The 57,069-nt window shown below is 54.1% G+C and carries 55 protein-coding genes, 2 pseudogenes and 1 other annotated feature (1 of these 58 only partly in view); of the genes and pseudogenes, 18 read left to right on the top strand and 39 right to left on the bottom strand.

Going from position 1 to position 57,069, the window contains the following annotated elements:
• A protein-coding gene (locus AX755_RS01145; RefSeq protein ID WP_058661640.1) for a putative transporter crosses the window boundary here: on the bottom strand, window positions 1-177 show its 5' portion. It extends 1,485 nt beyond the left edge of the window; only the first 177 of its 1,662 coding nucleotides appear in the window; the start codon lies at window positions 175-177; its stop codon lies beyond the left edge, outside the window.
• A 633-nt stretch (window positions 178-810) separates the two neighbouring features.
• Between AX755_RS01145 and AX755_RS01140 the strand changes: the two genes are divergently transcribed.
• The 5 genes and pseudogenes from AX755_RS01140 (at window position 811) to AX755_RS01125 (ending at window position 4,315) form a co-directional block, all read left to right on the top strand.
• On the top strand, window positions 811-1,551 hold the full coding sequence (locus AX755_RS01140) for a DUF4145 domain-containing protein (RefSeq protein WP_029883584.1): 741 nt from the start codon (window positions 811-813) through the stop codon (window positions 1,549-1,551).
• A gap of 1,105 nt (window positions 1,552-2,656) precedes the next feature.
• Window positions 2,657-3,013: a hypothetical protein gene (locus AX755_RS01135; RefSeq protein ID WP_029883585.1), complete on the top strand. Its 357-nt coding sequence runs from the start codon at window positions 2,657-2,659 to the stop codon at window positions 3,011-3,013.
• Window positions 3,014-3,283: 270 nt separating this feature from the next.
• Window positions 3,284-3,352 (top strand): annotated as a pseudogene (locus tag AX755_RS25955) (hypothetical protein); the annotation flags it as partial.
• Between the two features lie 190 nt (window positions 3,353-3,542).
• A complete protein-coding gene (locus tag AX755_RS01130; protein ID WP_257286778.1) occupies window positions 3,543-3,977 on the top strand; it encodes a TraX family protein in 435 nt (144 codons plus the stop codon).
• Between the two features lie 14 nt (window positions 3,978-3,991).
• Window positions 3,992-4,315, top strand: a complete 324-nt coding sequence (locus AX755_RS01125; protein ID WP_029883586.1) for a hypothetical protein — start codon at window positions 3,992-3,994, stop codon at window positions 4,313-4,315.
• Here the strand turns inward: AX755_RS01125 and AX755_RS01120 are convergent.
• From AX755_RS01120 to ibpA, 3 genes are all read right to left on the bottom strand, one after another.
• The gene (locus tag AX755_RS01120) at window positions 4,293-5,096 is read right to left on the bottom strand and encodes a DUF4225 domain-containing protein (protein ID WP_029883587.1); all 804 of its coding nucleotides are present in this window, start codon (window positions 5,094-5,096) and stop codon (window positions 4,293-4,295) included. The genes AX755_RS01125 and AX755_RS01120 overlap by 23 nt on opposite strands.
• A 143-nt stretch (window positions 5,097-5,239) precedes the next feature.
• Window positions 5,240-5,668 carry a small heat shock chaperone IbpB gene (ibpB, locus tag AX755_RS01115; RefSeq protein ID WP_013094790.1) on the bottom strand — a complete coding sequence of 143 codons (429 nt, stop codon included), beginning with the start codon at window positions 5,666-5,668 and terminating at the stop codon, window positions 5,240-5,242.
• A gap of 136 nt (window positions 5,669-5,804) precedes the next feature.
• Complete coding sequence (gene ibpA / locus AX755_RS01110; RefSeq protein ID WP_006177605.1) at window positions 5,805-6,215, bottom strand: small heat shock chaperone IbpA; 411 nt, start codon at window positions 6,213-6,215, stop codon at window positions 5,805-5,807.
• Window positions 6,209-6,281, bottom strand: a sequence feature (ROSE (Repression Of Heat Shock gene Expression) occurs in the 5'-region of heat shock genes and acts as an RNA thermometer to modulate expression.). Its footprint overlaps the gene before it by 7 nt.
• 248 nt (window positions 6,282-6,529) lie before the next feature.
• Here ibpA and AX755_RS01105 point away from each other — a divergent pair.
• Entirely contained in the window at window positions 6,530-6,862 is a 333-nt protein-coding gene (locus AX755_RS01105) for a YceK/YidQ family lipoprotein (RefSeq protein WP_029883588.1), read from the top strand.
• Here the strand turns inward: AX755_RS01105 and AX755_RS01100 are convergent.
• The 8 genes from AX755_RS01100 to AX755_RS01065 form a co-directional block, all read right to left on the bottom strand.
• Window positions 6,859-8,088, bottom strand: a complete 1,230-nt coding sequence (locus tag AX755_RS01100; protein WP_062856152.1) for a DUF3748 domain-containing protein — start codon at window positions 8,086-8,088, stop codon at window positions 6,859-6,861. The two genes, AX755_RS01105 and AX755_RS01100, sit on opposite strands and share 4 nt — an antisense overlap.
• Window positions 8,089-8,138: 50 nt before the next feature.
• The gene (locus AX755_RS01095) at window positions 8,139-9,476 is read right to left on the bottom strand and encodes an MFS transporter (protein WP_181033766.1); all 1,338 of its coding nucleotides are present in this window, start codon (window positions 9,474-9,476) and stop codon (window positions 8,139-8,141) included.
• Between the two features lie 116 nt (window positions 9,477-9,592).
• Window positions 9,593-10,741 carry a galactonate dehydratase gene (dgoD, locus tag AX755_RS01090; protein ID WP_013094786.1) on the bottom strand — a complete coding sequence of 383 codons (1,149 nt, stop codon included), beginning with the start codon at window positions 10,739-10,741 and terminating at the stop codon, window positions 9,593-9,595.
• Window positions 10,738-11,355, bottom strand: coding sequence for a 2-dehydro-3-deoxy-6-phosphogalactonate aldolase (locus AX755_RS01085; RefSeq protein WP_062856150.1), 618 nt, complete (start codon window positions 11,353-11,355; stop codon window positions 10,738-10,740). Before AX755_RS01085 ends, dgoD begins: the two co-directional genes overlap by 4 nt.
• Entirely contained in the window at window positions 11,339-12,217 is an 879-nt protein-coding gene (locus AX755_RS01080) for a 2-dehydro-3-deoxygalactonokinase (RefSeq protein ID WP_062856149.1), read from the bottom strand. Before AX755_RS01080 ends, AX755_RS01085 begins: the two co-directional genes overlap by 17 nt.
• The gene (gene dgoR / locus AX755_RS01075; protein WP_062856148.1) at window positions 12,214-12,903 is read right to left on the bottom strand and encodes a D-galactonate utilization transcriptional regulator DgoR; all 690 of its coding nucleotides are present in this window, start codon (window positions 12,901-12,903) and stop codon (window positions 12,214-12,216) included. The genes AX755_RS01080 and dgoR overlap by 4 nt, the downstream gene beginning before the upstream one ends.
• Window positions 12,904-13,129: 226 nt before the next feature.
• Window positions 13,130-13,942 carry a sugar-phosphatase gene (gene yidA / locus AX755_RS01070; protein ID WP_020685441.1) on the bottom strand — a complete coding sequence of 271 codons (813 nt, stop codon included), beginning with the start codon at window positions 13,940-13,942 and terminating at the stop codon, window positions 13,130-13,132.
• Window positions 13,943-14,056: 114 nt separating this feature from the next.
• Window positions 14,057-15,070 carry a zinc-dependent alcohol dehydrogenase family protein gene (locus AX755_RS01065; RefSeq protein ID WP_062856147.1) on the bottom strand — a complete coding sequence of 338 codons (1,014 nt, stop codon included), beginning with the start codon at window positions 15,068-15,070 and terminating at the stop codon, window positions 14,057-14,059.
• A gap of 121 nt (window positions 15,071-15,191) precedes the next feature.
• Between AX755_RS01065 and AX755_RS01060 the strand changes: the two genes are divergently transcribed.
• Window positions 15,192-16,127 carry a LysR family transcriptional regulator gene (locus AX755_RS01060; RefSeq protein ID WP_062856146.1) on the top strand — a complete coding sequence of 312 codons (936 nt, stop codon included), beginning with the start codon at window positions 15,192-15,194 and terminating at the stop codon, window positions 16,125-16,127.
• A 33-nt stretch (window positions 16,128-16,160) separates the two neighbouring features.
• Here AX755_RS01060 and gyrB read toward each other — a convergent pair whose 3' ends face one another.
• The 4 genes from gyrB to dnaA are packed head-to-tail and all read right to left on the bottom strand — an operon-like array spanning window position 16,161 to window position 22,176.
• Window positions 16,161-18,572 carry a DNA topoisomerase (ATP-hydrolyzing) subunit B gene (gyrB, locus tag AX755_RS01055; RefSeq protein WP_013094780.1) on the bottom strand — a complete coding sequence of 804 codons (2,412 nt, stop codon included), beginning with the start codon at window positions 18,570-18,572 and terminating at the stop codon, window positions 16,161-16,163.
• 28 nt (window positions 18,573-18,600) lie between these two features.
• Window positions 18,601-19,674, bottom strand: a complete 1,074-nt coding sequence (recF, locus tag AX755_RS01050; RefSeq protein ID WP_062856145.1) for a DNA replication/repair protein RecF — start codon at window positions 19,672-19,674, stop codon at window positions 18,601-18,603.
• The gene (dnaN, locus tag AX755_RS01045) at window positions 19,674-20,774 is read right to left on the bottom strand and encodes a DNA polymerase III subunit beta (RefSeq protein WP_008500170.1); all 1,101 of its coding nucleotides are present in this window, start codon (window positions 20,772-20,774) and stop codon (window positions 19,674-19,676) included. The genes recF and dnaN overlap by 1 nt, the downstream gene beginning before the upstream one ends.
• 4 nt (window positions 20,775-20,778) lie before the next feature.
• Window positions 20,779-22,176 (bottom strand): chromosomal replication initiator protein DnaA, encoded by a 1,398-nt coding sequence (dnaA, locus tag AX755_RS01040; RefSeq protein ID WP_014830027.1) that lies wholly within the window; start codon window positions 22,174-22,176, stop codon window positions 20,779-20,781.
• A gap of 637 nt (window positions 22,177-22,813) precedes the next feature.
• Here dnaA and rpmH point away from each other — a divergent pair.
• The 8 genes and pseudogenes from rpmH (at window position 22,814) to AX755_RS01005 (ending at window position 28,536) form a co-directional block, all read left to right on the top strand.
• Window positions 22,814-22,954, top strand: coding sequence for a 50S ribosomal protein L34 (rpmH, locus tag AX755_RS01035; RefSeq protein WP_000831330.1), 141 nt, complete (start codon window positions 22,814-22,816; stop codon window positions 22,952-22,954).
• A 16-nt stretch (window positions 22,955-22,970) separates the two neighbouring features.
• Window positions 22,971-23,330, top strand: a complete 360-nt coding sequence (gene rnpA / locus AX755_RS01030) for a ribonuclease P protein component (protein ID WP_028028049.1) — start codon at window positions 22,971-22,973, stop codon at window positions 23,328-23,330.
• Entirely contained in the window at window positions 23,294-23,551 is a 258-nt protein-coding gene (yidD, locus tag AX755_RS24165) for a membrane protein insertion efficiency factor YidD (RefSeq protein ID WP_001307474.1), read from the top strand. Before rnpA ends, yidD begins: the two co-directional genes overlap by 37 nt.
• A 2-nt stretch (window positions 23,552-23,553) precedes the next feature.
• Window positions 23,554-25,194: a membrane protein insertase YidC gene (gene yidC / locus AX755_RS01025; RefSeq protein WP_062856144.1), complete on the top strand. Its 1,641-nt coding sequence runs from the start codon at window positions 23,554-23,556 to the stop codon at window positions 25,192-25,194.
• 72 nt (window positions 25,195-25,266) lie between these two features.
• Window positions 25,267-26,631, top strand: coding sequence for a tRNA uridine-5-carboxymethylaminomethyl(34) synthesis GTPase MnmE (gene mnmE / locus AX755_RS01020; RefSeq protein WP_020685446.1), 1,365 nt, complete (start codon window positions 25,267-25,269; stop codon window positions 26,629-26,631).
• Window positions 26,632-26,728: 97 nt separating this feature from the next.
• Window positions 26,729-27,037, top strand: a pseudogene (locus AX755_RS01015) (hypothetical protein); the annotation flags it as partial.
• A gap of 149 nt (window positions 27,038-27,186) precedes the next feature.
• Window positions 27,187-27,933, top strand: coding sequence for a 4'-phosphopantetheinyl transferase family protein (locus AX755_RS01010; protein WP_013099416.1), 747 nt, complete (start codon window positions 27,187-27,189; stop codon window positions 27,931-27,933).
• A gap of 36 nt (window positions 27,934-27,969) precedes the next feature.
• Complete coding sequence (locus AX755_RS01005) at window positions 27,970-28,536, top strand: NADPH-dependent FMN reductase (RefSeq protein ID WP_013099415.1); 567 nt, start codon at window positions 27,970-27,972, stop codon at window positions 28,534-28,536.
• A gap of 61 nt (window positions 28,537-28,597) precedes the next feature.
• Here the strand turns inward: AX755_RS01005 and adeP are convergent, their stop codons facing one another.
• Complete coding sequence (adeP, locus tag AX755_RS01000) at window positions 28,598-29,935, bottom strand: adenine permease AdeP (protein ID WP_146095404.1); 1,338 nt, start codon at window positions 29,933-29,935, stop codon at window positions 28,598-28,600.
• A gap of 165 nt (window positions 29,936-30,100) precedes the next feature.
• Between adeP and yieH the strand changes: the two genes are divergently transcribed.
• Window positions 30,101-30,766 carry a 6-phosphogluconate phosphatase gene (yieH, locus tag AX755_RS00995; RefSeq protein ID WP_045901847.1) on the top strand — a complete coding sequence of 222 codons (666 nt, stop codon included), beginning with the start codon at window positions 30,101-30,103 and terminating at the stop codon, window positions 30,764-30,766.
• Between the two features lie 50 nt (window positions 30,767-30,816).
• Here yieH and phoU read toward each other — a convergent pair whose 3' ends face one another.
• From phoU to asnC, 20 genes are all read right to left on the bottom strand, one after another.
• Window positions 30,817-31,542: a phosphate signaling complex protein PhoU gene (gene phoU / locus AX755_RS00990; RefSeq protein ID WP_008500182.1), complete on the bottom strand. Its 726-nt coding sequence runs from the start codon at window positions 31,540-31,542 to the stop codon at window positions 30,817-30,819.
• Window positions 31,543-31,556: 14 nt separating this feature from the next.
• Window positions 31,557-32,330 (bottom strand): phosphate ABC transporter ATP-binding protein PstB, encoded by a 774-nt coding sequence (gene pstB / locus AX755_RS00985; RefSeq protein WP_008500183.1) that lies wholly within the window; start codon window positions 32,328-32,330, stop codon window positions 31,557-31,559.
• A 47-nt stretch (window positions 32,331-32,377) separates the two neighbouring features.
• Entirely contained in the window at window positions 32,378-33,268 is an 891-nt protein-coding gene (pstA, locus tag AX755_RS00980) for a phosphate ABC transporter permease PstA (RefSeq protein WP_020690249.1), read from the bottom strand.
• Window positions 33,268-34,227, bottom strand: coding sequence for a phosphate ABC transporter permease PstC (pstC, locus tag AX755_RS00975; protein WP_013099411.1), 960 nt, complete (start codon window positions 34,225-34,227; stop codon window positions 33,268-33,270). Before pstC ends, pstA begins: the two co-directional genes overlap by 1 nt.
• 127 nt (window positions 34,228-34,354) lie before the next feature.
• Complete coding sequence (gene pstS / locus AX755_RS00970) at window positions 34,355-35,395, bottom strand: phosphate ABC transporter substrate-binding protein PstS (protein WP_013099410.1); 1,041 nt, start codon at window positions 35,393-35,395, stop codon at window positions 34,355-34,357.
• Between the two features lie 322 nt (window positions 35,396-35,717).
• Complete coding sequence (gene glmS / locus AX755_RS00965) at window positions 35,718-37,547, bottom strand: glutamine--fructose-6-phosphate transaminase (isomerizing) (RefSeq protein WP_020690250.1); 1,830 nt, start codon at window positions 37,545-37,547, stop codon at window positions 35,718-35,720.
• 236 nt (window positions 37,548-37,783) lie between these two features.
• Window positions 37,784-39,154: a bifunctional UDP-N-acetylglucosamine diphosphorylase/glucosamine-1-phosphate N-acetyltransferase GlmU gene (glmU, locus tag AX755_RS00960; RefSeq protein ID WP_062856141.1), complete on the bottom strand. Its 1,371-nt coding sequence runs from the start codon at window positions 39,152-39,154 to the stop codon at window positions 37,784-37,786.
• A gap of 137 nt (window positions 39,155-39,291) precedes the next feature.
• Window positions 39,292-39,711 carry a F0F1 ATP synthase subunit epsilon gene (locus AX755_RS00955; RefSeq protein ID WP_006177560.1) on the bottom strand — a complete coding sequence of 140 codons (420 nt, stop codon included), beginning with the start codon at window positions 39,709-39,711 and terminating at the stop codon, window positions 39,292-39,294.
• Window positions 39,712-39,731: 20 nt separating this feature from the next.
• Window positions 39,732-41,114: a F0F1 ATP synthase subunit beta gene (gene atpD / locus AX755_RS00950; protein ID WP_003862362.1), complete on the bottom strand. Its 1,383-nt coding sequence runs from the start codon at window positions 41,112-41,114 to the stop codon at window positions 39,732-39,734.
• A gap of 31 nt (window positions 41,115-41,145) precedes the next feature.
• The gene (gene atpG / locus AX755_RS00945) at window positions 41,146-42,009 is read right to left on the bottom strand and encodes a F0F1 ATP synthase subunit gamma (protein WP_003862364.1); all 864 of its coding nucleotides are present in this window, start codon (window positions 42,007-42,009) and stop codon (window positions 41,146-41,148) included.
• A 51-nt stretch (window positions 42,010-42,060) separates the two neighbouring features.
• A complete protein-coding gene (gene atpA, locus AX755_RS00940) occupies window positions 42,061-43,602 on the bottom strand; it encodes a F0F1 ATP synthase subunit alpha (protein ID WP_003862367.1) in 1,542 nt (513 codons plus the stop codon).
• Between the two features lie 12 nt (window positions 43,603-43,614).
• Window positions 43,615-44,148 carry a F0F1 ATP synthase subunit delta gene (atpH, locus tag AX755_RS00935; protein ID WP_013099407.1) on the bottom strand — a complete coding sequence of 178 codons (534 nt, stop codon included), beginning with the start codon at window positions 44,146-44,148 and terminating at the stop codon, window positions 43,615-43,617.
• Between the two features lie 14 nt (window positions 44,149-44,162).
• The gene (atpF, locus tag AX755_RS00930) at window positions 44,163-44,633 is read right to left on the bottom strand and encodes a F0F1 ATP synthase subunit B (RefSeq protein WP_013099406.1); all 471 of its coding nucleotides are present in this window, start codon (window positions 44,631-44,633) and stop codon (window positions 44,163-44,165) included.
• Between the two features lie 48 nt (window positions 44,634-44,681).
• Window positions 44,682-44,921 carry a F0F1 ATP synthase subunit C gene (gene atpE / locus AX755_RS00925; RefSeq protein ID WP_000429386.1) on the bottom strand — a complete coding sequence of 80 codons (240 nt, stop codon included), beginning with the start codon at window positions 44,919-44,921 and terminating at the stop codon, window positions 44,682-44,684.
• Window positions 44,922-44,970: 49 nt separating this feature from the next.
• Window positions 44,971-45,786: a F0F1 ATP synthase subunit A gene (atpB, locus tag AX755_RS00920; protein WP_013099405.1), complete on the bottom strand. Its 816-nt coding sequence runs from the start codon at window positions 45,784-45,786 to the stop codon at window positions 44,971-44,973.
• 8 nt (window positions 45,787-45,794) lie between these two features.
• Window positions 45,795-46,175, bottom strand: coding sequence for a F0F1 ATP synthase subunit I (atpI, locus tag AX755_RS00915; RefSeq protein WP_008500194.1), 381 nt, complete (start codon window positions 46,173-46,175; stop codon window positions 45,795-45,797).
• A 616-nt stretch (window positions 46,176-46,791) separates the two neighbouring features.
• Window positions 46,792-47,415: a 16S rRNA (guanine(527)-N(7))-methyltransferase RsmG gene (gene rsmG / locus AX755_RS00910; protein ID WP_013099403.1), complete on the bottom strand. Its 624-nt coding sequence runs from the start codon at window positions 47,413-47,415 to the stop codon at window positions 46,792-46,794.
• Between the two features lie 107 nt (window positions 47,416-47,522).
• A complete protein-coding gene (gene mnmG / locus AX755_RS00905; RefSeq protein ID WP_008500196.1) occupies window positions 47,523-49,412 on the bottom strand; it encodes a tRNA uridine-5-carboxymethylaminomethyl(34) synthesis enzyme MnmG in 1,890 nt (629 codons plus the stop codon).
• Window positions 49,413-49,786: 374 nt separating this feature from the next.
• Window positions 49,787-50,236: an FMN-binding protein MioC gene (mioC, locus tag AX755_RS00900; RefSeq protein WP_013099402.1), complete on the bottom strand. Its 450-nt coding sequence runs from the start codon at window positions 50,234-50,236 to the stop codon at window positions 49,787-49,789.
• A 90-nt stretch (window positions 50,237-50,326) separates the two neighbouring features.
• Window positions 50,327-50,785, bottom strand: coding sequence for a transcriptional regulator AsnC (gene asnC / locus AX755_RS00895; protein ID WP_014881879.1), 459 nt, complete (start codon window positions 50,783-50,785; stop codon window positions 50,327-50,329).
• Between the two features lie 151 nt (window positions 50,786-50,936).
• Here asnC and asnA point away from each other — a divergent pair, with 151 nt between their 5' ends.
• On the top strand, window positions 50,937-51,929 hold the full coding sequence (asnA, locus tag AX755_RS00890) for an aspartate--ammonia ligase (RefSeq protein WP_013099401.1): 993 nt from the start codon (window positions 50,937-50,939) through the stop codon (window positions 51,927-51,929).
• Here the strand turns inward: asnA and viaA are convergent, their stop codons facing one another.
• Both viaA and ravA read right to left on the bottom strand, forming a co-directional pair.
• Window positions 51,930-53,381 carry an ATPase RavA stimulator ViaA gene (gene viaA / locus AX755_RS00885; protein ID WP_013099400.1) on the bottom strand — a complete coding sequence of 484 codons (1,452 nt, stop codon included), beginning with the start codon at window positions 53,379-53,381 and terminating at the stop codon, window positions 51,930-51,932.
• Window positions 53,375-54,871 (bottom strand): ATPase RavA, encoded by a 1,497-nt coding sequence (gene ravA, locus AX755_RS00880; protein WP_062856140.1) that lies wholly within the window; start codon window positions 54,869-54,871, stop codon window positions 53,375-53,377. The genes viaA and ravA overlap by 7 nt, the downstream gene beginning before the upstream one ends.
• 223 nt (window positions 54,872-55,094) lie before the next feature.
• Between ravA and kup the strand changes: the two genes are divergently transcribed.
• Window positions 55,095-56,963: a low affinity potassium transporter Kup gene (gene kup / locus AX755_RS00875; protein ID WP_013099398.1), complete on the top strand. Its 1,869-nt coding sequence runs from the start codon at window positions 55,095-55,097 to the stop codon at window positions 56,961-56,963.
• The last annotated feature ends 106 nt before the right edge of the window (window positions 56,964-57,069 follow it).

Here is a 57,069-nt window from a genome sequence, read left to right as displayed (position 1 = left end):
GAGCATATCGGCGCTGAGAACCAGCCCGAGTTTATCAGCAAAGTGTCCGACAAAAATGCCGCCAAACAGCACCCCACCGATCCCAAACCCGACGCCACGGATTTTGATGTTGCCAATCCATAATCCAACAACAGCGACCAGGGCCAACACGCTGACGGTTAACGCGATATCACTCATGATCCACTTCCTTGCATAACCTTAGTTATGTTAAGGATTCTCTCAGAGGTGAAGGGCGTTGTATGGGTGATGGCGCACAAAAAAGCCCTGCCGGGGCAGGGCTTTAACTTTTCACCCTCTCCCTGTGGGAGAGGGCCGGGGTGAGGGCATCAGCCCGCACAGATTTTTAAGCAGGGTAGGCATAGCCGCCACTCGGTTCGCGCTTTTCCCTTATGCAGGCAACCACCGCCGATTACCACGGAAAAAACCCGCAGAGCGGTGCGCGCTGAATTTCCGGTTTCTGGAAATATGCCATAAAAAGGAAATAATTAATCGGAGGTGGTTGGCAGAAAGGGATCGGGAAAGAATCGAAAAAGGATCGTTTTTGCCTGGATGATGGGGTCAGCAGGGGAGGGCTGTATGTTGTGTTCTGTGACAAACTGCCCTCAGCCTGTCTCAGGATTCCTGAAATAGCGGAAAACGGAAAGGGCAGGAAATGGAGAACAGTCGAAAACCCGTTTATCCGACATGTCGATAATCGAGGGGCGTGACTCTTTTTCAAAAACGGCTAATGGCTTATCTTGAAACCCTGCTTTTTATAAGTTGAAGATGCTGATTCAGATCCCACCACCATTACACACGGAGTCCAGATAAATGCCTGTTCATAAAATTTCGGCTGCTTTTGGTCAGGATTTGGAAGTTGAGTGGCCATGCCCGGCATGTGGTCAGAAAACTCTGCAGATTGATCAAGAAAGTTTCAAAAAAAATGATTCGCTTGAGAGCCGAAGACTGGAAGAGGAAGAATGGTTTGAACCTGAGCTAGTATCAAGGGTTTTCAGTTGTATGGCGCGGTGTACTCGGGTGAGCTGTGGTGAAGTTGTCGCATGTGTAGGAAAGGGAGGTTTGGATCAGGACTGGAATGACAGGACTCATCAACTCGAGTGTTATCCCTGGTATAAACCTCGGAGCTTTATACCCTCACTACACCCTTTTATTATTCCTGAAAAATGTCCAGGTGTGATTACGGACCCTCTTATGGCCTCATTTTCTGTCTATCTCAGTCAGCCTGGTTCTGCGGCCAACTTAATCAGGATCTCGGTTGAGAGAATGCTGACGGCAATTGATATTCCAGAACATAATAATAAACAAAAACGGATTAATCTTCATCAACGCATTGAGCTTCTCGACGGGCAATATGCCCCTTATATGGACACGCTGATGGCCATTAAATTCCTGGGCAATGCCGGCAGCCATACCTATGATGAAGTGACCACAGACGATATCGAAGCGGCCTTTGAGATCATGGAGTATGTCGTGAATGACCTCTTTTCCGGTCGTAAGGAGTCAATAGACGTCCTCACCAGACGTTTGCACCGCAAGTTTGGAAATCAGTGAAGTACCCGGCCGTATATGCTTCACGGCTGCAGTAGTCGTAGATCATAAAGAGGGATAGTTCAGAGGTTGAAGAACTATCCCGACTAAAGGAATCTGAAGGAATGTTGTTCAAATGGACAACGTACTTACCCGCAAGATAGTCCTAAGGACGATATTAGTTCGACGTATTTATGCACATGTATGTTATGCACTGAGTACAACAAATAAACTAAACGTAACGAATGACTAAGTATCAGGTATAACTTAAATAAGAGATACTTTTTTAGATACTATTTTAATACACACGTCAACTCTGCAATGAAATATATTTTGACATTCATCAGGCACTCTGGCATTATAATCAAAAAAGATGACCACCCAACTCGACGCTGATTTTGTTGCAGTCTTATTTCGCCAGACGGTGAATGTCAGACCGCAGCTGGCTTCATTACGTGCTGGTTCCGGCATATTGCGATATCTGCACTTAAGTTAAATATTATCTGCACCGCTGACTGGCTTACTTCATTATTCCGGTTTTCGCAGGAAATGGTAACAGAAGCACAGACCTGACCCATTGTGCCAGGCAACGCAGCTGCGAGGGGGGATTCTCTTCGTGAGGGGTTAGCGGAAAGTTGTGCTTAGCACGTGGTAATCGTTGACGCAATAGCGAAATCGGCGAAATAGAAAGAAAATAACTAAAAATACATGTTGACTATTGACAAACATGCTTATTTCAGGGTAAGATGACCTTATTCTGAACATGACAGAGAATACTGTCATGTGGCCGACAGAGGCCAGGGCAACCCAGATTCGAATAATACTATCCGGTTCCCTGTTCTGTTGGCTCAGCCAAGACAGCAGGCACCGGTGCGCCCGGGCCTGCTTTTTTTGTGCCCGAAGAAAGAGCCACGAATCTTTCCCCTCGTTATCTGAGGCCGGATTAGTTCACCCTGAAAACAACTTTCGCGCTTCGCGAATAAGGAAATGAAATGAGCTGACAACTATTGAAGAAGTATCACGTGGCTATTATTGCCAACCACTTTTAAACAATCTGAAGGTTTCTAAATGAAAACTTTAAATGCTGTAAATCGGAGTAGTAAATCAATCACTAATAAAGGAGACTATTATGTCTACAAACAACTTGAAAGAAGCAGTAAATCACAATACCTACAACGCGCCAGTCACCATCAACAACTACTACGGCTGTCCCGTCCCCCCCCCTGAAGAACCACCGGTTGTTCCTGCGAAAAAGAAACGCGGCTGGGTTTTTGAAACCACCAGTATTTTACTTGGAACAGGTATTACCTTATGGCAGTCAATGTACAACGGGGTAATGATGTCAGGCTTGACGGCTATCCTAATCTGGTTGGGGGTGTCTTCAGGGGTAGCGCCAGTATTGGCTACTGGTATCATTGCTTTTGGCGTCTGCGCCGCCCCTACATTGTTGTTAGGTTTGGTTCGTTGGGTCGTAAACCAGAAGTAGTCGGTAGCAAGTTGTATGAGCTAAGGGTAGTAGGGCTACCCTTAGCTCAATATTAATGGTTGTCAGTGCAAAGATCAACCATTGTGATTACATTTCGAATACTGGTGTATTTCTTTTGTAATACATATGGTGATATTTTTTTCTGGCGTTATTTTCAGGGCTGGCTGTTAACCGCGTGTCGCCAGGGGAATATACAGCATAAATCATTCAGTACCCGATATTCTTCACAACATCCGGAACGCCAGCCAGCTCAGTCCGGCTGCTCTTGATATGGTCAAGCTTCTCACACTTCTGGCCATGATTATAGACCACACCAATGCGGTGTCTCTGTCGCCAGCCTGGCTGGCGATGTATGCAATTGGCCGGATGGCCTTCCCCCTGTTCACGCTTAATATGGGCGATGAACGTACAGCTCACCCCGGAACGACTGCAGAAAAGAGCCAATCGGTTGTGGATCTGGGCACTCAACACGCAGCAGGTGTTCAGCCAAGCCTACTGGCATCACCAGCCTTAGTGGAACATTCTTTTCGTGTTCGCAGGCGTCACACAGCTTATTGCCCTGCAATACCGGTACGGCCGGAAAAGAATGCTTACCGGAGATCTGCTCTTGGCCCTCATGATTTGGCCACTGCAGCCGGCAAGCTACGGGCTGGCAGGAATTACGCTGGCCATCAGTATGATAACCTTATCAGACAGCGGTATAACCGAAGTGAAGCGACTGGCAGTCGCTAGCGTCGTGTTATCACTGATTTGTTTAAACGGGTTATCGCATCTCCTGGATCTGCCCGCAGAAACATTATTACTGGCCACGCTGCCTACTCTGGCATTCCCCCTGGCAGTGGTTCCCTTCTGCAGGAAAATCTGTCCTGAGGGCCGCAAGCGTTTCATGCCGCGTAATTTCTTTTATTATGCTTCCGCCGGTCACCTGGGGATAATTGGTCTGATACAGTATACTTTCGCCTAATTAGGGAGGGCGTGATGGCTATCAGTGAGAAAGAGTTGCTTGAGGCAGGTTTCAGTAAGAGCGAAGTGGAGAATTTACAGGGCCGGCTTGCAGCAGGCGGAGGCACCATGCCGCATCTCATCGATGCGCTCTCACGGCGCTTCCGGGTGTCGGTATGGATCACTGTCGCGCTGGTTCTGGTTATGCTGGTCACCCTCATTGCCGGCAGCCGGACACACATTCTTTCCGGGGGCATGAGTTCCCTTGTAGTCCTGATCATTGCCTGGGTGACCTTTCCACCTGCGCTTGGCTGGAAAGCATCCCGCCTGCAGAAGACTATTTCCCGGAAGGCTCGATAGTCAGTAAATCAAGCGCCACCTTGGCTTTAACACCCCATCCCGCTATTTTAAGCGCCATCGCGGGACGTGGTGTGCCGGATACTTTCCTGAAGAAATCAGGCCTGGTCCAGTACCACAGCCGTTGTGCTTCTGGTTTCAGCCTCAGACCATACGCGCCGTAGACTTCACTGAAGAGTGTGATCGCCTTATAGGTCCCCAGACCCTGCTGCCGACTGAAGCCCAGAAATTCAGCGATCTCCATCGAGCCGTCAGCGAAAACTCCCTCCGTCTGCTTATCACCGAGGAGGTTGTGCGCGGCTTCCCGTGAAATCGTGTTGAATCCATTTACGACAATCACCGCGCCGGCCACCACGCCCACCGGCGTCATCGAAGACATCATGACGATCCCACCAAAAATGGCCGCACCGGCCACCACGACGTCGACCGCTGAAATGATGTAGCCCACAATTTTGTTCTCGTCCCGGACAACCTTCACCTCGGCATAGAGTTTTGCATAACCGGTTTTGAGCGAACGGGACTGTTCAAGCAGACTGGTGTTCTCTGCGCGCAATGCCTGCAGGCAGGCCATACAGTCATCATCAGTTTTTGCCCGGCGTGCGGCCTCAAACTGGGCCATGATAAATGCCCTGATCTCATCCACAAACTGAATCCGGATAAAACCATCCTGGAGATGCATAGCCGCCACCGAGTTGGCCGTGTTAACCAGTTTCCTGGCCTCCAGGTTAATCATGGTTTCCGCCCAGGCACGGGAGTTCTGGCCGGGTAAAAGCAACGTGTCCATTTTATCGCCTCGCTGATCAGTTTCAGAAAGCATATTCCCGAAACGATTTTTGACAACAAAAAATGGATATTACCTCGGCAATATTGCAGAACTAACCGATGCCGCATCGCGGCATAGAGTCGCCACCAGGCCAAAAAAATGTATTAGCTATTCAACGCAGGACGCTCGCTAATGGCGATACGCTGTGGCGCGATGGCTTCCGGCACGTTACGGACCAGGTCAATATGCAGCAACCCGTTGGTAAAGGTCGCGCCGGAGACTTCCATATGATCTGCCAGGGTAAAGCTCAGGCTAAACGGCTGAGTCACCAACCCCTGATGCAGCCATTTGGTCTCGGTTTCTTGTTTTTCCGGCGACCCTTTCACGGTCAGACGCGTGCCTTCGAGCTGGATATCCAGATCGTCCTGGCGGAACCCGGCCAGCGCCAGCGTGATGCGATAGTGGTTATCGTCGCTTTTTTCGATGTTGTACGGCGGAAACGTCTGGTGCTCAGTGGTGCTTTGCAGGGCGTTAGCCAGTTTGTCAAAACCAATCCACTGACGCAGCAGGGGGGATAAATCGTAGTTACGCATACTAAATCTCCTTCTGAGAAGCGAGTTCGGCACAGTTTATTTTTGTGCACAGTTGTTCCTGCAAATCCTTGTGGATTCGCATATGCTCCCGGTTCGGCAAGCAATTCTGAGTGGGCCGCTGACGCGACCCGCGGCATTAATTAATTTCGATACGGCGCGGTTTTTTCTCTTCCGGAATCACACGTTCCAGCTCGATAAACAGCAGACCGTTGACCAGGTTCGCGCCTTTAACGTGAATGTTCTCCGCTAACTGGAACTTGCGTTCAAAGTTGCGCTCGGCGATGCCCTGATAAAGGTAGGTACGTTCTTTCTGCTCAGCCGTATGTGAACCTTTCACCACCAGCAGGTTGTCCTGCGCGGTGATCTCCAGTTCGCTCTCTGCAAAACCGGCGACAGCAATCGCAATGCGGTAGTGGTTTTCATCAACCAGCTCAACATTGTATGGAGGGTAGCCGTTGCTCTGGCTTTGGTTATTTTCTAAATGATTAAACAGGCGGTCAAAACCAATTGCAGAACGGTATAGCGGGGAAAGATCGAAGTTACGCATAAATAAAAGCTCCTGAAATCAGCGAGAAATTTTAGCCTTCCACCATGGACAGGCCATTGCGCCCCCGAACACCCATCAGGCGTGCTCGTTATCGGGTTACATTCTTAAAATGGGTCTGGAAACGGTGTTTTCAACCGCGACGTTCGCACTTTTTTTTGCACTTTTGAGCTTCTCGCTTAGACTGGGACAACAGCACAAAGGGTTAAATTGCGATGGCTGCCACAGTGCGGGGTTATTGGGCTATTCATTTTCAACAAGGCTCGCTATAACCCAGAGTTGCAGGTCTATGCAGTGCCATTAACGATGACTGAGTGATGATGAAAAATGTTCTGATTAAGCTGACGACGTTCAGCGGGGTGGTTTTACTTTGCGGGTGTTCGAGCGTGATGTCTCACACCGGCGGTAAAGAAGGAACATATCCGGGGACGCGCGCCAGCGCGGCGATGATCTCCGATGATGACACGAACTGGGGCACCAAATCCCTGGTGATCCTCGATATGCCGTTCACGGCAGTGGCCGATACGCTTTTGCTGCCCTGGGATATGTTCCGCACGGACAGTTCCGTACGCTCGCGCGTTGAGAAAAGCGAGCAGCAAAATCTGGCAACCAACGCCGTTATCCCGCCCGCCGAGATGCCGCGACGCTAATCCTGTGCGGTTTCCGTTAGCCACAGCTGGCGGAAACCCTCTTTCTCCTCCATCCATGCAATAGCGCGCCCGTTCGGGGAAAAGACGACCGCATCGGCAGACGGCGGATTGCCGTGATCGGACGTCAAAAACGTGACCTCTCCGGTCTGCGCGTCGCAGCAGGCGATACGATTTCCCAGCACAAATCCCAGACTGTCGCCCGAAGGATGCCAGTTGAATGCCGACTGGATACCGCTTTCGGTATGCGTTAACTGACGCGGCTCGCCCCCCTCCGGTGAGACCAGCCACAGCTGGACAATGCCGTTATCATCACGCATCAGAAAAGCAATCTGCGTACCCTGCGGGTTGCTGCGCACCCAGTGGCGCGGCACGTTCACCAGCCCCGGATACGCCTTTTGATGGGTGAAAGTCAGACGGCGCTGCAGCACGCCAGCAGGCGGTGCTGGCATCGTCTCTGGCGTGCCCTGTAATGGCGCATCGCCTGCCTGTTTCCAGCCCTGCTCGTCTTTGGGCAGATCGACAATAAACAGTTCAGGCACTTTTTCGCCTTTCACAGACAGGGTATCGCCAATAAACGCCAGCCTGCCGTTGCCCACCCAGCCCTCTTCATAGGCGCGGTTGATCTCATCGCTGCCCGGCTGTGGGTTCGGCGTCGTGCGGCTTACCAGCACGCTCCAGAAGGTGCCCGGATATTCATGAGGATGGTTGCCCTGCGGGGTGACCGGGCCAAAGGGTGCGGCGACGCCAACGTTACGTAAATCGAGCTTTGGATCGCGCTCATGCAACACATGGTCGTTATAGGTGAAGCTGACGAACTGCCCGTTCGGGCTAAAGACGTGTACATGGCTGCCGCCACGGAGTGCGCCTGCGGTATAGGGCGCGGTGATATCCATGGCATCGAGGTTGCTCGCCTGGCCGTTATGGACAATCACGCCCTGGCGATGGTGAAAATCGTATTGCCAGTCTGCATCCGGGTTTTTCGGGCCGTGGATAAAGACGTATTTGTCTTGTGCAGGATGAATGGTCACCACCCCGACATGCGCGCCGTGCGTGGCACGATAAATCACCTCAACCTCGCCCGTACTGACGTTTACCCGCTCTATGGTTTCGCCGGTGAACGATGCCCCGGACGGGCGCACATCGTAGACCAGCCACTGGCTGTCCGGTGTCCAGGTATTGGTATTGGTGAGCTGGTGGTTGCGGGAAGCAAAGGTGATTTGTTTCATGGGATACCCTGATGCGCAGTTATCGCATCAGGGTAAAACATCCGAAGGGATTAGCCTACTCGTTTCACGTCGCCGACCAGCAGGATGTAGGAGAGCGCGCCAATCAACGCCACGGCGGAGATGTAGACCAGGGCCGGGCCAAAGCCGTAGTCCTGCGCCAGGTAGCCGATGACCAGCGGCACAGTGATCCCGCCGAGTCCACCGACGAAGTTGAACACACCACCGGTCAGGCCAATCAGACGCATCGGCGCCAGAGACGACACCAGCGACCAGGTGATAGAGGCAAAACCGTTGCCGAAGAACGCAAGCGCCATCAGGGTCATAATCCACACCGGATCGTTGGTGTAGTTGGCGCCCATGATGCAGGTTGAGATCAACAGCCCGCAGATAATCGGCGTTTTACGCGCAACACCTAATGAGACGCCTTTTTTGACCAGCTTATCCGCCAGCCAGCCCGAGAGCAGCACGCCAAAGAATGCGGCAAGGAACGGCACGGTGGTCATAAAGCCCGCTTTCAGCGCGGTAATCCCCTTTTCCTGGGTGAGGTAATTCGGGAACCAGGTCAGGAAGAACCACAGCGTCGACGTAACCGCAAACTGACCGAGATAAACCCCCACCAGCTTACGATGGAAGACCAGCTTCCAGTCCGCGCGGGTCAGCGGCTGACGCGCCTCTTTTTTCACTGGCGCATCGCCGTCTACCAGGCCGCCACCGTCGCGGATGTAGTCCAGTTCCGCTTTGGTGATATTTTTTGTCAGACGCGGCGGTTGATAGACCTTGAACCAGATCAGGGACCAGATAATGCCGATCCCACCGGTGACGATAAACACCCAGTGCCAGCTTAGCAGCTCCTGGATCCAGATTAACAGCGGGGTCAGGAATGCCAGGCCGACAAACTGCCCGGAGGTGTAAAAGCCCACCGCAGAGGCACGCTCATGCTCCGGGAACCAGCTGGTGACCATACGGTTGTTGGTGGGGAACGCGGGTGCCTCGAAAACGCCGGTGATAGCACGCAGGCCAATCAGCGACATCAGCCCGGTCGCGAAGCCCTGGAACAGGGTCGCCACGGACCAGCCTAAAATGGCGATGAAGTAGGTCAGACGCGACCCCACGCGGTCGAGGAACCAGCCGCCCGGGATCTGGCAGAGCGTATAGAGCCAGGCAAACGCCGAGAAGACGTAGCCCATTTCCGCCTTGGTGATCCCAAACTCTTCCTGAATATGGGCCGATGCCACGGCATGGTTGGCGCGGTCAACATAGCAAATGACCACGGTAATAAAGATCATGATTAGCGTCAGGTAGCGGCGACGCCCGGTCTTTGTAGCAGTAACTGGAATATCCATCGCAATCTGTCTCCAGATTTTGGGCATAGCGAAGCCGCTCACCATGCCCTGTAATTTACAGAGGGTTATATTTTTGTATGTACGTTTTTATTGCCCGGTGGCGCTTCGCTTACCGGGCCTACGGGAGAGTAGGCCGGATAAGCGTAGCGCCATCCGGCGATTTACCACTCGGCTACGGAGCCGTCCTCATGACGCCACAGCGGGTTACGCCAGTCCGGCGCATTTTTACTGAGCTCAATGACTTTGGCTTCGTCAATGTCTACGCCAAGGCCCGGCTTCATTAATGGTTTGAAGAAACCGCCTTCCATGCTGAAGTCTTCTTTGTTTTTCACAAAGTCGAGCAATTCCGCGCCCTTGTTATAGTGAATACCCATGCTCTGTTCCTGGAACACGGCATTGCGGGAGACAAAATCCACGTGCAGGCAGGCCGCCAGCGCGACGGGCCCCAGCGGACAGTGCGGTGCCAGCGCCACATCGTAGGCTTCTGCCATCCCGGCAATTTTGTAGCATTCGGTGATACCGCCCGCATGGGAGAGATCCGGTTGCAGGATCGCAATACCGCCCGCCTCCAGCACACGTTTGAACTCGAAGCGCGAGAACATACGCTCACCCGCGGCGATAGGAATATGGGTCTGTTCAGCCAGTTTTGGATAGTATTCCGCCTGCTCGGCCAGGACGGGCTCTTCAATAAACAGCGGACGATAGGGCTCCAGCTCTTTAATCAGCACTTTGGCCATTGGCGCACTGACGCGTCCGTGGAAGTCCAGACCAAACTCAATCTCGTTACCGAAAGCTTCACGGATTTGCGCCACGGTATTCACCGCCCGGTCCACCGCGCGCGAGTTGTCAATCACGCCCATCTCTTCACAGCCGTTAAGCTTAAAAGTATCGAAGCCGATATTGCGCAGCTGCGTAATGCCGTCGATCACTTCCGCAGGACGGTCGCCACCCACCCAGCTGTAGGCTTTGATTTTGTCGCGTACCAGGCCGCCCATCAGCTGCCAGACCGGGGCATTCAGCACTTTGCCTTTGATATCCCACAGCGCCTGGTCAATACCGGCGATGGCGCTCATCAGGATTGGACCGCCGCGATAAAAGCCCGCCCGGTACATCACCTGCCACAGGTCGTTAATGCGTGCCGGATCCTGTCCAATCAGGTATTCCCCCAGCTCATGCACCGCGGCCTCCACGGTGCGTGCGCGCCCTTCTATCACCGGTTCACCCCAGCCAACCACGCCTTCATCGGTTTCGATTTTCAGGAACATCCAGCGCGGGGGTAAACGGTACGTGGTGAGTTTGGTTATTTTCATTGCACTGCCTCTCGATACGCTTTCACAAATGCTGCCGCCTGCTGCGCGGTACGCTCAACGGACTGTCCGGCGCGATAGAGATCGCTGCCCAGCCCCGCGCCCACACAACCGGCGTTAATCCACTGCGCCAGGTTTTCTGGCGTCACGCCGCCCACGGCAAAGACCGGCACGCTGGCGGGCAAGACCGCTTTCAGTGCTTTGATATAGTCAGGACCAAAGGCCGAAGAGGGGAAAATTTTGAGCGACTGCGCACCCGCCTCGAGGGCGGTAAAGGCTTCTGTGGCGGTGGCGCACCCCGGGCAAACGGTCATGCCGTAATCCACCGCCCGGCGGATCACCTCGGGGTTGATGTTGGGGGTGACGATGAGCTTGCAGCCCATCTTTGCCAGCCTCTCCACCTGCTCCGGCTGCAAGACGGTTCCTGCGCCAATCAGCGCTTTATCACCAAAGGCCTCCACCACTGTCGGAATACTTTTTTCCCATTCGGGGGAGTTGAGCGGGATTTCCACCGCGTCGAATCCGGCGTCGATCACGGCACCGACGTGCGCCAGCGCCTCGTCGGGGGTAATGCCGCGCAAGATTGCGATAAGGGGAAGACTAGTTTGCCACTGCATGAGCGATGCTCCTTATTCCTGCCTGAAATGCCGTGTCACCGGATACCGTTGATACTTCACGGCCAATCGCGCGAAACGCCTGCTCGTAGCGCGACGTCAGCGCTGCACCAGCGACAATCGTGACAGCCTGCTCGCGCCCGACGAACTCACGCATGCTGGCGACTTCTGCGCCAATCAGCAGGCCAGAAAGAAACTCGCTGACCTGCTCGCGCGGGAGATTTCCCAGCACGTGCGAGGCGCGAACCTCAAAAAGTTGCGGCAAAACATCAGGAGAAGCGATCCCACGATCAAGGCCAGCAGCAAACGCCTCCGGCGACGGAACCTGCTCCGGTAAACCGGCCCCCAACAGCGAATGATTAAGCAGCAAATGGTGCAATTCGCCGGTCATTACGGTGCGAAAATCGTGGATATGCTCTGCATCTGCCTGGACCCACTTGCAGTGCGTGCCGGGCATGACGTAGACAGAAGAAGGAGAAAGCGTGCGCGCACCGAGCAGCTGTGTCTCTTCACCGCGCATCACGTTATGGTTATCGTCGCGCGAGACGCACAAACCGGGAACAATCCAGATATTGTCGCCAACGGACGTTAACTGCTCGCCAATAGCGGAGAAAGGGGCAGGAACAGGCAGATAAGGCGCGATTTTCCAGCCCACGTTGCTGCCCACCATCCCCGCCATCACCACGGGCGTGGCGCTGTCGCGCCAGTTTTGTGTCACCTCTGCTAACACCGCCTCGGGGGATTTTCCGTTCAGACGCGTCACGCCTGCTTCTGATTGCCTGCTCTCCAGGCACTGCTCGCCCTGGTACAGCCAGGCGCGCAGATTGGTCGATCCCCAGTCAATTGCGATGTAGCGTGATGTCATGTGATTTCCTTCAGCCTTCGTGTTGAGCTGGCAATCATGGTGAGCGCCGCCTGCTCTGCCGCATCGCCGTCCTGATGCCGTATCGCATCGAACAGCGCTTTATGTTCCTGGAGCGTTTTTGGCATATTGGCCGCATCACCCATCCAGGTACGTTCAAATACTGCTCGCTGTAGCGAGCTGATCGCCACGCTAAGCTGCTGTAACACCGGGTTATGCACCGACTGCAGTACCGCCTCGTGGTAGCGAATATCCGCCTCGTTAAATGCCTCACGATTCTGGTTATTGGCGATCATGTCGTTCAGCGCCGACTCAATCTGCGCCAGGTCACCTGAGGTGGCACGCTCTGCCGCCCAGCGGGCGATAGCCGGTTCTACCAGGTTTCGTACCTCGCTCATGGCGCCAATTAGCCGCGGGTCGTAATCGTTTTCCAGTACCCACTGCAGAACATCGGTATCGAGGTAGTTCCACTGGTTACGCGGGGCAACAAACGCGCCGCGATAGCGTTTCATTTCAATCAGCCGCTTCGCCATCAGCGAGCGGAACACTTCCCGGATGATGTTGCGGGAGGTTTCAAACTCCTCACACAGTTCTGCCTCTGCCGGCAGCGGCGAGCCGGGAACATATTTGCCACCCACAATCTGTGTACCCAGCGTGATGACAATGCGATCGGTTTTATTGAGAGTCATGGAGAGTCCTTGTGCTCTGTAAGTCCATCACTACTTTACCGCGACCGCTGAATTTCGCCTCACTTTTGCAGTACAAACGTGAGGCCTTTCGCCTTTGCTGTGATGACAATGTAGTACAATCAGCCAATGTTGTACTACAATCCAGATCACAAAAAGAACAATTCAATAAATTCAGGGCCAAAAAAAGCCCCGGTTGATAACCGAGGCTGATGATTAAGGGCGACTGCTAAGACAGGACAAATTTCTCAATCGCGTAAGCCACGCCGTCTTCCAGGTTAGATTTGGTGACGAAGTTCGCCACTTCTTTCACTGACGGGATGGCGTTTTCCATCGCCACGCCCATACCCGCGTATTCAATCATTGCGATGTCGTTTTCCTGATCGCCCAGGGCCATGATCTCCTCAGGCTTAATGCCCAGTGCGTCGGCAAGCGACTTCACGCCAGTGCCCTTATTGACGCGTTTATCGAGGATTTCGAGGAAGTACGGTGCGCTTTTCAGCACAGTGTATTTCTCTTTGACCTCCGCCGGGATGCGCGCAATGGCTTTATCGAGGATCTCTGGCTCATCGATCATCATCACTTTCAGGAACTGAGTGTTCGGATCCATTTTTTCTGCTTCACAGAACACCAGCGGAATGGTAGCGACATACGATTCGTGCACGGTGTAATAGCTGATGTCGCGGTTAGCGGTGTAGAGCGTTGTACGATCGAGCGCGTGGAAGTGAGACCCGACTTCACGGGACAGTTTTTCCAGGAACAGATAGTCATCATAATTCAGCGCGGTTTGCGCAACCGTGCTGCCGTCCGCCGCTTTCTGCACCAGCGCGCCGTTATAGGTGATGCAGTAATCACCCGGCTGATTCATGTGTAGCTCTTTGAGGTAGCTGTGCACGCCCGCATACGGACGCCCGGTGGTCAGTACCACATTAACGCCCTTTGCGCGCGCCGCGGCGATTGCGTTTTTAACGGCTGGAGAGATAGTGTGGTCTGGCAGCAGCAGCGTGCCGTCCATATCGATTGCAATGAGTTTGATAGCCATGAGGTCCCCGGGATAAATGAGTGCTACCTCATGCTAACGCGATTAAGCACACAAAAATAGAGCTACATTGCGCAACAGAAAACCCCTTTTTCCGCAATCCCGGGGAACGTTGACTCACTCGCGGGTGAGGACGATTTTACCAAACGCGCCGCGATCGAGGTGTTCCAGCGCCTGCTCCAGCTGGTCAAAACGGTAGCGCTGCTCAATGACCGGTTTCAGCCCTGTCACCTCCACGGCGCGGACAAACTCTTCCAGCGCACGGCGATGCCCGACACCAATCCCCTGAATAACCGGGGATTTCAGCAACAACTCACCCGCTGATAGCGTAATCTCGCTCCCGGCCAGCACGCCAATCACCGAGATGCGTCCATGAACGGCAACGGCACGCAGGGAGTGCTGCAGGTTTTCTCCCCCCACGGTTTCAATAATGTGGTCAATGCCGCGATCCTGAGTCAGCGTTAAAAGCGCTTCAGCCCAGTCGCCTTTCAGCCGGTTGATACCCCGATCGGCTCCCAGTTTTTTGGCCCGCGCCAGCTTTTCATCACTCCCCGAGGTCACGTAAACCTCTGCACCGAGTGCTTTTGCAATTTGCAGTGCGAAAATCGCCACCCCGCCGGTGCCTTGTACCAGCACCGATTGTCCGGCTCGCAAGTTCCCGCGCTCCACCAGCGCAAACCAGGCGGTTAGCCCTGCACAAGGTAATGTGCTGGCCTCAACGTCATCCAGGGTTTCCGGAGCGGCCACCAGCCCGTTTTCATTCACGATCACGTACTCAGCCAGCATCCCCGGGAAGTACCCTCCGCTCGTTTTATAGGGCAAATGACGGGCATCCGCCTGCGGCCTGCCGTCGATCCACTCCGGGAAGAACGTCGAGATGACGCGAGCGCCGGGTTGAAAACGCGTCACGCCTTCACCAATGCTGTCCACCACGCCGGCCATGTCAGACGCCGGTGTGAACGGGAAGGAAAGCGGGATCGGCATCATGCCTTCAATAACCATTTTATCGCGATAGTTGAGCGCAACGGCATTCACCCGCACGCGCACTTCGCCTGGACCTGGCTTCGGAACAGGTTCCTGGGTGAGTTTAAGATTCTCCCGTCCGAAAGCGTTCATTGACCAGCGTTGCATTGTCTCGCCATCGTTTTTCTCCTGCCGTTAAATAAGCTTCAGTATCGACAGTCTACCGTTGACTCCTTGTTGCCAGTGGCGATAACTTTTCCCACTATTGACGCCATAATGGAAACAATCCATGACCAGTACGCTGAAGGATATTCCCGTTTTCGTGGCCGCCGTGGAGGCGGGCAGTTTTGCGCAGGCCGCGATCCGCCTGCATTTGTCGCGCTCCGCGGTGGGAAAAAGCATCGCTCGCCTGGAAGAGCGGCTGGGAGTCCGTCTGTTTCACCGCACCACCCGCAGCCAAAGCCTGACCGATAACGGGGCGCTTTTTTACGAGCGCTGCCTGCGCGCGCTGGAGGAGATTAGGGGCGCGGAATCGCTGCTGGAAACGGGGAAGCAGCAGATCAGCGGCCGCCTGCGTGTGGCCATGCCGGTGCTGTTTGGTCGCCAGTGTGTCGCGCCACTGCTGATAGAACTGGCGCAGGAACATCCCGGTCTTGAACTGGAAATGTCATTCAGCGACCGCGTGGTGGGTCTCGTAGAGGAAGGGTTTGATATGGCGGTGCGCAACGGCACGCTGCAGGACAGTAGCGTTCTGGTCGCCAGAAGGCTGGGAGAACACCGCATGGTGCTCTGTGCTGCGCCAGAATATCTGCAAAAAAGCGGTCAGCCAGACACCGTTGCTGATTTACCCCACCATACTGCCATTAACTATCTGCGGGCAGGCAAAGTGTTACCCTGGCAGCTGATGGATAACGAAGGGAGATCGCACACCTTTACTCCCCGCTCATCCCTCAATATGGATGATTTGCAGGCGATTTGCGACGCAGCGCTGGCAGGATACGGCATTGCATGGTTGCCCTGCTGGATGGCCCGCAGAGAAATACAGCAGGGGAAACTCATCCCGCTTTTAAAGCAGGCGCCGGACGTACGCTTCGACGTTCATGCAGTCTGGCAACAGACGCCGCATCTGCCACTCAGAGTCAGAATTGCCATCGATACGCTTGCCAGCCGTTTACCGTCAGTGCTGTCGCTGGATATGCCTGAGCCAAAAAAAAAGCCGCGCTAAATGCGCGGCCTGAGTCGTGCTGTATAACAACGATTAAATATCGATATTCGCCGCTTTCAGCGCATTCTCTTCGATGAAGGCACGACGAGGTTCAACCGCATCGCCCATCAGGGTCGTGAACAGCTGGTCGGCAGCAATCGCGTCTTTAACGGTAACGCGCAGCATGCGACGGCTTTCCGGATCCATGGTGGTTTCCCACAGCTGATCCGGGTTCATTTCGCCCAGACCTTTGTAACGCTGGATAGAGAGGCCGCGACGGGACTCTTTCACCAGCCATTCCAGCGCCTGTTCGAAGCTGGCCACCGGCTGACGACGTTCGCCACGTTCGATGAACGCATCGTCTTCAATCAGACCACGCAGCTTCTCGCCAAGAGTGCAGATACGACGGTATTCCGGGCCGGTCACAAACTCGTGCTCCAGCGGGTAATCGGTATCGACGCCGTGGGTACGCACGCGAATAATCGGCTCAAACTGCTGCGCCGCGTTCTGCTGAACGTCGAACTTCCACTGGCTACCGTGCTGCTCTTTCTCGTTCAGCTCGCTCACCAGCGCGTTCACCCAGCGGGTCACCGCCTGCTCGTTGCTCAGATCGGCTTCAGTCAGGGTTGGCTGATAGATCAGCTCCTTCAGCAGCGCTTTTGGATAGCGACGCTCCATACGACCAATCATTTTCTGCGTGGCGTTGAACTCAGATACCAGACGCTCCAGCGGCTCACCTGCCAGTGCCGGAGCGCTGGAGTTCGCATGCAGGGTCGCACCATCAAGTGCGATCGCGATTTGGTACTGATCCATCGCGTCGTCATCTTTGATGTACTGTTCCTGTTTGCCTTTCTTCACTTTGTACAGCGGCGGCTGTGCAATGTAGACGTGGCCGCGTTCAACGATTTCCGGCATCTGACGGTAGAAGAAGGTCAACAGCAGCGTACGGATGTGCGAGCCGTCGACGTCCGCATCGGTCATGATGATGATGCTGTGATAGCGCAGCTTGTCCGGGTTGTATTCGTCACGACCAATGCCGCAGCCCAGCGCGGTGATCAGCGTCGCCACTTCCTGAGAAGAGAGCATTTTGTCGAAACGCGCTTTCTCAACGTTGAGGATTTTACCTTTCAACGGCAGGATGGCCTGGTTCTTACGGTTACGGCCCTGCTTCGCAGAACCGCCCGCGGAGTCCCCTTCCACAAGGTACAGTTCGGACAGCGCCGGGTCGCGTTCCTGGCAGTCAGCCAGTTTGCCCGGCAGACCCGCTAAGTCCAGCGCGCCTTTACGGCGGGTCATTTCACGGGCTTTACGCGCCGCTTCACGGGCACGCGCCGCATCGATAATTTTACCGACAACAATTTTCGCGTCGTTCGGGTTTTCCTGCAGGTAGTCGCTCAGCAGTTCGTTCATCTGCTGTTCAACCGCCGATTTCACCTCAGAGGAGACCAGCTTGTCTTTGGTCTGCGAGGAGAACTTCGGATCCGGCACTTTCACGGAGACAACAGCAATCAGGCCTTCACGGGCGTCATCACCGGTGGCGCTGACTTTCGCTTTTTTGCTGTAGCCTTCTTTGTCCATGTAGGCGTTCAGGGTACGGGTCATCGCCGCACGGAAGCCCGCAAGGTGCGTACCACCGTCACGCTGTGGAATGTTGTTGGTGAAGCAGTAGATGTTTTCCTGGAAACCGTCGTTCCACTGCAGAGCCACTTCCACGCCGATACCGTCTTTTTCCGTAGAGAAATAGAAGATATTTGGGTGAATTGGCGTTTTGTTCTTGTTCAGGTATTCAACGAACGCTTTGATACCACCTTCATAGTGGAAGTGGTCTTCTTTGTTGTCGCGTTTGTCACGCAGACGAATTGAGACGCCGGAGTTCAGGAACGACAGTTCACGCAGGCGTTTTGCCAGGATGTCGTACTCGAACTCGGTGACGTTGGTGAAGGTTTCGAGGCTCGGCCAGAAACGCACCATGGTACCGGTTTTTTCGGTATCGCCGGTCACAGCCAGCGGCGCTTCAGGCACGCCGTGCTGATAGATCTGGCGGTGAATTTTGCCTTCGCGCTGGATAACCAGTTCCAGTTTCTGCGACAGGGCGTTTACCACGGAAACACCTACGCCGTGCAGGCCGCCGGAGACTTTATAGGAGTTATCGTCAAATTTACCGCCTGCGTGCAGAACGGTCATGATCACTTCTGCAGCAGACACGCCCTCTTCCGGATGGATACCGGTCGGGATACCACGGCCGTCATCCTGTACGGAAACGGAGTTATCGGCGTGGATGGTGACGATAATGTCTTTACAGTGACCCGCGAGCGCTTCGTCGATAGCGTTATCTACCACCTCGAATACCATGTGGTGCAGACCGGTGCCGTCATCCGTATCGCCGATATACATACCCGGGCGCTTACGCACCGCATCCAGCCCTTTCAGGACTTTGATACTGGAGGAGTCATAAGAATTCGACATCAACGTTTCTCGCTCATTTCAACTTGGGTTAATCCGTTATTTTACCCTTTTCCACGGTAAACATCTTCGAATTTTCGTCCGACATGTCCATAACGTGTTCAGCGCTAATGGCGCTGACGAAAACCTGCGACTGCGTGGCTTTCAGGCGGCTGGCAAGCAGCCCGCGCCGCGCGTCGTCAAGTTCCGAGGCAAAATCATCTATCAGGTACAGGCAGCGTCGCCCGCTTTCGCGGGTGAGGAACTCCCCCTGCGCCAGGCGCAGCGCGCACATCAGGAGCTTGAGCTGCCCGCGCGACAGGGTGTCTTCTACCGGCGCACCGTCAGCACGAATGCGGAAATCCGCCTTGTGCGGGCCGTGCGCGGTGTAGGTCAACATACGGTCGCGCTCGAAGTTTCTCTCCAGCACCTCGGCATAATCCGTCTCTTTTTCCCAGCCGCGCTGGAAGGAGAAGGTGAGAGAAAATTCAGGTAAAAACTGTTTGCAGGTGTCGGCCATATCTTTGGCGATGCCTGCGCTGTATTCGGCACGCCAGCGGCTGATTTGTTCCGCAAGAGGAATTAATTCCATGTCCCACGGGCGCAGCTGGGCGTAGCGCGTGACCTGGCGCAATGCGGCGTTACGCTGCTTAAGCAGACGCTTCAGGTTGCTCCAGGCGTTAAAGAAACCGGCTTCGTTGTGAAAGCATCCCCAGTCGAGGAACGCTCTTCTGTATTTGGGGCCGCCGTTGAGTAAAGTAAACCCCTCCGGCGTGATCAGCTGCATCGGCATCAGCAGCGCCAGCTCCGCCACTTTGTGGCCGTCGGTACCGTCGATGCGCACCTTGCTGTCGCCCTGCTTGTCTTTGGTCAGGCCAATGGCGGTTTCCCGCTCCTCACCCTGCAAACGCCCGTGCAGGACAAAGGATTCCTGTTCGTGGCGAATCACGCGACCAATCTGCAAACTGCGAAACGCCCGGCCATGGCCGAGCGTATAGATGGCTTCAAGCACGCTGGTTTTGCCGCTGCCGTTTGCGCCAACCAGGAAGTTAAAGCCAGGGGATAAAGCGAGATCCGCGCTTTCGATATTGCGAAAGTCGCGGATCAACAGACGGGTGAGCGACATTACAGTCTCATTGGCATAACAACATACGCAGCCGACTGTGATGCGGCATCTTCAATCTGTACGCTCGAAACGGAGTCAGTCAGCAGAATGCGAACGTTCTCGCATTTCAGTGCATTCAGCACGTCCAGCACGTAGCTGACATTAAACCCGATTTCCATCTCAGCCCCGGCGTAGGTGACGTCCAGAATCTCTTCTGCCTCTTCCTGCTCCGGGTTGTTGGCGGTGATTTTGATCTGGTTTTCACTTACGTACAGGCGCACACCGCGGAATTTCTCGTTCGAGAGAATGGCCGCACGGGCAAACGCCTGCTTGAGGCTATCGCAACCCGCTTCCAGCGTTTTGTCCGGGTTCTTCGGCAATACGCGGCGATAATCCGGGAAACGACCGTCAACCAGCTTGGATGTGAAGACGAAATCGCCCACGTGAGCGCGGATGTTGTTGCTGCCGATCTGCACGCGCAGCGGCGTGTCGCCACCGTCGAGCATACGCATCAGCTCAATTACGCCTTTACGCGGCACGATCACCGAATGGTTTGGTAGTGAGTCGCCAATTGGCATGGAACAGACCGCCAGACGGTGGCCGTCGGTGGCCACGGTACGCAGCTCTTCCCCTTCGGTTTCGAACAGCATGCCGTTTAAATAGTAACGAACGTCCTGGTGCGCCATAGAGAACTGCGTGGCTTCAATCAGACGCTTCATCGTCGCCTGCGGCAGGGTGAATTCGACTTCACTTTGCCAGTCGTCCAGGTTCGGGAAGTCCGCAGCAGGCAGCGTGGAGAGGGAAAAACGGCTGCGGCCAGAACGCACCAGCATGCGGTCGCCTTCCAGCTGCACCGCGATCTCTGCGCCTTCCGGCAGCCCGCGGCAGATATCAAAGAATTTACGTGCCGGAACCGTGGTCGCGCCTGCGTCATGCGGCTGAGTCAGCGTAACGCGCGCGATCATTTCCATTTCCAGGTCTGTGCCGGTCAGCGACAGCGTACCGTCCGCGACCTGAAGCAGCAGGTTTCCGAGAATAGGCAGCGTTGGGCGGCCACCTAATGGGCCACTCACCTGTTGCAGCGGTTTTAATAAATGTTCACGTTCAACGGTAAATTTCATAGCGTCACGATGATAATGTTCTGATTAAATTGGAAAAATCTTCTTTTATGTCGTGGCTTTCTTCGCGTAACTGCTCAATCTTGCGACAAGCGTGCAGCACGGTCGTATGGTCACGGCCACCAAACGCATCGCCGATCTCCGGCAGACTGTGGTTGGTTAACTCCTTTGCCAGCGCCATCGCCATCTGACGCGGGCGCGCCACCGAGCGGGAACGACGTTTAGACAGTAAATCTGCCACTTTGATTTTGTAGTACTCGGCCACCGTCTTCTGAATGTTGTCGATAGTGACCAGTTTTTCCTGCAGTGCCAGCAGATCGCGCAGCGCTTCACGCACAAAATCGATGGTGATCGCGCGGCCGGTAAAGTTGGCATTGGCGATGACGCGGTTCAGCGCCCCTTCCAGCTCACGAACGTTGGAACGCAGACGCTTGGCAATAAAGAACGCCACTTCACCCGGCAGGCGAATGTCGTTCTCATCGGCTTTTTTCATCAGGATCGCGACGCGGGTTTCCAGTTCCGGCGGTTCGATCGCCACGGTCAGGCCCCAGCCGAAGCGGGATTTCAGACGATCTTCCACACCGTTGATCTCTTTTGGATAACGATCCGAGGTCAAAATGATCTGCTGGTTACCTTCCAGCAGCGCATTAAAGGTGTGGAAAAACTCCTCCTGCGATCGTTCTTTATTCGCAAAGAACTGAATGTCATCGATCAGCAGCGCATCAACAGAACGATAATAGCGTTTAAACTCTTCGATCGCATTGTTTTGCAGGGCCTTTACCATGTCCTGAACGAAGCGCTCGGAGTGCATATACACCACTTTCGCATTTGGCTTACGCGCCATAATGCCGTTACCCACCGCGTGCAGAAGGTGCGTTTTACCCAGACCCGTGCCGCCATAGAGGAACAGCGGGTTATAGGCTCCACCGGGGTTGTCTGCCACCTGGCGAGCCGCCGCGCGTGCCAGCTGGTTCGATTTACCTTCCACGAAGTTATCGAAGGTGTGTTTGACGTTAACGTTAGAGCGGTAGGTCGGTTCTGCCGGGGCAGGCACATTATCCCAACCCGGACGTGCAGCAGGAGCAACGCGAGGAGCCGGAGCGGGTGCCGCCTGAGCAGGCGCTGCCACGTTTACGGTTTCGCGCACCGTCTGGGTAACCGGCTTTGTGCCCACTTCAAAGCGCAGCTGCGGGGCATCTGACCCGCAGAAATCATTCAGCAGTCCGTTGATGTTATTAAGGTATTTGTCCCTTACCCAATCGAGCACAAAACGGTTTGGCGCATACAAAGCCAGCGTGTTATCGCTCAGTTCCGCCTGCAACGGGCGGATCCACATACTGAATTCTGTGGCTGGTAACTCATCCTGCAATCGGGCAAGACACTGCTGCCAAAGCGAAAGTGACACGGCGGACTCCACTCGAACAATAAAAGAAAACTATTGAATATTCATGATTGTTGGCGCACATCGACATGACCCAATGAGGGGGATGTGCGAACCGCTATCTGCGGTTATACACGCCATCGTTGAAACAACCTGAACGATATTGTGTTTATGCCCGGCCAGGATCGCTGGATCCCGATCGGGACCGCGGATCATAGCCTAAACTGAGCCAGAGATCTTCTGTTTCTCACAGATTCTTCCCGATTTATCCACAGGAAGATCCGAAACCGGGTAAGTGTAAACGATCCTGGCGGGAGTGCCCCACGATTTAGACCGCATATTGGAAAATTTAATGAGAACAGACAATTTTTTGCTTAAATGATCTAACGAAGATCCAGGACGATCCTTGCGCTTTGTTGATGAGACCGTATAATCCTCGACCCGGCGCGTGATGCTCTTCTTCCTGCGTCGTCCGTTGCTCATTTTCCACGCGAAATCGTGCGGAAATACGCGGGAAATAAGGAAAGAGAATTGACTCCGGAGTGTACAATTATTACAATCCGGCCTCTTTAATCACCCACGCTGAGGCGTTAGTCGTTCGAATCTCGTTCGGGTATACGCAAAAGTCAGTGAATTTATTCAAGTTTAGGTAGAAATCGCCATGAAACGCACTTTTCAACCGTCTGTACTGAAGCGCAACCGTTCTCACGGCTTCCGTGCTCGTATGGCTACTAAAAATGGTCGTCAGGTTCTGGCACGTCGTCGTGCTAAAGGCCGCGCTCGTCTGACCGTTTCCAAGTAATAAAGCTAACCCCTGAGTGGTTAAGCTAGCATTTCCCAGGGAGTTACGTTTGTTAACTCCCGCTCATTTCACTTTCGTCTTCCAGCAGCCACTACGGGCTGGCACGCCGCAAATCACCATCCTCGGCCGCCAAAATTCGCTGGGGCATCCCCGCATCGGTCTTACTGTCGCCAAGAAAAACGTTAAGCGTGCGCATGAACGCAACCGGATTAAACGTCTGACGCGTGAAAGCTTCCGTTTACGTCAGCACGAACTGCCTTCTATGGATTTCGTGGTGGTGGCGAAAAAAGGGGTTGCCGACCTCGATAACCGTGCTCTCTCGGAAGCGTTGGAAAAATTATGGCGCCGCCACTGTCGCCTGGCTCGCGGGTCCTGATAGCCCTCATTCGGGTCTATCAACGCCTGATTAGTCCGCTACTCGGGCCACACTGCCGTTTCACGCCAACATGCTCAAGCTACGGAATTGAGGCATTGCGCAGGTTTGGAGTGATAAAAGGCAGTTGGTTGACGGTGAAACGCGTATTAAAATGCCACCCTTTACACCCAGGTGGAGACGACCCCGTCCCCCCAGGACCCTTTGATACCAGAGAACACTAACGATGGATTCGCAACGCAATCTTCTTATCATCGCTTTGTTGTTCGTGTCTTTCATGATCTGGCAGGCATGGGAGCAGGATAAAAATCCTCAACCCCAGCAGCAGACCACGCAGACAACGAGCAGCCAGGGGAGTGCCGCCGACCAGGGCGTACCGGCCAGTGGCCAGGGGAAACAGATTACGGTTAAGACCGATGTGCTTGAGCTGACTATCAACACCCGTGGTGGTGATGTTGAGCAGGCGCTGCTGTTGACCTACCCGAAAGAGCTGAAGTCTACCGAGCCGTTCCAGTTACTGGAAACCACGCCAGAGTTTATCTACCAGGCGCAGAGCGGCCTGACCGGTCGTGATGGCCCGGATAACCCGGCTAACGGTGCGCGTCCACTGTACAACGTCGAAAACGACACCTTTGTACTGGCTGATGGCCAGAACGAACTCGTTATTCCGATGACCTACACCGACGCGGCAGGCAACACCTTCACTAAAACCTTCACCCTGAAACGCGGTGAATATGCAGTGAACGTGGGCTACAGCGTACAGAACGCCAGTGCGAAACCGCTTGAAGTATCGACCTTTGGTCAGCTGAAGCAGTCCATCAATCTGCCGTCTCACCGTGACACCGGAAGCAGCAACTTTGCGCTGCATACCTTCCGTGGCGCGGCATACTCCACGCCTGACGCGAAGTATGAGAAATACAAATTCGACACCATTGCCGATAACGAAAACCTGAACGTCAGCTCCAAAGGCGGTTGGGTGGCAATGTTGCAGCAGTATTTCGCAACGGCATGGATCCCAAATAACGACGGTACCAATAACTTCTACACCGCGAATCTGGGCAACGGTATTGCGGCTATCGGCTACAAATCTCAGCCGGTTCTGGTTCAGCCGGGTCAAACCGGTAAGCTGGCAAGCACCCTGTGGGTCGGCCCGGAAATCCAGGACAAAATGGCTGCTGTTGCACCGCACCTGGATCTGACCGTTGACTACGGCTGGTTGTGGTTCATCTCTCAGCCGCTGTTCAAGCTGCTGAAGTTCATCCACAGCTTCCTGGGTAACTGGGGCTTCTCCATCATCGTTATCACCTTCATCGTACGTGGCATCATGTACCCGCTGACCAAAGCGCAGTACACCTCCATGGCGAAGATGCGTATGCTGCAGCCGAAGATTCAGGCAATGCGCGAGCGTCTGGGCGATGACAAACAGCGTCAGAGCCAGGAGATGATGGCCCTGTATAAAGCAGAGAAAGTGAACCCGCTGGGTGGCTGCTTCCCGCTGCTGATTCAGATGCCAATCTTCCTTGCGCTGTACTACATGCTGATGGGTTCCGTTGAGCTGCGCCATGCGCCGTTCGCGCTGTGGATCCATGACCTGTCCGCACAGGACCCGTACTACATCCTGCCGATCCTGATGGGCGTGACGATGTTCTTCATCCAGAAGATGTCTCCGACCACCGTGACCGACCCGATGCAGCAGAAGATCATGACCTTTATGCCGGTCATCTTCACCGTGTTCTTCCTGTGGTTCCCGTCAGGTCTGGTGCTGTACTATATCGTCAGCAACCTGGTGACCATCATCCAGCAGCAGCTGATTTACCGTGGTCTGGAAAAACGTGGCCTGCATAGCCGCGAAAAGAAAAAGTCCTGATTCGGTAAGTTAACGCTAAAATAAGGGCGGTCGATTGACCGCCTTTTTTATTTGTACTGAACGAGAGCAACCATGAGCCATAACGACACTATCGTCGCCCAGGCAACCCCACCGGGACGCGGTGGTGTAGGCATTTTGCGTATCTCCGGCCTGAAGGCGCGCGAGGTCGCTGAAGCGGTGCTGGGTAAACTGCCAAAGCCGCGCTACGCTGATTATCTGCCGTTTAAAGACAGCGACGGTACCCCACTGGACCAGGGCATTGCGCTGTGGTTCCCCGGCCCGAACTCCTTTACTGGTGAAGACGTGCTGGAGCTGCAGGGTCACGGCGGCCCGGTCATCCTCGACCTGCTGTTAAAACGTATTCTGACTCTGCCGGGCCTGCGTATTGCAAAGCCGGGCGAGTTCTCCGAACGTGCCTTCCTCAACGACAAGCTCGACCTGGCGCAAGCCGAGGCGATTGCTGACCTGATCGACGCCAGCTCTGAACAGGCGGCTCGCTCTGCCCTGAACTCGTTGCAGGGCGCGTTTTCCGCACGTGTAAATCACCTTGTGGAAGCACTCACTCACCTCAGGATCTACGTCGAAGCAGCGATTGACTTCCCGGATGAAGAAATCGACTTTCTCTCTGACGGTAAAATTGAAGCCCAGCTCAATGATGTGATGGCCGATCTCGATGCCGTTCGCGCCGAAGCGCGCCAGGGGAGCCTGCTGCGTGAAGGGATGAAGGTGGTCATCGCGGGTCGTCCAAACGCCGGGAAATCGAGCCTGCTGAACGCCCTCGCGGGCCGTGAGGCGGCGATCGTGACCGACATCGCCGGGACCACCCGCGACGTGCTGCGCGAGCATATTCACATCGATGGCATGCCGTTGCATATCATCGACACTGCGGGTCTGCGTGATGCCAGCGACGAAGTGGAGCGTATCGGTATCGAGCGCGCCTGGCAGGAGATTGAGCAGGCCGACCGTGTGCTGTTTATGGTAGATGGCACCACGACCGACGCCGTAGACCCGGCGGAGATCTGGCCGGACTTTATCGCCCGTCTGCCAGCTAAACTGCCGATCACCGTAGTGCGTAACAAAGCAGACGTCACCGGCGAAACGCTGGGCATCAGCGATGTGAATGGTCACTCACTTATCCGTCTGTCGGCCCGCACCGGCGAGGGCGTTGACGACCTGCGTAACCATCTCAAGCAGAGCATGGGCTTTGACACCAGCATGGAAGGCGGCTTCCTGGCGCGGCGTCGCCACCTGCAGGCGCTGGAAGAGGCGGCACGTCACCTCGAGCAGGGCAAAGCGCAGCTGATTGGCGCATGGGCGGGGGAATTGCTGGCGGAAGAGTTGCGCCTGGCGCAGCAGAATCTGAGTGAGATCACCGGGGAGTTTACGTCGGACGATCTGCTTGGGAGGATCTTCTCGAGCTTCTGTATTGGTAAGTGACCCCCGTTACTGAAGGGTGATTTCCCCCAGGAAATCACCCTAGTCCAGTCGATTGCCGTGCTCAAAGAGAGCCATCCGGCAGAAAGCTACTGAACCGTTTTTTATTAGCCGGTTATTGAACGCTACCCTGTGCGTGGCGGCGATCCTCACCTATGTAACCGTTTCCCCGGTGCTGCTGATGGAAACCATGGGTTTTAATCGCGAGCAGTATTCCACGATGGTCAGTATGGCGGTCTCGTTCTTGACGCCGTTTGCGCGCAATATGCTGATCGGGATTCTGATTGGCTGTAGCATGCTCTGCATCCTTTTACTTATGGTCCTCCAGCCCTTCACGCTGATCTGGCATAAACGGAAAAGCCATAATCCGAAAATCCTCTGGCTACGCGAGACCATCAAGGCGTTATAGGGTGTCAGCGATCCAATTTTCGCCTAAGAAAATGTAAAGTTCGGTCCTCAGCCTTTTCTTACTATCATTTACTGATTAAAACAGGAGTTGAGTTAAGCGATAATGATGTAACCGTTTAACCGACTACGACCATTATCAAGGAGCGAAAAATGGCTACGCACTTTGCAAGAGGGATACTGACAGAAGGTCGTCTCGTATCGGCCAGAATTTCTTCAGCGTGTCACAGTGAAGCGCTCAAACTTCCTGAGCACCGTCGGTCGCGTTTTTTGGCGTCCCGGGCGCTTCTTGCTGAACTGCTGTTTATGCTGTACGGCACCAGTGAGCTGCCGGACATCATCATCCAACCTGAAGGTCGTCCGGTCTTTGCCGACCCGGAGCTGCCGCGTTTCTCCATTGCCTATACGGGCAATATTATTGGCGTGGCACTCACCACCGAAGGCGATTGCGGGCTGGATATGGAGCTTCAGCGCGCGACACGCGGTTTTCACGGCGCCAGCCCGCATGATGATTACCCGCTCTCCAGCAATGAACAGCTGTGGGTGCGCAACCAGAACGATCCCACTGAAGCCCGGGCTCAGCTTATCACCTTGCGTCAGAGCATTCGTAAGCTCTGTGGTTGCGCGTCAGACGATGCCAGTCAGCTGCAACTCCTGCCGGGCTCCGGACGCCTGCGCTCCACGCAAGCCGCGCTGGTAGAAGCGCTCAGCGATGTTGAGGATGTACTGATCTGGTCTGTAGCAGTCACACCTGCCATTGAACGGCTGAAAATCTGGGAATTTGACAGTAAACAGGGATGGAGTAGCCTTCCGGATGTGCCCGAACGTGCCAACGAGCCCGCCGCGCGCCTGATGAGATTAACCAGTTTACCGGCAGAAAAAGCATATACCCTTAGCTGATCCGTTCAGGGTCATCATGATGAAACAGGAGTAATCATGTCTGAAACGTTGAAAGTCGTAACATTACTGGGAAGCCTGCGCAAAGGTTCATTTAACGGGATGGTTGCCCGTACGCTGCCACAGTTGGCTCCGGCGGGTATGGAGATTAGCGCCCTGCCGTCCATTGGTGACATTCCCCTTTACGATGCGGACGTGCAGCAGGAAGAAGGCTTTCCGCAGAGCGTCGAAGCGCTGGCCGAGCAGATTCGCCAGGCTGACGGGGTGGTGATTGTGACGCCAGAGTATAACTACTCGGTTCCGGGTGGTCTGAAAAACGCAATTGACTGGCTATCCCGCCTGCCGGAGCAGCCGCTTTCCGGTAAGCCGGTGCTGATTCAGACCAGTTCAATGGGTGCCATTGGCGGTGCGCGCTGCCAGTATCATCTGCGCCAGATCCTGGTATTCCTGGATGCAATGGTCATGAACAAGCCGGAATTTATGGGTGGTGTGATTCAGAATAAAGTCGACCCGCAGACGGGTGAAGTGGTGGATCAGAGCACGCGTGACCATCTCTCTGGCCAGTTGACGGCGTTTGGGGATTATATCAAGAGGGTGAAGGCTTAAGTGAGGTGCGGGCTGATGCCCTCACCCCAGCCCTCTCCCACGGGAGAGGGTGCAAACATGTTTATTTGGCGTCGATAAACACAATCTTCAGCACAAACAGTAGCGCCACAATGATGACGCACGGGCTGAGGTCGCGGAAACGACCAGTGCCAATCTTCATCACGCAGTAAGAGATAAAGCCCAGCGCGATACCTTCAGTAATAGAGAAACTCAACGGCATCATTACCGCGGTAATAAACGCCGGTACCGCTTCGGTTAAATCATCCCACTTCACGCGCGACAGGCTGGAGGTCATCAGTACCCCCACGTAAATCAGCGCACCGGCAGCCGCATACGGTGGAACCATGCCAGCCAGTGGAGAAAGGAAGATCACCAGCAGGAACAGAATACCCACCACAACCGCGGTCAGACCGGTACGGCCCCCTACGGAGACACCGGAAGAGGACTCAATATAAGCGGTAACAGAAGAGGTCCCGATAAAAGCACCGCTGACAGAGGAGATGCTGTCCACAAACAGCGCCTGCTTCATGCGCGGGAATTTACCTTTCTCATCCGCCAGGCCCGCTTTGTCGGTCACGCCAATCAGCGTGCCGGAGGAGTCAAACAGGTTCACCAGCATAAAGGAGAAAATCACCCCCGCCAGACCCAGATTCAGGGAACCCGCCAGATCAACATGACCAATAACGGTAGAGACGCTCGGTGGCGCGGAGACAATGCCGTTATAGTGAACGTCACCCAGCATCCAGCCCAGCAGGGTGGTCACTACGATGGACACCAGCACCGCCGCATGAATATTGCGGGAAGCGAGGATCGCGATGATAAAGAAGCCCAGCACGCCCAGCAGCACGTTATGGGAGGTCAGGTGACCGATGCTGACCAGCGTCTCCGGGTTAGCGACGATAACACCGGCATTTTTCAGCCCCATCATACCGATGAACAGACCGATACCGCTGGTGATACCCACGCGCAGGCTGACAGGAATGTTAGCAATCATCCAGTAACGCACGCGGAAAATAGTCAGCAGCAGCAGACCAACCGCGCCCCAGAAGATAGCGCCCATGCCGACTTGCCACGGCAGCCCCATCGCCTGAACTACTACGAACGCAAAGAATGCGTTAAGCCCCATCGCCGGAGCCAGCGCAACCGGCAGGTTAGCGAATACGCCCATCAGAATGCTGCCAAGTGCAGCGATCAGGCAGGTGGTTACGAAGACGGCGCTGGTATCCATGCCAGCAACGCCCAGAATTTGTGGGTTAACAAAAACGATATAGACCATCGTCAGGAAGGTGGTAAAACCGGCGATCACTTCGGTGCGTGCCGTTGTGCCGTGCTCGCGCAGTTTAAACACGCGCTCAAGCAGACCCTGACCCGATGTCTGGGTTGTGTGTTGTTGACTCATCATCAATTTCCGAACAAGGAGGGAAAATTCGTCGCTATCCTATACCAAAATGCGACAATAGTGGCGGTTACGAGATACTTTTTTCATTGATTTTGCTTATACGGCAACGATTGCGTCTCGTTGAACTGCAGTACGTAAACGTTAAACTTGTAAAAAGGGAAAGGCATGTCCGGAATTGAAGCGGTATTTTTCGACTGCGACGGTACGCTGGTCGACAGTGAGGTCATTTGTTCCCGCGCGTATGTCGCCATGTTCCAGGAATTTGGCATTACGCTCGATCTCAACGAGGTGTTCAAACGCTTTAAAGGCGTGAAGCTGTACGAGATCATCGACATCATTAACGCCGAACACGGTGTGGATCTGGCGAAAACGGATCTGGAACCGGTGTACCGCGCCGAGGTCGCACGCCTGTTCGATTCTGAGCTGGAGGTCATTGCTGGCGCAAACGCGCTGCTGGATGCCATGACGGTACCGATCTGCGTGGTGTCTAACGGACCGGTCAGCAAAATGCAGCACTCGCTGGGTAAGCTTGAGATGCTGCACCACTTCCCGGAAAAATTGTTCAGCGGCTACGATATTCAACGCTGGAAGCCAGATCCTGCGCTGATGTTCCATGCGGCAAACGCAATGAACGTCAACGTAGAGAACTGTATTCTGGTGGATGACTCATCCGCGGGCGCGCAGTCGGGCATTGATGCAGGAATGGAAGTGTTTTATTTCTGTGCCGACCCGCACAACAAGCCGATCGATCATCCAAAAGTGACGACCTTTACCGATCTGGCGCAGTTGCCGGAATTGTGGAAGGCGCGCGGGTGGAATATTACACGATAGGTTTTTGTAGGCCCGGTAAGCGCAGCGCCACCGGGCATTTTAACCACTGATTACTCTTTCGGATCTTTACCCGCCAGCAGCTTGTCCAGCTCGTCGCCGCCCACGTGACGGAAGTCCTGACCTTTCACGAAGTAGAAAATGTATTCGCAAATGTTCTGGCAGCGGTCGCCGATACGCTCGATAGAGCGCGCGCAGAACAGGGCGGTCAGTACGCTTGGGATCGTACGTGAATCTTCCATCATGTAGGTCATCAGCTGGCGCACGATGCCTTCATACTCCTGGTCGACTTTCTTGTCTTCACGGTAGATACGTACCGCTTCATCCAGATCCATACGCGCAAAGGCATCCAGCACGTCGTGCAGCATCTGCACCGTGTGGCGGCCCAGCGACTCCAGGCTCACCAGCAGCGGCTGGTGCTGCTGGGAGAATTTCTCCAGCGCGGTGCGGCAGATTTTATCCGCAACGTCACCGATACGTTCCAGCTCGGCGATGGTTTTGATGATGGCCATCACCAGACGCAGGTCGCTCGCCGTCGGCTGACGCTTGGCAATGATGCGCACACACGCTTCGTCAATCGCCACTTCCATCATGTTGACGTTTTTATCGCCTTCGATAACGCGCTTCGCCAGTTCGCTGTCCTGGTTATGCATCGCCGTGATCGCATCAGAAAGCTGTTGCTCGACCATGCCACCCATGGTCATGACCTGAGTGCGAATACTTTCCAGCTCTGCGTTGAACTGGCCGGAAATGTGTTTATTAAGATTGAGATTGTCCATAGCGCGCTCCTGAATCAACCGTAACGACCGGTGATATAGTCTTCTGTTTGCTTTTTAGCGGGCTTGGTGAACAGATCGTCCGTGTTACTGAACTCAATCAACTCGCCCAGGTACATAAATGCCGTGTGGTCGGAGCAACGCGCAGCCTGCTGCATGTTGTGGGTCACGATAACCACGGTGTAATCCTGCTTCAGCTCGGTGATCAGCTCTTCGATACGACCGGTTGAGATCGGGTCCAGCGCTGAACACGGCTCATCCAGCAGCAACACTTCCGGGCGGATCGCGATTCCACGCGCAATGCACAGACGCTGCTGCTGCCCGCCGGAGAGAGAGTAACCGCTCTGGTGCAACTTATCTTTGGTTTCGTTCCATAATGCGGCCTTGGTCAACGCCCACTGCACGCGCTCGTCCATATCGGCACGGGAGAGCTTTTCAAACAGGCGTACACCAAACGCGATGTTGTCGTAAATCGACATCGGGAACGGCGTCGGTTTCTGGAAAACCATGCCCACTTTGGCGCGCAGCAGGGCGATATCCTGAGCCTGGGTCAGAATGTTTTCACCGTCCAGGATGATTTCGCCTTCGGCACGCTGCTCTGGATAGAGCGAGTACATTTTGTTAAAGGTGCGCAGCAGCGTGGATTTACCACAGCCGGACGGACCGATGAATGCCGTTACCTGGTTCTTCGCGATATCCAGGTTGATATTCTTCAGGGCATGGAATTTGCCGTAGTAGAAGTTCAAATCACGAACCTGAATCTTACCCGGGGCAGTATCAACCATACTCATTGACTCATTTCCTCATTCGGCGCCGCGAGCTGCCGCGCCGTAAAAAATTAACCGTGTTTCTTCTTCGCGAAAATGACGCGCGCCAGAATGTTCAGCAACAGTACGCAAAGGGTGATGATCAGCACCCCGGCCCAGGCCAGCTGCTGCCATTCCGCGAATGGGCTCATCGCAAATTTAAAGATCGTCACCGGCAGGTTGGCGATCGGCTGCATCATGTCCGTGCTCCAGAACTGGTTGGAGAGGGCGGTAAACAGCAGCGGTGCCGTTTCACCCGCGATACGGGCAATGGCCAGCAGAATACCGGTCATGATCCCGGAGACAGAGGCTTTAAGCGTAATCGCGGAGATCATTTTCCACTTTGGTGTACCCAGCGCATACGCCGCTTCACGCAGACTGTCCGGCACCAGTTTGAGCATGTTCTCGGTGGTACGAATGACGATAGGCACCTGCAGCAGCGCCAGCGCAATCACACCCGCCCAGCCGGAGAAGTGTTCCATTTGTGCCACAACAATGGTGTAAACAAACAGACCCACCACAATAGACGGCGCAGAGAGCAGAATGTCGTTAATGAAACGAATCACTTCTGCGAGCCAGGATTTACGGCCATATTCCGCCAGATAGATACCCGCCATGATGCCAAGCGGCGTACCGAATACCGTCGCCCACAGGATCAGCAATCCGCTGCCTGCCAGGGCGTTCGCCAGTCCACCACCCGCCGTGTTCGGCGGCGGCGTCATTTCGGTGAACAGCGCCAGAGACATGCCGTCGATACCGCGAACCACGGTAGAGAAGAGGATCCAGATCAGCCAGAACAGACCAAAGGCCATCGTCGCCATCGAGAGCGTCAGCGCGATACGGTTTTTGAAACGACGCTTCGCCTGCATTTTGCGGCGGGATTCCGCAAGCTGAGCAGTGCTTTGCATTTCGAGAGTTGCCATTAGCGTGCCCCCTCATTTTTCGCGAGACGCAGGATCATCAGCTTGGAGATCGCCAGTACGATGAAGGTAATCACGAACAGGATCAGACCCAGCTCCATCAGCGCCGCCACGTGCAGCCCGGATTCCGCTTCGGCGAATTCGTTCGCCAGTGCGGAGGTAATACTGTTACCCGGCATATAGAGCGAGGCACTGTCGAGCTGGTAGGTGTTACCGATGATAAAGGTCACCGCCATGGTCTCACCCAACGCACGCCCTAAGCCCAGCATCACGCCCCCGATCACCCCATTTTTGGTGAACGGAAGAACGATACGCCAGATCACTTCCCAGGTGGTGCAGCCAATGCCGTAAGCCGACTCTTTCATCATCACCGGGGTTTGTTCGAACACATCACGCATAACTGCCGCAATGTACGGAATAATCATGATGGCGAGGATCACACCAGCCGCCAGAATACCGATACCGAATGCCGGGCCGGAGAACAGCGCCCCCACAAACGGAATAGCGGAGAGAACATTACCCACCGGCTCCTGGAAATACGTGGCAAACAGTGGCGCAAAGATAAACAGACCCCACATGCCGTACACGATACTTGGAATGGCCGCCAGCAGTTCAATGGCGATACCCAGCGGGCGTCGCAGCCAGCCCGGTGCCAGTTCCGTCAGGAACAGGGCGATACCAAAGCTTACCGGAACTGCAATCAGCAGGGCGATAAAAGAGGTGACCAGCGTGCCGTAAATCGGCACCAGCGCACCGTAGATATCATTCGGCGCGTCCCACTCTTTGGTCCACAGGAAGGAGAAACCGAATTTCTGAATGCTCGGCCAGGAGGAGAAAATCAGAGACACGATAATGCCGCCCAGCAGCAATAGCACAATCAGCGCAGCCAGTTTCACCAGCGCGCTGAAAATCATGTCACCTTTTTTACCCGGAGGGTTAAATGCAGGCTTGGTTGCAGCCATAAATTACTCTTCTGTTTGAGACGTTTTACGAATATGCCCGGTGGTGCTGACGCTTACCGGGCCTACAGCGTTAACCGTAGGGCGGGTAAGCGTAGCGCCACCCGCCATCTTCGTTAAATATATCCTGTTAGTACAGCGCTTTACCGCTGCTGTCTTTCACGTTGGTTTTCCATGCAGCACGAATCTGCTCAACCACGCTGTCTGGCAGGCTGGCATAATCCAGGTCATTAGCCTGTTTGCCGCCGTTTTTGTATGCCCAGTCGAAGAACTTCAGCACTTCTGCGCCCTGCTCAGGTTTCTTCTGCTCTTTGTGAACCAGAATGAAGGTGGTAGAGGTGATTGGCCACGCGTCTTCACCTTTCTGGTTAGTCAGGTCCTGAGCGAAGGATTTGCTCCAGTCAGCACCTTTTGCAGCGTTGGCAAAGTTCTCTTCAGTCGGGCTGACAGGTTTGCCATCAGCAGAAACCAGTTTGGTGTAGGACAGGTTGTTCTGCTTGGCGTACGCATATTCTACGTAACCGATAGAACCCGGCAGACGCTGTACGAACGCGGCGATACCGTCGTTCCCTTTACCGCCCAGACCGGTTGGCCAGTTAACGGTAGAGCCGGAACCGACTTTAGATTTCCACTCTTCGTTCACCTTCGCCAGGTAGCTGGTGAAGACGAAAGAGGTACCAGAACCATCCGCGCGGCGAACCACGGCGATGTTCTGAGAAGGCAGCTTCAGGCCAGGGTTGAGCTTAGCGATGGCTTCGTCATCCCATTTTTTGATTTTGCCCAGGTAGATATCACCCAGGGTTTTGCCGTCCAGCACCAGCTCACCCGACTTCACGCCCGGCAGGTTGATCGCCAGAACCACACCACCGATTACGGTCGGGAACTGGAACAGGCCTTCCTGAGCCAGTTTGTCATCAGACAGCGGAGCGTCGGATGCGCCGAAATCAACGGTGTTTGCGGTAATTTGTTTCACGCCACCGGAGGAGCCGATACCCTGATAGTTAACCTTGTTACCGGTTTCTTTCTGGTAGGTATCCGCCCATTTGGCATACACCGGCGCAGGGAAGGTTGCACCAGCGCCAGTCAGGCTTGCTTCTGCGAATACAGAGAAAGCGCTCAGAGATAAGGTCGCGGCGACAACAGTTGCGACAGTGGTACGCATAACTTTCATAATGTCTCCTGCAAGGATTTCGTAAATCATTGTTTAAGTGGCTACGATGAGCAAAATAGGACAAACAGGTGACAGATAAATGTACGAATTATGACAGTTTTATGACAATGGAAATTTAGCTTAAAAACCAGCGAAAGATTCCTGATTTATCATCATGTTAGCCACAATCATGACAACAACTTTTCAGAAATATTTTCTTTATGTGACACTGAAAAAAGTAGCTGAAGATGACAGATTGTCATAAATAAAAACGCGAATGCGTTGATTAAAAACAAACCAGGCAGGGTAAAAAAGCTCCACCCGAAGGTGGAGCCAGGAGGGATTATTCTACGGTGACCGATTTCGCCAGGTTACGCGGCTGGTCAACGTCGGTGCCTTTGATCAGCGCAACGTGGTAAGCCAGTAACTGCAGCGGCACGGTGTAGAAGATAGGGGCAATAACCTCTTCTACATGCGGCATCTCGATGATATGCATGTTGTCGCTGCTGGCAAAACCGGCGTCCTTATCAGCGAAGACGTACAGCACACCACCGCGGGCGCGAACTTCTTCAATGTTGGACTTCAGTTTTTCCAGCAGTTCGTTGTTAGGTGCCACAACGATAACCGGCATATCCGCGTCAATCAGCGCCAGCGGGCCGTGTTTTAGCTCGCCTGCCGCGTAGGCTTCAGCGTGGATGTAGGAGATCTCTTTCAGCTTCAGCGCGCCTTCCAGCGCAATAGGGTACTGGTCGCCACGGCCGAGGAACAGGGCGTGGTGCTTGTCAGAGAAATCTTCAGCCAGGGCTTCAATGCGCTTATCCTGAGATAACATCTGCTCAATACGGCTTGGCAGTGCCTGCAGACCATGAACGATGTCATGCTCAACAGAAGCATCCAGCCCTTTCAGACGCGCCAGTTTCGCCACCAGCATCAGCAGAACCGTCAGCTGCGTGGTAAACGCTTTGGTGGAGGCCACGCCGATTTCAGTGCCCGCTTTGGTCATCAGCGCCAGATCGGATTCACGCACCAGCGATGAGCCCGGCACGTTACAGATAGCCAGCGATCCCAGGTAACCCAGCTCTTTAGAGAGACGCAGCGCCGCCAGGGTATCTGCCGTTTCGCCAGACTGAGAAAGGGTGATCATCAGGCTGTTACGGCGCACGGCGGATTTGCGATAGCGGAATTCAGAGGCGATTTCCACATCGCACGGCACGCCAGCCAGCGACTCAAACCAGTAGCGAGAGACCATCCCGGAGTTGTAGGAGGTACCGCAGGCCACAATCTGAATGTGCTCAACCTTGCTGAGCAGCTCGTTTGCGTTGGCACCCAGTTCGCTCAGGTCCACTTCGCCGTGGCTGATACGACCGGTCAGGGTGTTTTTGATGGCGTTTGGCTGCTCGTAAATCTCTTTCTGCATGTAGTGACGGTAAGCGCCTTTGTCGCCTGCGTCGTACTGCAGATTGGATTCAATTTCAGGACGTTTCACCTGCTCGCCTTTGGTATCGAATACCGTCACGCTGCGGCGAGTCACTTCTGCGATATCACCCTCTTCCAGGAAGATAAAGCGGCGGGTGACCGGCAGGAGCGCCAGTTGGTCAGAAGCGATAAAGTTTTCGCCCATGCCCATACCGATAACCATTGGACTACCGGAACGCGCCGCCAGCAGGGTGGACGGATCGCGGGAGTCCATGATCACCGTACCGTACGCACCGCGCAGCTGTGGGATCGCGCGCAGCACCGCGTCACGTAACGTGCCGCCCTGTGCCAGCTCCCAGTGCACCAGGTGCGCAATCACTTCGGTATCGGTTTCAGAAACGAAGGTATAGCCGCGCGCTTTCAGTTCTTCGCGCAGCGGTTCGTGGTTTTCGATAATGCCGTTATGCACGACCACGATGTGTTCAGACACATGCGGGTGCGCGTTGCCTTCAGACGGTTCGCCGTGTGTCGCCCAGCGGGTATGCGCAATACCGGTACCACCGTGCAGCGGGTGTTCTTCCGCGGCCTGGGCCAGCATCTGCACTTTACCGAGGCGACGCAGACGGGTCATATGACCTTCTGCATCCACCACTGCCAGACCGGCAGAGTCGTAGCCACGGTATTCCAGACGACGTAAACCTTCGAGAAGGATTTCAGCAATATCACGCTGCGCAACTGCGCCAACAATTCCACACATAGTTAGATTTCCTGATTATGGCGTTATGCCATGCGTTGTCGCTGACCTGTATTTGCCCTTTCCGGGCACCCCGAGCCTTGTAGAGAGTGGGGTTATTGTTATGGGTACTGCTTGTGGGGGGGGATTATATTATCCCCTCACCCCGGCCCTCTCCCCAAAGGGGCGAGGGAGAAAAACACCGCACCGAACGATCCCCTCTCCCTTTGGGGAGAGGGTTAGGGTGAGGGGTAAATCCGTTACTTCTTCTTCACAGGGCGTTTCCAGCCCTGCTTGTGCACCTGCGGCACACGGCTTAATACCAGTTCGTTATCGGCGATATCGCGCGTAACGGTTGTCCCGGCGGCAATCGTTACGCCGTTACCCACAGTAACAGGCGCCACCAGCTGAGTGTCGGAACCGACAAACACATCATCACCGATGATGGTTTTAAACTTATTCGCGCCGTCATAGTTGCAGGTAATCGTTCCTGCGCCAATATTCACGTTGTCGCCAATTTCTGCATCGCCCAGATAGGTCAAATGACCGGCTTTAGAGCCTTTACCCAGACGCGCTTTTTTCATCTCAACGAAGTTTCCAACATGGGAGCCTTCCAGCAGCTCAGCCCCCGGGCGCAGACGCGCGAACGGCCCAATAGTGCATGCCGCGTCAAGACGGGCATCTTCCACCACGCTGTATGGGCTAATTTCGCAATCATCACCGATGATGCTGTTTTTGATCACACAGCCCGCACCAATTTTGACGCGGTTACCCAGCGTGACGTTACCTTCCAGGATAACGTTAGTATCAATTTCAACGTCGCGCCCGTGCGTTAACGTTCCACGCAGATCGAAACGCGCCGGATCGCGCAGCATCACGCCGGCCAGCAGCAGTTTTTCGGCCTGTTCGGACTGATAAACACGCTCCAGACGGGAAAGCTGAAGGCGGTTATTCACCCCTTCGGTTTCGCTGATACGCGCCGGGTGGACCGCCGCAATCTCACGCCCTTCCTGGTACGCCATCGCAATGATGTCGGTGATGTAGTATTCACCCTGCGCGTTGTTGTTGTTGAGCTTAGACAGCCAGCGCTTCATGTCCGCGCCTTTAGCCATCAGGATACCGGTGTTGATCTCCTGAATCTGGCGCTGTGCTTCGCTGGCGTCTTTATGTTCAACGATACCCGTGACGTTGCCGTTTTCACGGGTGATGCGGCCGTAGCCGGTCGGATCGTCCAGCACGACGGTTAATAAACCGATACCGCCCTGCGGTTTGGCTTCACGCAGGCGAGTCAGTGTGTCGATGGAGATCAGCGGAACATCGCCGTAGAGCATCAGAATGTCTTCGTCATCGGCAAAGAACGGTGCTGCCTGCTGCATTGCGTGGCCGGTTCCCAGCTGTTCAGCCTGAAGCACCCAGTTGAGCTTGTCATCGCTCAGCGTCTTTTTAAGCAGATCGCCGCCGTGGCCATAGACCAGGTGAACCTGGCGAGCGCCCAATTCATTTGCTGCATCAATAACATGCTGCACCATTGGCTTTCCTGCCAGTGTATGAAGCACTTTAGGCAGATCGGAATACATGCGGGTACCTTTGCCTGCGGCAAGGATCACCACGCTCATCGCACTGTTTGACATACGCATCCTGACGGTAGTTTGAGTGAGAAGTAAAAACGTTTGGTGCTTAAAATTCTACATCTTTTTCGTCATGAATTAAGGACGAAAAAAAAGCCAGCCTGGTATCCAGACTGGCTTTTGTGCTTTTCAAGCCGGTGTTACATCGCTTTTTTGGTCAACTCGATAACGCGCAGTTTGGCGATCGCTTTGGCCAGCTCCGCAGACGCCTGAGCGTAATCCACGTCACCATGAGAGCTGCTAATGTGCTCTTCAGCCTTACGCTTCGATTCCAGGGCTCGCGCTTCGTCGAGATCCTGGCCACGAATAGCGGTATCGGCCAGAACGGTCACACTGCCAGGCTGCACTTCAAGAATGCCGCCGGACAGATAGATAAACTCTTCGTGACCGAACTGTTTAACGATGCGGATCATACCAGGCTTAATGGCGGTGAGCAGCGGTGCGTGACCCGGGAAGATACCCAGTTCACCTTCACTACCCGTTACCTGGATTTTCTCGACCAGACCAGAGAACATTTGTTGTTCTGCGCTGACGACGTCCAGGTGGTAAGTCATTGCCATATCACCCTCCGATTAAGGCGTTAAAGTTTTTTGGCTTTTTCCACAGCTTCTTCGATGGAACCAACCATGTAGAACGCCTGCTCTGGCAGGTGATCGTATTCGCCTTCCATGATGCCTTTAAAGCCACGGATGGTGTCTTTCAGGGAAACGTATTTACCTGGAGAACCGGTGAATACTTCCGCAACGAAGAACGGCTGGGACAGGAAGCGCTGGATCTTACGCGCACGTGCTACCACCAGTTTGTCTTCTTCAGACAGTTCATCCATACCCAGGATGGCGATGATGTCTTTCAGTTCCTGGTAACGCTGCAGCAGGGACTGTACGCCACGCGCGGTGTCGTAGTGTTCTTGACCAACAACCAGTGGATCCAGCTGACGGCTGGTGGAGTCCAGTGGGTCAACGGCCGGGTAGATACCCAGAGACGCGATCTGACGGCTCAGTACCACGGTTGCATCTAAGTGCGCAAAGGTGGTTGCTGGTGATGGGTCAGTCAAGTCATCCGCAGGTACATATACCGCCTGAACGGAGGTGATAGAACCGGTTTTGGTAGAGGTGATACGTTCCTGAAGAACACCCATCTCTTCCGCCAGCGTAGGCTGATAACCTACCGCTGAAGGCATACGACCCAGCAGTGCAGATACTTCAGTACCGGCCAGGGTGTAACGGTAGATGTTATCAACGAACAGCAGAACGTCACGGCCTTCGTCACGGAACTTCTCAGCCATCGTCAGACCAGTCAGCGCAACGCGCAGACGGTTTCCTGGTGGCTCGTTCATCTGGCCGTAAACCAGGGATACTTTGTCCAGAACGTTGGAGTCGGTCATTTCGTGGTAGAAGTCGTTACCCTCACGAGTACGTTCACCTACGCCCGCAAATACGGAGTAACCGGAGTGCTCGATCGCGATGTTACGGATCAGCTCCATCATGTTTACGGTTTTACCTACACCCGCACCACCGAACAGACCAACTTTACCGCCCTTCGCAAACGGACACATCAGGTCGATAACTTTGATACCGGTTTCCAGCAGTTCCTGAGAGCTAGACAGCTCTTCGTAGGAAGGTGCCGCGCGGTGGATAGCCCAACGCTCTTCTTCACCGATGTCGCCTTTCATGTCGATTGGCTGACCCAATACGTTCATGATACGACCCAGTGTTGCTTTACCTACCGGGACTTCGATCGGGTGCTCAAGGTCTTTAACTTCCAGACCACGACGCAGACCGTCGGAAGAACCCATCGCGATGGTACGCACGATACCGCCGCCGAGCTGCTGCTGAACTTCCAGCACCAGGCTCTCGTTACCATTCTGTACCTCAAGCGCGTCGTACACGCGTGGTACGGCGTCCTGAGGGAACTCGACGTCCACCACGGCGCCGATTACCTGGACAATCTTTCCAGTAGCCATCTTGAATCCTCTACGTAATTCGTAAACCTGGTTAAACCGCGGCGGCCCCCGAGACGATCTCGGTGAGTTCCTGAGTAATGCTGGCCTGACGAGCTTTGTTGTAAACCAACTGCAGCTCTTTAATCAGGCTGCCGCCATTATCGGTCGCGGCTTTCATCGCCACCATTCGTGCGGCCTGCTCGCTGGCCAGGTTTTCTACAACGCCCTGATAAACCTGAGATTCAACGTAACGACGCAGCAGGGTATCCAGCAGCGGTTTCGGATCGGGTTCATACAGGTAATCCCAGGCTTTCTGTTTCAGCTCGTCATCTTCTGAAGCCGGTAAAGGCAGCATCTGAGTGAGCGTTGGCACCTGAGACATGGTGTTAATAAATTTGTTGCTGACAACGTACAGTCTGTCCAGACGGCCTTCATCATAGGCCTGCAACATCACTTTAACCGGGCCGATCAGTTCGGACAGGGACGGGTTATCACCCATACCGGTCACCTGAGCGACAATGTTGCCACCAACGGAGTTAAAGAAAGAGACGCCTTTAGAGCCGATCAATGCGAGGTCGCACTGAACGCCTTTATCGGACCAGCCTTTCATATCCGCCAGCAGTTTTTTGAACAGGTTAATGTTCAAGCCGCCACACAGACCACGGTCGGTCGACACCACCAGGTAGCCCACGCGCTTAACGTCGCGTTCTTCCAGGTAAGGGTGCTTATATTCCAGATTACCGTTTGCAAGGTGACCAATCACTTTGCGCATGGTTTCTGCATAAGGACGGCTGGCCGCCATGCGATCCTGCGATTTACGCATTTTGGAAGCGGCGACCATCTCCATCGCTTTAGTGATCTTTTGCGTGTTCTGGACGCTTGCGATCTTACTACGTATCTCTTTTGCGCCGGCCATGAGCTTCTCCTCAATGCCAGGCGGCTTGTCCTGAGACAAGCCGCCGGACGATTACCAGGATTGGGTTGCTTTGAAGGAATCGAGGATAGCTTTCAGCTTGCCTTCGATTTCGTCGTTATAGCCACCGGTCTGGTTGATCTCTTGCATCAGCGGAGCGTGATCACGGTCGACGTAAGCCAGCAGAGCGGCTTCGAAGCTACCGATTTTCGCCAGTTCCACATCTTCGAGGTAACCGCGTTCAGCCGCGAACAGTACCAGGCCCTGCTGAGCAACAGACATTGGTGCGTACTGTTTCTGCTTCAGCAGCTCGGTCACTTTCTGACCGTGGCTCAGCTGTTTACGGGTTGCTTCGTCCAGATCGGATGCGAACTGAGAGAACGCAGCCAGTTCACGATACTGTGCCAGCGCGGTACGGATACCACCGGACAGTTTCTTGATGATCTTGGTCTGAGCAGCACCACCTACACGGGATACGGAGATACCCGGGTTAACCGCCGGACGAATACCGGAGTTAAACAGGTTGGTTTCCAGGAAGATCTGACCATCGGTAATGGATATTACGTTGGTCGGAACGAACGCAGAAACGTCACCCGCCTGGGTTTCAATGATCGGCAGCGCGGTCAGAGAGCCCGTTTTACCCTTCACTTCACCTTTGGTGAAGTTCTCGACGTATTCCGCGTTAACGCGGGAAGCACGCTCCAGCAGACGAGAGTGGAGGTAGAATACGTCGCCAGGGAACGCTTCACGTCCTGGTGGACGACGGAGCAGCAGGGAAACCTGACGATAAGCAACAGCCTGTTTAGACAGGTCATCGTATACGATCAGTGCATCTTCACCGCGGTCACGGAAGTATTCACCCATTGCACAACCGGCGTATGGCGCCAGGTATTGCAGTGCAGCAGATTCAGAAGCGGTAGCCACAACAACGATGGTGTTAGACAGCGCGCCGTGCTCTTCCAGTTTACGAACCACGTTAGAAATGGTGGACGCTTTCTGGCCGATAGCCACGTACACACATTTGATGCCGGAGTCACGCTGGTTGATGATGGCATCGATAGCCATCGCGGTTTTACCGGTCTGACGGTCACCGATGATCAGTTCACGCTGACCACGACCGATTGGGATCATGGCATCAACGGACTTATAACCCGTCTGAACAGGCTGATCTACGGACTGACGGTCGATAACGCCCGGTGCGATAACTTCGATTGGAGAGAAGCCATCGTGCTCAACCGGACCTTTACCGTCGATTGGTGCACCCAGGGTGTTAACAACACGACCCAGCAGGCCACGGCCAACCGGAACTTCCAGAATACGGCCAGTACACTTAACCTTCATGCCTTCGGCGAGGTCAGCGTATGGACCCATCACAACTGCACCTACGGAGTCGCGCTCCAGGTTCAGTGCGATAGCGTAACGGTTACCCGGCAGGGAAATCATCTCACCCTGCATACAATCGGCCAGGCCGTGGATGCGGATAACACCGTCACTTACAGAAACAATAGTACCTTCGTTATGAGCTTCGCTCACAACATTGAACTGAGCAATGCGCTGCTTGATCAGTTCGCTGATTTCGGTGGAATTCAGTTGCATGCTCCAGTCCCCTTAAGACTGCAAGACGTCTGCAAGGCGCTCAAGACGGCCGCGTACGCTGCCATCAATGACCATATCACCCGAGCGGATGATTACGCCTGCCATTACAGACTTATCGATTTTGCAATTCAGCTTAACTTTGCGTGACAGACGTTTTTCCATCGCGGCGGTAATTTTCGCAAGCTGTTCATGACTCAGTTCAGTCGCAGAAGTTACTTCAACTTCAGCAGTAGCTTCACTAAGGGCACGTAAGTGCTCAAACTGCTCGAGAACATCCGGGAGCACACGGAGACGACCATTTTCTGCCATTACCTTAATCAGGTTCTGGCCGTTGGCATCCAGTTGCTCTCCGCACACGGCGATGAACGACGCGGCGAGGGTTTCAGGTGCTAATGCACCAGAAAGCAACTCGGCCATTTGTTCGTTTTTCGTCACCTCAGCGGCAAACGCCAGCATATTCTGCCAGCGATCGACATTTTGGTGTTCGACAGCAAAGTCAAAAGCTGCTTTGGCGTAGGGGCGAGCTACCGTAACAAATTCAGACATCAGCCCCTCCCTCCTTACAGTTCAGCGACAAGTTTGTCCACGATGTCGCTGTTAGCAGCTTCATCCACGGAACGTTCGATGATCTTCTCGGCGCCAGCAACAGCCAGAATCGCAACCTGCTTACGCAGTTCTTCACGAGCACGTTTACGCTCAGCTTCAATTTCAGCCTGAGCCTGTGTCACGATCTTAGTACGTTCCTGTTCTGCTTCAGCTTTGGCTTCGTCCAGGATCTGAGAACGGCGTTTGTTAGCCTGTTCGATGATTACCTGAGCTTCCGCTTTCGCTTTTTTCAGCTGGTCTGTCGCGTTGGCCTGTGCAAGGTCCAAATCTTTCTTTGCACGTTCTGCAGAAGCCAGACCGTCAGCAATTTCTTTCTGACGTTTTTCGATGGCAGCCATTAAAGGCGGCCATACATACTTCATGCAGAACCAGACAAAGATAATAAACGCGATGGCCTGGCCGAGGATTGTTGCGTTCATGTTCACAGCACAATACCTCTTAAATTTCTGTGGCTTGGGGTTTTAAAACAACTACTACGCGACAGCAAACATCACGTACAGACCCAGACCTACAGCGATCATTGGGATAGCATCCACCAGACCCATAACGATAAAGAACTGAGTACGCAGCAGAGGAATCAGATCAGGTTGACGCGCAGCGCCTTCCAGGAATTTGCCCCCGAGGATGCCGATACCGATCGCAGCACCGATAGCCGCCAGACCCATCATCACAGCGGCAGCCATGTACAGCAGATCCATATTCAGGTTTTCCATGACAGTCTCCAGTTTGTTTCAATTAAAACGTAGTAGTGTTGGTAAAAAATCAGTGCTCTTCAGACGCCATCGACAGATAGACGATCGTCAGAACCATGAAGATAAAGGCTTGCAGCGTAATGATCAGGATGTGGAAAATGGCCCACGGCACATTCAGAACCCACTGTGACCACCACGGCAGAAGACCCGCGATCAGAATGAAAATCAGCTCACCCGCATACATGTTGCCGAACAGTCGCAGACCCAGTGAAACAGGTTTGGACAGCAGGCTAACGCCTTCCAGGATCAGGTTGACCGGAATAAACGCCCAGTGGTTGAACGGCTGCAAGGTAAGCTCTTTCACAAAGCCGCTTACGCCTTTCATTTTGATGCTGTAGAAAAGAATCAGGATAAACACGCCCAGCGCCATCGACAGGGTGATGTTCACGTCAGCAGACGGAACCACGCGCAGAGCAGGCAGACCGAAGACATGCTCGCCAATCCACGGCAGGAAATCGATAGGCAGAAGGTCCATCAGGTTCATCAGGAAGACCCACACGAACACGGTCAGTGCCAGTGGCGCAATCAGCTTGCTCTTACCATGGTACATGTCTTTCACGCTGCCATGGACGAAGCCGATAATCATCTCAACGAACGTCTGGAATTTCCCTGGAACACCGCTGGTCGCCTTTTTAGCAACACCGCGGAACATGGCCAGGAACAGAAGACCCAAAACCACCGAGAAGAACATGGAGTCGATGTTGATCGTCCAGAAGGTGGCCGGGGGGTTATGCGGATCCACCAGCGAGAATGTACGCAGGTCCAGCTGAAGGTTATTCAGATGGTGACCTATGTAATCCTGCGGCGTCATATTTTCTGAAGCCATGATGCCTTTTACCCTTTGTTATTGATTACAGCTGGAGCCAGAACTTGTACCACCAGCACCAAAACCCACGTAGCTATCAGCGGCATGAATACCACTTTCAAAACCGCCAGCGCCATCACCAGTAGAGCAAAGGTCAGCAACACCTTACACACTTCGCCGAGGGCGAAGGACCAGGCCACGCGGCCTTTGGCAGGTGTATGCGCCTGATGACGCCAGGCAAAAATCATAAACAACACGTTTGGCAGCACAACCGCCAAACCCCCGCACACGGCGGAGATGCCCCAGAAGGGGTCTTTGAGGCTAAACAGCAGTCCACTTGCTATCACAGCCAGAAACTGAATGAACAGAAGCTTACGAGCAACGTTTCTACTCAAGAGCGACACAGACATCACGTTTTTACTCCTGCTCCCTTCGAGGTATGCCGCGTGTCGTATAAAACGTCCTTTAAGGCTCAGAGTCAAGCATCAAAAAGCGGTCAAATTATACGGTGCGCACCCGTGATTTCAAACATTAAGTAGCGAAAAGGTGAATAAATGTTTAAATATTTTTCCCCGCCGCTATTTTTCAACTTTTGATGAAAGCCCCGACCTTCGAGCAAAACTGCAAACAGCGCGAAAACGTTGACTACAAAGCGTGCACGAGATCACAAAATACACATTTGCGATAAGGTTGTATTTATCAAACTCGTAAATCGCTTAATTTCATCTTTCTGAAATTAAAGATAAAATGTCGCAACTATTTTCAAAACAGCCCCGTATACAATAAAAACCTTTTATTGACATTCTTAATAAATATTTAACATTGCATTCTGGTTGCTGCTTTCCACTTTTAGCAGGCTGATATTTTCGTGGTTGATTATCTTCAGGGTGAACAATGGTGAGGAAGTTAACCATTAGAAAACCCTTAGTAAAAACACGGTTAAATTCTCTCCGGCAAAATCCGTTGTGTTGTGCTGTTTTTTAACACTGACAGAACAGCACAAATTCCACATTTTTTATTAATTTTTTAAAAATTGTTTGGCTTAATTATCACCAGATGACGTTCGCCTTCGAGCTGAGGAATCTGTAATTTCTCAATGGACTCGACGGCAAAACCGTCCGGAAGCTGTTCAATTTCATCGCCGGGCAACTGCCCTTTCAGCGCATAAAAACGGCCATTCTCTGCCGGTAAGTGCTTACACCAGCTCACCATGTCATTAAGCGAAGCAAACGCACGGCTGATAACCCCGTCGAACGGTGGCTCTGCCGGGAACTCCTCTACCCTGCTTTGCACAGGCGTGATGTTCTCAAGCTTCAGCTCATGCTGTACCTGGCGCAAAAAACGCACGCGCTTGCCAAGGCTATCCAGCAGCGTGAAATGGCTTTCCGGGCGGACAATTGACAGGGGAATACCCGGCAGGCCAGGACCCGTGCCCACATCGATAAAGCGCTCACCGTTCAGGTACGGCGCAACCACAATGCTATCGAGAATATGGCGAATCAGCATCTCGTTCGGGTCGCGTACGGAGGTGAGGTTGTACGCTTTATTCCATTTGTTCAGCATATCGACATAGGCCACCAGCTGATTTTTCTGGTGATCGGTGAGCGAAATACCTGCCTGATCCAGCAGACGAGAGAGTTTATTGAGCACGGTGAATACCTGTTGAGAGACTTAAGTGGCGGGTGACGCTTAGCTAACCCGCCCTACGGAGTTCTGTAGGCCCGGTAAGCGCTGCGCCACCGGGCGAATTACACATATTACGCGCTGCGGCGCAGCATGCCCTGCTTTTTCAGCCACACCAGCAGAATTGAAATCGCTGCTGGGGTAACGCCCGAGATGCGGGAGGCCTGGCCGATCGACACCGGTTTGTGATCGTTCAGTTTGGCGATCACCTCGTTGGACAGCCCCGTCACCTGACGATAGTCCAGCATTTCCGGCAGCAGCGTGTTTTCGTTACGCTGCTGCTTTTCGATCTCATCCTGCTGACGCGCGATGTAACCTTCGTATTTCACCTGGATCTCAACCTGCTCTGCCGCTTCAGCGTCTTCAAGACCCGGGGCAAAGGCGGTGAGTTTCACCAGATTCTCATAGGTCACTTCCGGGCGACGCAGCAGATCTTCACCGCTGGCTTCGCGCGAGAGCGGCGCAGTTAAGTGAGCGTTCACTTCCGCAGCGGTTTCGGCCTGCGGATTAACCCAGGTCGTTTTCAGGCGCTGACGTTCCTGCTCAATGCGCTCCAGTTTCTCGTTGAAGCGTGCCCAGCGTTCGTCATCCACCAGACCCAGCTCACGACCCATTTCGGTCAGACGCAGGTCGGCGTTATCTTCGCGCAGCATCAGGCGATATTCCGCGCGAGAGGTAAACATACGGTACGGTTCTTTGGTGCCCAGCGTGCAGAGATCGTCGACCAGCACGCCCAGATAAGCCTGAGAACGCGCCGGAGCCCAGCCCTCTTTCTCTGCAGAGAAACGGGCGGCGTTCAGACCGGCCAGCAGGCCCTGTGCAGCAGCTTCTTCGTAACCGGTGGTGCCGTTAATCTGACCTGCGAAGAACAGACCGTGGATGAATTTGCTCTCCAGGGTTGGCTTCAGGTCACGCGGATCGAAGAAATCGTACTCAATAGCGTAGCCAGGGCGAACGATTTTCGCATTCTCCATCCCCTGCATTGAGCGAACAATTTGCATCTGCACATCGAACGGCAGGCTGGTGGAGATGCCGTTCGGATAGATTTCGTTCGAGGTCAGCCCTTCAGGCTCCAGGAAGATCTGGTGCTGGTTACGATCGGCAAAGCGCATGACTTTGTCTTCGATCGACGGGCAATAGCGTGGGCCGATCCCTTCGATCACGCCGGCGTACATTGGGCTGCGATCGAGGTTATTGCGGATCACGTCATGGGTTTTTTCGTTGGTATGCGTGATATAGCACGGTACCTGCTGCGGATGCTGCGCTGCATTGCCCATGAACGAGAAGACCGGCATTGGGTTATCGCCGTGCTGTTGTGCCAGCACGCTGAAATCAATGGTGCGCGCATCAATACGCGGTGGAGTACCGGTTTTCAGACGGCTGACACGCAGCGGCAGTTCACGCAGACGGCGTGACAATGGGATAGATGGCGGATCGCCAGCACGTCCACCGCTGTAATTATCCAGACCGATATGGATCTTACCGTCCAGGAATGTCCCGACGGTCAGAACAACCGCTTTGGCGCGGAATTTGAGCCCCATCTGGGTAACCGCGCCAACGACACGATCGTTCTCCACGATAAGATCTTCCACTGCCTGCTGGAAGATCATCAGGTTCGGCTGGTTCTCCAGGGCGGTACGCACCGCCTGACGATAAAGCACGCGGTCTGCCTGAGCGCGGGTCGCACGCACAGCGGGGCCTTTACTGGCGTTTAGTATCCTAAACTGAATGCCTGCGTGATCGATCGCTTTCGCCATCAGGCCGCCAAGTGCATCCACTTCTTTTACCAGGTGTCCTTTCCCAATGCCGCCAATCGCCGGATTACAGGACATTTGTCCCAGCGTGTCGATATTGTGTGTCAAAAGCAGGGTCTGCTGACCCATTCGCGCTGCGGCCATTGCGGCCTCAGTGCCTGCGTGACCCCCGCCAATGATGATGACGTCAAAAGGATCCTGATAAAACATGGTGGTCTGCCTCGCGTAAAGCGGTATGAAAATGGATTGAAGCCCGGGCCGTGGATTCTACTCAACTTTAGTCTTTCGAGAAAGCATTGGGATCCTGGGCTATTAAAAAGAAGATCTTTTTATTTAGAGATCTGTTCTATTGTGATCTCTTATTAGGATCGCGGACCTTTGTGGATAAGTCCGATCTCATAAAGAAGATCATGGGGTTAGAAAGGATCGTTTGCTGTGAATGATCGGTGATCCTGGCCCGTATAAGCTGGGATCAGATCGCGACTTTATACACAGGGCAAAAACGACTTCAACGTTGTTCTTTGGATAACTACTGCTTAATACGAGCTTTTAACCAGAGTTATCCACATCTGTTCGCGCGATCTTTAATCGTTTTTGAGTAAATTTTTCCATTCACCCAGCCAGATCTCAGCCGGATCCTCCGGAATATCATGATCGAGGATGTTGATCTTCAGCGTTTCACCCACCTGTTTTGCTCCGCAGGCGGTGACAGCGGCTTCCACTTTCTCTATAGCACCGCAGAAGGTGTCATATTCACGGCTGCCAATACCCACTGCGCCAAAACGCACGTTTGACAGGTCTGGCTGCTGTTCCTGCAGTTCGTCATATAAAGGTTGCAGGTTATCCGGTAGATCGCCTGCGCCATGCGTGGAGGTGATCACCAGCCAGACCCCATCAGTCGGGAGATCTTCAAGCAAAGGCCCGTGCAGCGTTTGTGTGGAAAATCCCGCATCCTCCAGCTTCTCAGCCAGATGTTCCGCTACATATTCCGCGCCGCCAAGGGTGCTGCCACTGATAAGGGTAATGTCCGCCATTGATCGCTCGCTCAGATAAAGAGGGGGCCATTGTACGCTGTGAACGGGCTGGGATCTACCTGTGGAAAATGTGGGTATGGATTTGCCCGATCAGGGGCGAATGGTACGCATGATCGGGTTTTGCAGGGAGATCAACGTCTCGGTGGACTGAATTTCATCGATTGTTTGGATCTTGTTGATAAGTACCTGCTGCAGGGCATCTATGGATCGACACATCACCTTGATAAAGATGCTGTAGTGGCCGGTGGTGTAGTACGCCTCTGTGACTTCATCGAGCGCGTTCAGCCTCGCCAGCGCGGAAGGATAATCTTTTGCGCTTTTAAGAATAATGCCAATAAAGCAGCAGACGTCATAGCCCAGCTGTTTTGGGCTGACATCGATACGAGCCCCGGTAATGATCCCCGCCTGTTTCATCTTCTCTACACGAACATGAATCGTCCCCGGGCTGACGCCAAACTGCTTCGCCAGTTCGGCATAGGCGGTACGGGCATTGGCCATTAACGCCTCCAGGATGCCGCGGTCCAGATTATCGATCTGATAATTTTCCATAGCTTTTTCTTATGAAGATTAATGAATCACTCTATTCTAGCGTTAAATTTTAACGAATAAAAAGTGAATGTGGCTTTTTGTTGTTTGATTATTGAATTTAATGCCTTTTCTGTTGCTTAATCAATACCAACAGGACGCAGGAGTAAAAATAATGAAAACCGCTTATATCGCAAAACAACGCCAGATCAGTTTCGTTAAATCCCATTTTTCCCGCCAGCTGGAAGAGAAGCTGGGTCTGATTGAAGTTCAGGCACCGATTCTCAGCCGCGTGGGTGATGGGACGCAGGATAACTTGTCCGGATGCGAAAAAGCGGTGCAGGTGAAAGTGAAAACACTGCCAGACGCCCAGTTCGAAGTGGTTCATTCCCTCGCGAAGTGGAAGCGTCAAACCCTGGGACAGCACGACTTCAGCGCGGGCGAAGGACTCTACACGCACATGAAAGCCCTTCGCCCCGATGAAGACCGCTTGTCTGCCATTCACTCTGTTTACGTTGACCAGTGGGACTGGGAGCGCGTAATGGGTGATGGCGAGCGCCATGTCGGCACGCTGAAATCCACCGTTGAGGCGATCTACGCCGGGATCAAAGCGACCGAAGCGGCCGTAAGCAAAGAGTTTGGTCTGGCACCGTTCCTGCCGGAATCGATCCACTTTGTTCACAGCCAGGAGTTGCTGAGTCGTTTCCCGGATCTGGATGCTAAAGGTCGTGAACGTGCGATCGCTAAAGAACTGGGTGCCGTCTTCCTGATGGGGATCGGCGGTAAGCTGTCGGATGGTAAACGTCATGATGTTCGTGCACCGGATTATGATGACTGGAGCACCATGAGCGAGGGCGAATTTGCCGGTCTGAACGGCGATATTCTGGTCTGGAACCCCGTGCTGGAAGATGCGTTTGAACTCTCCTCAATGGGGATCCGCGTGGATGCTGATGCGCTGAAACGCCAGCTGGCGGTGACCGGTGATGAAGATCGTCTCACGCTGGAATGGCACCAGGCGCTGCTGCGCGGTGAGATGCCGCAGACCATTGGCGGCGGCATCGGCCAGTCCCGTCTGACCATGCTGCTGCTGCAGTTGTCGCATATTGGTCAGGTGCAGTGTGGTGTCTGGCCGCAGCAGGTACGTGAAAGCGTCAGCTCGCTTCTGTAATTAACGCTGCCAGCGCCTGAGCAGGCGGCTACGCAACCCGGTATCAAAGCGCCAGATATGATCGAAGATGCGCATGATGCCGGGTTTTCCATGGGCGGACATCGCCACTGCGTGGAAACGGTGCTGATGCACCCGCTGTAACTCCTTCACTTTATTCACCACGTCATCCGGCAGCCGCTGGGCAATAAAATCGGAAATCACCACCGCGTCAGCGTCGTACCAGTCGCCGCCCTGCATACGTTCCACAATGCTGCGAAAACAGCTGGCCAGATCGGTACCGCCGCGAAAACGCTGGCTTAAAAAGCGGATCGCCTGCTCAATACCCTGCTGATGGGTCAGCTCATAGCTGACCACTTCGCTGGAAAAGAGCATGATAAAGCAGCGACGCCGGTCAGCGAGCGCCACGCGCATCAGCGCCAGGCAGAACGCTTTGGCACACTGTTCGTTGAAACCGCCCATCGATCCAGATGTATCCACACAAACAATAAATGGGCCGCGCGGTTGCTCATCAAAATCCTGATGGACCACCGGACGTTGGCTGATTTTTTCGCGCCAGGCTTCGCCATGCAGGCGATAGGTCAGAAGCTGTTTTTCCACCAGCCGACGATAAAACTCATATTCCAGCTCGGTCATCCCGAGCGTGCTCAGCTCCGTAGGCAGCAGGCGTAAAATGTCATCGCTTTGCTGGAGCCCATCCACCTGTTCCGGCACGGTGGCCGGTTCCCGCACCAGGGTGCGGAAGGTTTCCATCGGGGCATCCTTCTTTGGGACCGATTTAGCCTCTCTTGAGCGACCCAGCTGTTCCGCAAGCTTCATCAGCTCGGGCTGCTGCGCCAGGAAATCACCATACCGGACAATCAGCTGATAATCCCCACGCCTGATTTGGCCTGCACTCATATCCCAGAGACGTCCGGCGGCGTTTTCATTTTCTACCAGTACCTGCTCCAGCTGACCGCTTAAGGTCATGCGTTCCTGAACTTCGCTGAGCAATTGTTCACGCTCTTCATCCAGCAGTTGCTGGTTCAGCGTCGTGGCCTGAACCACAAGACTGAGACGCCAGCGCTGTAAAAAGAGTGTGTGTAAGGCGGGGGTGAAGGTGGCGTTATCGGTGACCAGCGCCCGGGCCTGGCTGGCAAATGGGGAGTGTACTTTATCGAGTAACGTCAGGGTTTGCGGGATCTGAACAATAAACTGCGACGTGGAAAGCCGCTGGCACTGCTGATAGCAGGCCACCTCTTCGGTTAACTCCTGTGGCACTTCGGTCTCTTTAAACCGCTGTCGCAGGTTGTCCCGCCAGCGCGGGAGATCGTCCGTCATTGCTTTTTTTAGCTTCGGGAATTTTTCAAAAAAAGCCGCCAGCTGAGGAGACGCCAGAAGAGTAATGATCACCTCTTCGATCAACCCATCTTCGCTGACGGCCAGCATGACGTTAAGCGTATCCAGCGTTAGCATTGACGAGCCTGTTTGATCTGCGCGCTCACGTCCTGCAGGCTGGCTTCAATGCGACCTAACCAGTCGCTGTGAATAAAGAGGCACTTTTGCTGTTCGCTGAAGCGCGTATGCTGCTGATGCCATTCGGTATCCAGCGCCTCCAGCTGCTGCGTGATCTCTTCCGGAATGCTGTCAGAGGCGCTTCCCGGGAGGGCAAGGCGTGACCCCTGTAGGCTTACGTCGCGGATCACCAGGTGCTGACTGCTGTCCACTTCCATATTCAGCGGCTGTGCAAAGCCTATACCGTTAAGCTTACCGCGGATCTCTCCGCCCTTATCAAGCCACTGGGCCAGCGCGTCACGCTCAAGCGTAATGTGCACCACCTGCATGTCATGGAGTTTAAGCGGCTGCTGGAGAAGCAGCGTCAGCGTTGGGCTGGTCAGCTCAGCGGGCAGTTCGTAGTGCGGTTTACGGGCGAACATGCCGCCAAGACGGTTCACCTTCAGCGCGGTTTTATCACTTTGCTGCTGCTGTAGCTGAATGCGCCGTTGGGCTATCGCCCCAAGCTGGTTGAGCATTGATTGCTGGCCCCAGGCGTGTCCGGTCATCAATATTTCAAGCTGCTGCTGCATCAGATTCATCCCTTCGGCATCGTGCCAGAGGCAGTCTTTCAGCAGGATAAGATCGATAGGGGCAACCGCGTCGCGTCCGCTGAACAGGGCGCTGGCCTGCAGCAGACGAATTGCTTTTTTCCAGCGACGGTCGGAAACATAGGGTGCAGAAGGAAGGAGATCGAGCTGCTGACGGAGCTGGTAGATCAACTCAAAGACCGCGTCCGGCAGTGTGATCTTGCCGATATCCACCTGCCACTGCTGATACTCCTCATCCGTGACCTGCAGTGAAGCGGCTACCGGGTTTTCATTTTCATCCTGCTGGCTGGTCAGCATGGAGCGGAAGTTCGATTTATCCTGCACTTTGTCCAGCCACAGGCGGATCAGCATGCGGTCATACAGCGCTTCAAGGCTGCTGTCGGCTTCGGGAAGTTCGTTCGAGGCGGCCACCAGCAGGCGCATCGGGATTCTTTCTTCGCTGGCGCCGTTACGGAACCGGCGTTCGTTAATCGCCGTGAGCAGGGTATTCAGAATGGCCGGTCCCGCTTTCCAGATCTCATCGAGAAAAACAATCTCTGCTTCCGGCAGATACCCCTCGGTAAGGCGTTGATAGCGCCCCTCATCTTTCAGCGCCTGGATGGACAGCGGGCCGAAAACCTCTTCAGGGGTGGAAAATCGGGTCATCAGGTATTCGAAGGCGCGTGCATTCTGAAAGGCAAATTTCAGCCTACGGGCAATCAGGCTTTTGGCAATGCCCGGCGGGCCAAGCAGAAATACGCTTTCACCGCTCAACGCCGCCAGTAAACAGAGGCGGATGGCGTGACTGCGTTCGAAAAGACCTTTCTCCAGTGCGCTGCTGAGACGGGAAATTCTTTCTGCTAATAAATGTGAGTGAGCCATAATAGTTTTTGCATCCTTTCGCCGTCGTGGCGGCTAATTGAAGCGAGTATAGACGTTTCAGTCAGGGCTGGTAATAGGCTGAAGTGCGGCGCAATTTTCTTTGCGCTACATTAATGCGGTTGCATTTAGGGGTTCGATTTTGCAACGAATCGTGCATACTGTGCGCTTTTTGTGGACCAAGGGAACAGGAACACATTTGTTATTTAAACGAAAAGACTAGTCTATGAGCACTGATAATAAGCAATCATTACCCGCAATTACGCTTGCGGCGATCGGGGTTGTCTACGGTGATATCGGCACCAGCCCGCTTTATACGCTTCGTGAATGTCTGTCCGGCCAGTTTGGCTTTGGTGTTGAACGCGATGCCGTATTTGGCTTCCTGTCCCTCATCTTCTGGCTGCTGATCCTGGTGGTTTCTGTTAAATACCTCTCCTTTGTGATGCGTGCAGATAACGCAGGTGAGGGGGGGATCCTGACCCTGATGTCCCTTGCGGGGCGCAACACCTCGGCCAGAATGACGTCGGTACTGGTTATTATTGGCCTGATTGGTGGCAGCTTCTTCTATGGGGAAGTGGTCATCACGCCTGCTATCTCGGTGCTTTCGGCGATTGAGGGGCTTGAGATTATCGCACCACAGCTTGATACGTGGGTGGTTCCGCTGGCGATAATCGTTCTGACGTTGCTGTTTATTATCCAGAAGCACGGTACCGGGCTGGTGGGGAAACTGTTCGCACCGATTATGCTGGCCTGGTTCCTGATTCTGGCGGCGCTCGGTTTGCGCGGAGTTATTGGCAACCCGGAGGTTCTGCAGGCGCTGAACCCATACTGGGCTATCCATTTCTTCCTTGAATACAAAGTCGTTTCCTTCGTGGCGCTCGGCGCCGTTGTGCTCTCTATTACCGGTGTTGAAGCGCTGTATGCAGATATGGGGCACTTCGGCAAACTGCCGATTCGCGTGGCGTGGTTTTTAGTTGTCCTGCCATCGCTTGTATTGAACTACTTCGGGCAGGGGGCGCTGCTGCTGAAAAACCCGGAAGCGATTAAAAACCCCTTCTTCCTGCTGGCCCCGGATTGGGCGCTGGTGCCGATGCTTATTCTGGCCACGCTGGCCACCGTTATCGCATCTCAGGCGGTCATTTCCGGCGTGTTCTCTCTGACGCGCCAGGCCGTGCGTCTGGGGTATCTCTCTCCCATGCGTATCATCCATACCTCAGAGATGGAATCGGGCCAGATCTACATCCCGTTTGTTAACTGGCTGCTCTATTTTGCTGTGGTGATCGTGATCGTCAGCTTTGAGCACTCCAGCAACCTGGCCGCGGCGTACGGTATTGCGGTAACAGGCACCATGGTGCTGACTTCGCTTCTTTCCACCACGGTGGCGTACCGAAACTGGCACTGGAACAAGTTCCTCGTGGCGATGATTCTGGTGGGCTTCCTGTGCATCGACGTACCGCTGTTCTCGGCAAACCTCGATAAGATTGTCTCCGGCGGCTGGCTGCCGCTGACGCTTGGTCTGTTGATGTTCATTGTGATGACCACGTGGAAAAGCGAGCGTTTCCGTCTGCTGCGTCGTATGCATGAACACGGAAACTCCCTGGAGGCGATGATTGCCTCGCTGGAGAAATCCCCACCGGTTCGCGTACCGGGCACGGCGGTGTATATGTCTCGTGCATTGAACGTTATTCCGTTCGCATTGATGCATAACCTCAAGCACAACAAGGTGCTGCATGAGCGGGTTATCCTGCTGACCCTGCGCACCGAAGATGCACCGTATGTTCACAATGTGCGCCGTGTTCAAATTGAGCAACTGTCGCCAACCTTCTGGCGCGTGGTGGCGAGCTACGGCTGGCGTGAGACGCCGAACGTGGAAGAGGTCTTCCACCGCTGCGGTCTGGAAGGTTTAAGCTGCCGCATGATGGAAACATCGTTCTTTATGTCGCATGAGTCGCTGATTATCGGTAAACGTCCGTGGTATTTGCGCCTGCGCGGCAAGCTGTATCTTATTCTGCAGCGAAACGCCCTTCGTGCGCCGGACCAGTTTGAGATCCCGCCTAACCGCGTGATCGAGCTGGGAACCCAGGTCGAGATTTAAGCTCCTTAAAATGCCGGGTGGCCTTCTGTATGACCGGATACATAGGTGACAGATCAGACCGGGAACATAGGTAACACTTTTAGTCTATCCGGAGCACACTCTCGGT

The organism is Enterobacter sp. SENG-6 (genome assembly GCF_001605945.1).
In the GTDB taxonomy this organism is placed as follows: domain Bacteria; phylum Pseudomonadota; class Gammaproteobacteria; order Enterobacterales; family Enterobacteriaceae; genus Enterobacter; species Enterobacter cloacae.
This window is presented reverse-complemented; position numbering and strand designations above follow the sequence as displayed.

Excerpts from the sequence above, each read along its gene's own strand:
- AX755_RS01140 (WP_029883584.1), top strand. The coding sequence starts at position 811 with ATGCCTGTTCATAAAATTTCGGCTGCTTTTGGTCAGGATTTGGAAGTT.
- AX755_RS01135 (WP_029883585.1), top strand. The coding sequence starts at position 2,657 with ATGTCTACAAACAACTTGAAAGAAGCAGTAAATCACAATACCTACAAC.
- AX755_RS01125 (WP_029883586.1), top strand. The coding sequence starts at position 3,992 with ATGGCTATCAGTGAGAAAGAGTTGCTTGAGGCAGGTTTCAGTAAGAGC.
- AX755_RS01120 (WP_029883587.1), bottom strand. The coding sequence starts at position 5,096 with ATGGACACGTTGCTTTTACCCGGCCAGAACTCCCGTGCCTGGGCGGAA.
- ibpB (WP_013094790.1), bottom strand. The coding sequence starts at position 5,668 with ATGCGTAACTACGATTTATCCCCCCTGCTGCGTCAGTGGATTGGTTTT.
- ibpA (WP_006177605.1), bottom strand. The coding sequence starts at position 6,215 with ATGCGTAACTTCGATCTTTCCCCGCTATACCGTTCTGCAATTGGTTTT.
- AX755_RS01105 (WP_029883588.1), top strand. The coding sequence starts at position 6,530 with ATGATGAAAAATGTTCTGATTAAGCTGACGACGTTCAGCGGGGTGGTT.
- AX755_RS01100 (WP_062856152.1), bottom strand. The coding sequence starts at position 8,088 with ATGAAACAAATCACCTTTGCTTCCCGCAACCACCAGCTCACCAATACC.
- AX755_RS01095 (WP_181033766.1), bottom strand. The coding sequence starts at position 9,476 with ATGGTGAGCGGCTTCGCTATGCCCAAAATCTGGAGACAGATTGCGATG.
- dgoD (WP_013094786.1), bottom strand. The coding sequence starts at position 10,741 with ATGAAAATAACCAAACTCACCACGTACCGTTTACCCCCGCGCTGGATG.
- AX755_RS01085 (WP_062856150.1), bottom strand. The coding sequence starts at position 11,355 with ATGCAGTGGCAAACTAGTCTTCCCCTTATCGCAATCTTGCGCGGCATT.
- AX755_RS01080 (WP_062856149.1), bottom strand. The coding sequence starts at position 12,217 with ATGACATCACGCTACATCGCAATTGACTGGGGATCGACCAATCTGCGC.
- dgoR (WP_062856148.1), bottom strand. The coding sequence starts at position 12,903 with ATGACTCTCAATAAAACCGATCGCATTGTCATCACGCTGGGTACACAG.
- yidA (WP_020685441.1), bottom strand. The coding sequence starts at position 13,942 with ATGGCTATCAAACTCATTGCAATCGATATGGACGGCACGCTGCTGCTG.
- AX755_RS01065 (WP_062856147.1), bottom strand. The coding sequence starts at position 15,070 with ATGCAACGCTGGTCAATGAACGCTTTCGGACGGGAGAATCTTAAACTC.
- AX755_RS01060 (WP_062856146.1), top strand. The coding sequence starts at position 15,192 with ATGACCAGTACGCTGAAGGATATTCCCGTTTTCGTGGCCGCCGTGGAG.
- gyrB (WP_013094780.1), bottom strand. The coding sequence starts at position 18,572 with ATGTCGAATTCTTATGACTCCTCCAGTATCAAAGTCCTGAAAGGGCTG.
- recF (WP_062856145.1), bottom strand. The coding sequence starts at position 19,674 with ATGTCGCTCACCCGTCTGTTGATCCGCGACTTTCGCAATATCGAAAGC.
- dnaN (WP_008500170.1), bottom strand. The coding sequence starts at position 20,774 with ATGAAATTTACCGTTGAACGTGAACATTTATTAAAACCGCTGCAACAG.
- rpmH (WP_000831330.1), top strand. The coding sequence starts at position 22,814 with ATGAAACGCACTTTTCAACCGTCTGTACTGAAGCGCAACCGTTCTCAC.
- yidD (WP_001307474.1), top strand. The coding sequence starts at position 23,294 with ATGGCGCCGCCACTGTCGCCTGGCTCGCGGGTCCTGATAGCCCTCATT.
- yidC (WP_062856144.1), top strand. The coding sequence starts at position 23,554 with ATGGATTCGCAACGCAATCTTCTTATCATCGCTTTGTTGTTCGTGTCT.
- mnmE (WP_020685446.1), top strand. The coding sequence starts at position 25,267 with ATGAGCCATAACGACACTATCGTCGCCCAGGCAACCCCACCGGGACGC.
- AX755_RS01010 (WP_013099416.1), top strand. The coding sequence starts at position 27,187 with ATGGCTACGCACTTTGCAAGAGGGATACTGACAGAAGGTCGTCTCGTA.
- AX755_RS01005 (WP_013099415.1), top strand. The coding sequence starts at position 27,970 with ATGTCTGAAACGTTGAAAGTCGTAACATTACTGGGAAGCCTGCGCAAA.
- adeP (WP_146095404.1), bottom strand. The coding sequence starts at position 29,935 with ATGAGTCAACAACACACAACCCAGACATCGGGTCAGGGTCTGCTTGAG.
- yieH (WP_045901847.1), top strand. The coding sequence starts at position 30,101 with ATGTCCGGAATTGAAGCGGTATTTTTCGACTGCGACGGTACGCTGGTC.
- phoU (WP_008500182.1), bottom strand. The coding sequence starts at position 31,542 with ATGGACAATCTCAATCTTAATAAACACATTTCCGGCCAGTTCAACGCA.
- pstB (WP_008500183.1), bottom strand. The coding sequence starts at position 32,330 with ATGAGTATGGTTGATACTGCCCCGGGTAAGATTCAGGTTCGTGATTTG.
- pstA (WP_020690249.1), bottom strand. The coding sequence starts at position 33,268 with ATGGCAACTCTCGAAATGCAAAGCACTGCTCAGCTTGCGGAATCCCGC.
- pstC (WP_013099411.1), bottom strand. The coding sequence starts at position 34,227 with ATGGCTGCAACCAAGCCTGCATTTAACCCTCCGGGTAAAAAAGGTGAC.
- pstS (WP_013099410.1), bottom strand. The coding sequence starts at position 35,395 with ATGAAAGTTATGCGTACCACTGTCGCAACTGTTGTCGCCGCGACCTTA.
- glmS (WP_020690250.1), bottom strand. The coding sequence starts at position 37,547 with ATGTGTGGAATTGTTGGCGCAGTTGCGCAGCGTGATATTGCTGAAATC.
- glmU (WP_062856141.1), bottom strand. The coding sequence starts at position 39,154 with ATGTCAAACAGTGCGATGAGCGTGGTGATCCTTGCCGCAGGCAAAGGT.
- AX755_RS00955 (WP_006177560.1), bottom strand. The coding sequence starts at position 39,711 with ATGGCAATGACTTACCACCTGGACGTCGTCAGCGCAGAACAACAAATG.
- atpD (WP_003862362.1), bottom strand. The coding sequence starts at position 41,114 with ATGGCTACTGGAAAGATTGTCCAGGTAATCGGCGCCGTGGTGGACGTC.
- atpG (WP_003862364.1), bottom strand. The coding sequence starts at position 42,009 with ATGGCCGGCGCAAAAGAGATACGTAGTAAGATCGCAAGCGTCCAGAAC.
- atpA (WP_003862367.1), bottom strand. The coding sequence starts at position 43,602 with ATGCAACTGAATTCCACCGAAATCAGCGAACTGATCAAGCAGCGCATT.
- atpH (WP_013099407.1), bottom strand. The coding sequence starts at position 44,148 with ATGTCTGAATTTGTTACGGTAGCTCGCCCCTACGCCAAAGCAGCTTTT.
- atpE (WP_000429386.1), bottom strand. The coding sequence starts at position 44,921 with ATGGAAAACCTGAATATGGATCTGCTGTACATGGCTGCCGCTGTGATG.
- atpB (WP_013099405.1), bottom strand. The coding sequence starts at position 45,786 with ATGGCTTCAGAAAATATGACGCCGCAGGATTACATAGGTCACCATCTG.
- atpI (WP_008500194.1), bottom strand. The coding sequence starts at position 46,175 with ATGTCTGTGTCGCTCTTGAGTAGAAACGTTGCTCGTAAGCTTCTGTTC.
- mnmG (WP_008500196.1), bottom strand. The coding sequence starts at position 49,412 with ATGTTTTATCAGGATCCTTTTGACGTCATCATCATTGGCGGGGGTCAC.
- mioC (WP_013099402.1), bottom strand. The coding sequence starts at position 50,236 with ATGGCGGACATTACCCTTATCAGTGGCAGCACCCTTGGCGGCGCGGAA.
- asnC (WP_014881879.1), bottom strand. The coding sequence starts at position 50,785 with ATGGAAAATTATCAGATCGATAATCTGGACCGCGGCATCCTGGAGGCG.
- asnA (WP_013099401.1), top strand. The coding sequence starts at position 50,937 with ATGAAAACCGCTTATATCGCAAAACAACGCCAGATCAGTTTCGTTAAA.
- viaA (WP_013099400.1), bottom strand. The coding sequence starts at position 53,381 with ATGCTAACGCTGGATACGCTTAACGTCATGCTGGCCGTCAGCGAAGAT.
- ravA (WP_062856140.1), bottom strand. The coding sequence starts at position 54,871 with ATGGCTCACTCACATTTATTAGCAGAAAGAATTTCCCGTCTCAGCAGC.
- kup (WP_013099398.1), top strand. The coding sequence starts at position 55,095 with ATGAGCACTGATAATAAGCAATCATTACCCGCAATTACGCTTGCGGCG.